Origin of the sequence: Chryseobacterium oleae (assembly GCF_900115055.1) — a bacterium.
GTDB lineage: Bacteria > Bacteroidota > Bacteroidia > Flavobacteriales > Weeksellaceae > Chryseobacterium > Chryseobacterium oleae.
This window is the reverse complement of the sequence record NZ_FOVD01000006.1, coordinates 230,686-288,356: the sequence shown is the minus strand read 5'-3', so window position 1 is coordinate 288,356 and position 57,671 is coordinate 230,686. Positions and strand designations below refer to the sequence as shown.

General features: G+C 39.0%; 45 protein-coding genes (2 of these 45 only partly in view). 32 read left to right on the top strand and 13 right to left on the bottom strand.

Translation table 11 applies throughout. The features are described 5' to 3' along the window. The 8 genes from cysK to BM143_RS18370 form a co-directional block, all read left to right on the top strand. Positions 1 to 190, top strand: partial view of a cysteine synthase A gene (gene cysK, locus BM143_RS18405; RefSeq protein ID WP_090026205.1) — the 3' end only. The gene continues 722 nt to the left of window position 1, outside the view; only the last 190 of its 912 coding nucleotides appear in the window; its start codon lies off the left edge, out of view; its stop codon occupies positions 188 to 190. Between the two features lie 24 nt (positions 191 to 214). Beyond that, positions 215 to 1,060 (top strand): uroporphyrinogen-III C-methyltransferase, encoded by an 846-nt coding sequence (cobA, locus tag BM143_RS18400; RefSeq protein WP_090026204.1) that lies wholly within the window; start codon positions 215 to 217, stop codon positions 1,058 to 1,060. Then, positions 1,050 to 2,759, top strand: a complete 1,710-nt coding sequence (locus BM143_RS18395; protein ID WP_090026202.1) for a diflavin oxidoreductase — start codon at positions 1,050 to 1,052, stop codon at positions 2,757 to 2,759. Before cobA ends, BM143_RS18395 begins: the two co-directional genes overlap by 11 nt. 18 nt (positions 2,760 to 2,777) lie before the next feature. Continuing rightward, complete coding sequence (locus tag BM143_RS18390) at positions 2,778 to 4,451, top strand: NADPH-dependent assimilatory sulfite reductase hemoprotein subunit (protein WP_090026200.1); 1,674 nt, start codon at positions 2,778 to 2,780, stop codon at positions 4,449 to 4,451. A gap of 135 nt (positions 4,452 to 4,586) precedes the next feature. Further along, complete coding sequence (locus BM143_RS18385) at positions 4,587 to 7,463, top strand: TonB-dependent receptor (protein ID WP_090026198.1); 2,877 nt, start codon at positions 4,587 to 4,589, stop codon at positions 7,461 to 7,463. 2 nt (positions 7,464 to 7,465) lie between these two features. Beyond that, positions 7,466 to 8,989: a TSUP family transporter gene (locus tag BM143_RS18380; RefSeq protein WP_228430886.1), complete on the top strand. Its 1,524-nt coding sequence runs from the start codon at positions 7,466 to 7,468 to the stop codon at positions 8,987 to 8,989. Positions 8,990 to 9,179: 190 nt separating this feature from the next. Further along, positions 9,180 to 10,028 (top strand): hydroxymethylglutaryl-CoA lyase, encoded by an 849-nt coding sequence (locus tag BM143_RS18375; protein ID WP_090026197.1) that lies wholly within the window; start codon positions 9,180 to 9,182, stop codon positions 10,026 to 10,028. A 194-nt stretch (positions 10,029 to 10,222) separates the two neighbouring features. Next, positions 10,223 to 11,059: a sulfurtransferase gene (locus tag BM143_RS18370; RefSeq protein WP_090026195.1), complete on the top strand. Its 837-nt coding sequence runs from the start codon at positions 10,223 to 10,225 to the stop codon at positions 11,057 to 11,059. Positions 11,060 to 11,435: 376 nt separating this feature from the next. Here BM143_RS18370 and BM143_RS18365 read toward each other — a convergent pair whose 3' ends face one another. From BM143_RS18365 to BM143_RS18350, 4 genes are read right to left on the bottom strand one after another with little or no spacing between them, the layout of a single operon-like run. Continuing rightward, positions 11,436 to 11,762 carry an SUF system Fe-S cluster assembly protein gene (locus BM143_RS18365; RefSeq protein ID WP_090026193.1) on the bottom strand — a complete coding sequence of 109 codons (327 nt, stop codon included), beginning with the start codon at positions 11,760 to 11,762 and terminating at the stop codon, positions 11,436 to 11,438. Positions 11,763 to 11,765: 3 nt separating this feature from the next. Further along, positions 11,766 to 12,467, bottom strand: a complete 702-nt coding sequence (locus tag BM143_RS18360) for a 3'-5' exonuclease (protein ID WP_090026191.1) — start codon at positions 12,465 to 12,467, stop codon at positions 11,766 to 11,768. Between the two features lie 15 nt (positions 12,468 to 12,482). Further along, entirely contained in the window at positions 12,483 to 12,830 is a 348-nt protein-coding gene (locus BM143_RS18355) for a tRNA-binding protein (protein WP_090026189.1), read from the bottom strand. Then, positions 12,827 to 13,336: a hypothetical protein gene (locus BM143_RS18350; protein ID WP_090026187.1), complete on the bottom strand. Its 510-nt coding sequence runs from the start codon at positions 13,334 to 13,336 to the stop codon at positions 12,827 to 12,829. Before BM143_RS18350 ends, BM143_RS18355 begins: the two co-directional genes overlap by 4 nt. 378 nt (positions 13,337 to 13,714) lie before the next feature. Here BM143_RS18350 and BM143_RS18345 point away from each other — a divergent pair, with 378 nt between their 5' ends. Genes BM143_RS18345 through BM143_RS18335 form a run of 3 tightly spaced genes read left to right on the top strand, consistent with a single transcriptional unit; the run spans position 13,715 to position 15,638 of the window. Continuing rightward, positions 13,715 to 13,894 (top strand): hypothetical protein, encoded by a 180-nt coding sequence (locus BM143_RS18345; RefSeq protein WP_139222071.1) that lies wholly within the window; start codon positions 13,715 to 13,717, stop codon positions 13,892 to 13,894. Between the two features lie 45 nt (positions 13,895 to 13,939). Then, positions 13,940 to 14,818: a hypothetical protein gene (locus BM143_RS18340; RefSeq protein ID WP_090026183.1), complete on the top strand. Its 879-nt coding sequence runs from the start codon at positions 13,940 to 13,942 to the stop codon at positions 14,816 to 14,818. Beyond that, positions 14,796 to 15,638, top strand: coding sequence for a GLPGLI family protein (locus BM143_RS18335; protein WP_090026181.1), 843 nt, complete (start codon positions 14,796 to 14,798; stop codon positions 15,636 to 15,638). The genes BM143_RS18340 and BM143_RS18335 overlap by 23 nt, the downstream gene beginning before the upstream one ends. A 194-nt stretch (positions 15,639 to 15,832) precedes the next feature. On the opposite strand, the gene BM143_RS18330 is transcribed toward BM143_RS18335, so the two are convergent. The 6 genes from BM143_RS18330 to BM143_RS18305 form a co-directional block, all read right to left on the bottom strand. Continuing rightward, positions 15,833 to 16,843 carry a trypsin-like serine peptidase gene (locus tag BM143_RS18330; protein WP_090026180.1) on the bottom strand — a complete coding sequence of 337 codons (1,011 nt, stop codon included), beginning with the start codon at positions 16,841 to 16,843 and terminating at the stop codon, positions 15,833 to 15,835. Positions 16,844 to 16,909: 66 nt separating this feature from the next. Beyond that, entirely contained in the window at positions 16,910 to 17,755 is an 846-nt protein-coding gene (locus tag BM143_RS18325; protein WP_090026178.1) for a caspase family protein, read from the bottom strand. Between the two features lie 1,751 nt (positions 17,756 to 19,506). Then, entirely contained in the window at positions 19,507 to 20,151 is a 645-nt protein-coding gene (locus BM143_RS18320) for a response regulator transcription factor (protein WP_090026176.1), read from the bottom strand. Continuing rightward, a complete protein-coding gene (locus tag BM143_RS18315) occupies positions 20,148 to 20,918 on the bottom strand; it encodes a sensor histidine kinase (protein WP_090026174.1) in 771 nt (256 codons plus the stop codon). Before BM143_RS18315 ends, BM143_RS18320 begins: the two co-directional genes overlap by 4 nt. A 14-nt stretch (positions 20,919 to 20,932) precedes the next feature. Then, positions 20,933 to 21,577 (bottom strand): hypothetical protein, encoded by a 645-nt coding sequence (locus BM143_RS18310; protein ID WP_090026172.1) that lies wholly within the window; start codon positions 21,575 to 21,577, stop codon positions 20,933 to 20,935. Between the two features lie 11 nt (positions 21,578 to 21,588). Further along, positions 21,589 to 22,152: a hypothetical protein gene (locus tag BM143_RS18305; RefSeq protein WP_090026170.1), complete on the bottom strand. Its 564-nt coding sequence runs from the start codon at positions 22,150 to 22,152 to the stop codon at positions 21,589 to 21,591. A gap of 735 nt (positions 22,153 to 22,887) precedes the next feature. Here BM143_RS18305 and BM143_RS18300 point away from each other — a divergent pair. From BM143_RS18300 to BM143_RS18285, 4 genes are all read left to right on the top strand, one after another. Beyond that, positions 22,888 to 25,842, top strand: coding sequence for a SusC/RagA family TonB-linked outer membrane protein (locus tag BM143_RS18300; protein WP_090026168.1), 2,955 nt, complete (start codon positions 22,888 to 22,890; stop codon positions 25,840 to 25,842). A gap of 5 nt (positions 25,843 to 25,847) precedes the next feature. Then, positions 25,848 to 27,308 carry a RagB/SusD family nutrient uptake outer membrane protein gene (locus BM143_RS18295; RefSeq protein WP_090026166.1) on the top strand — a complete coding sequence of 487 codons (1,461 nt, stop codon included), beginning with the start codon at positions 25,848 to 25,850 and terminating at the stop codon, positions 27,306 to 27,308. A gap of 190 nt (positions 27,309 to 27,498) precedes the next feature. Then, on the top strand, positions 27,499 to 28,077 hold the full coding sequence (locus tag BM143_RS18290) for a DJ-1/PfpI family protein (protein ID WP_090026164.1): 579 nt from the start codon (positions 27,499 to 27,501) through the stop codon (positions 28,075 to 28,077). 29 nt (positions 28,078 to 28,106) lie between these two features. Continuing rightward, positions 28,107 to 28,784: a M24 family metallopeptidase gene (locus BM143_RS18285; RefSeq protein ID WP_090026162.1), complete on the top strand. Its 678-nt coding sequence runs from the start codon at positions 28,107 to 28,109 to the stop codon at positions 28,782 to 28,784. Positions 28,785 to 28,921: 137 nt separating this feature from the next. Here BM143_RS18285 and BM143_RS18280 read toward each other — a convergent pair whose 3' ends face one another. Then, the gene (locus BM143_RS18280; protein ID WP_090026160.1) at positions 28,922 to 30,073 is read right to left on the bottom strand and encodes a serine hydrolase domain-containing protein; all 1,152 of its coding nucleotides are present in this window, start codon (positions 30,071 to 30,073) and stop codon (positions 28,922 to 28,924) included. 406 nt (positions 30,074 to 30,479) lie between these two features. Between BM143_RS18280 and BM143_RS18275 the strand changes: the two genes are divergently transcribed. The 6 genes from BM143_RS18275 (at position 30,480) to BM143_RS18250 (ending at position 40,403) form a co-directional block, all read left to right on the top strand. Beyond that, the gene (locus BM143_RS18275) at positions 30,480 to 31,928 is read left to right on the top strand and encodes a hypothetical protein (protein WP_167375315.1); all 1,449 of its coding nucleotides are present in this window, start codon (positions 30,480 to 30,482) and stop codon (positions 31,926 to 31,928) included. 430 nt (positions 31,929 to 32,358) lie between these two features. Further along, positions 32,359 to 33,477 carry a sensor histidine kinase gene (locus BM143_RS18270; protein WP_090026157.1) on the top strand — a complete coding sequence of 373 codons (1,119 nt, stop codon included), beginning with the start codon at positions 32,359 to 32,361 and terminating at the stop codon, positions 33,475 to 33,477. After that, entirely contained in the window at positions 33,474 to 34,241 is a 768-nt protein-coding gene (locus tag BM143_RS18265; RefSeq protein ID WP_090026155.1) for a LytR/AlgR family response regulator transcription factor, read from the top strand. The genes BM143_RS18270 and BM143_RS18265 overlap by 4 nt, the downstream gene beginning before the upstream one ends. 460 nt (positions 34,242 to 34,701) lie before the next feature. Further along, positions 34,702 to 35,811 carry an efflux RND transporter periplasmic adaptor subunit gene (locus BM143_RS18260; protein ID WP_090026153.1) on the top strand — a complete coding sequence of 370 codons (1,110 nt, stop codon included), beginning with the start codon at positions 34,702 to 34,704 and terminating at the stop codon, positions 35,809 to 35,811. Positions 35,812 to 35,842: 31 nt separating this feature from the next. Beyond that, on the top strand, positions 35,843 to 39,001 hold the full coding sequence (locus BM143_RS18255) for an efflux RND transporter permease subunit (protein ID WP_090026151.1): 3,159 nt from the start codon (positions 35,843 to 35,845) through the stop codon (positions 38,999 to 39,001). Further along, complete coding sequence (locus tag BM143_RS18250; protein WP_090026310.1) at positions 38,988 to 40,403, top strand: TolC family protein; 1,416 nt, start codon at positions 38,988 to 38,990, stop codon at positions 40,401 to 40,403. Before BM143_RS18255 ends, BM143_RS18250 begins: the two co-directional genes overlap by 14 nt. Positions 40,404 to 40,490: 87 nt before the next feature. Here the strand turns inward: BM143_RS18250 and BM143_RS18245 are convergent, their stop codons facing one another. Together BM143_RS18245 and BM143_RS18240 are read right to left on the bottom strand one after the other, a co-directional pair. After that, on the bottom strand, positions 40,491 to 41,126 hold the full coding sequence (locus BM143_RS18245; protein WP_090026149.1) for a DUF417 family protein: 636 nt from the start codon (positions 41,124 to 41,126) through the stop codon (positions 40,491 to 40,493). A 63-nt stretch (positions 41,127 to 41,189) separates the two neighbouring features. After that, on the bottom strand, positions 41,190 to 42,020 hold the full coding sequence (locus BM143_RS18240) for an AraC family transcriptional regulator (protein WP_090026147.1): 831 nt from the start codon (positions 42,018 to 42,020) through the stop codon (positions 41,190 to 41,192). 438 nt (positions 42,021 to 42,458) lie between these two features. Here BM143_RS18240 and BM143_RS24190 point away from each other — a divergent pair, with 438 nt between their 5' ends. The 11 genes from BM143_RS24190 to BM143_RS18180 all read left to right on the top strand — a co-directional run. Continuing rightward, complete coding sequence (locus BM143_RS24190) at positions 42,459 to 46,121, top strand: hypothetical protein (RefSeq protein ID WP_228430884.1); 3,663 nt, start codon at positions 42,459 to 42,461, stop codon at positions 46,119 to 46,121. Between the two features lie 34 nt (positions 46,122 to 46,155). Continuing rightward, the gene (locus BM143_RS18225) at positions 46,156 to 47,715 is read left to right on the top strand and encodes a hypothetical protein (RefSeq protein ID WP_090026143.1); all 1,560 of its coding nucleotides are present in this window, start codon (positions 46,156 to 46,158) and stop codon (positions 47,713 to 47,715) included. 11 nt (positions 47,716 to 47,726) lie between these two features. Then, positions 47,727 to 48,206: a hypothetical protein gene (locus BM143_RS18220; protein WP_090026141.1), complete on the top strand. Its 480-nt coding sequence runs from the start codon at positions 47,727 to 47,729 to the stop codon at positions 48,204 to 48,206. A 61-nt stretch (positions 48,207 to 48,267) separates the two neighbouring features. After that, positions 48,268 to 50,532 carry a hypothetical protein gene (locus BM143_RS18215; protein ID WP_090026140.1) on the top strand — a complete coding sequence of 755 codons (2,265 nt, stop codon included), beginning with the start codon at positions 48,268 to 48,270 and terminating at the stop codon, positions 50,530 to 50,532. Positions 50,533 to 50,542: 10 nt separating this feature from the next. Beyond that, positions 50,543 to 50,947, top strand: a complete 405-nt coding sequence (locus BM143_RS18210) for a hypothetical protein (protein WP_139222070.1) — start codon at positions 50,543 to 50,545, stop codon at positions 50,945 to 50,947. 384 nt (positions 50,948 to 51,331) lie between these two features. After that, positions 51,332 to 51,910: a DUF4840 domain-containing protein gene (locus tag BM143_RS18205; RefSeq protein ID WP_090026135.1), complete on the top strand. Its 579-nt coding sequence runs from the start codon at positions 51,332 to 51,334 to the stop codon at positions 51,908 to 51,910. 101 nt (positions 51,911 to 52,011) lie between these two features. Continuing rightward, the gene (locus BM143_RS18200) at positions 52,012 to 52,578 is read left to right on the top strand and encodes an RNA polymerase sigma factor (RefSeq protein WP_090026133.1); all 567 of its coding nucleotides are present in this window, start codon (positions 52,012 to 52,014) and stop codon (positions 52,576 to 52,578) included. Next, positions 52,571 to 53,965: a porin family protein gene (locus BM143_RS18195; protein WP_090026131.1), complete on the top strand. Its 1,395-nt coding sequence runs from the start codon at positions 52,571 to 52,573 to the stop codon at positions 53,963 to 53,965. The genes BM143_RS18200 and BM143_RS18195 overlap by 8 nt, the downstream gene beginning before the upstream one ends. Before the next feature lie 42 nt (positions 53,966 to 54,007). Next, positions 54,008 to 54,970, top strand: a complete 963-nt coding sequence (locus BM143_RS18190) for a T9SS type A sorting domain-containing protein (RefSeq protein ID WP_090026129.1) — start codon at positions 54,008 to 54,010, stop codon at positions 54,968 to 54,970. A 178-nt stretch (positions 54,971 to 55,148) separates the two neighbouring features. Beyond that, positions 55,149 to 56,684 carry a YifB family Mg chelatase-like AAA ATPase gene (locus BM143_RS18185; RefSeq protein WP_090026127.1) on the top strand — a complete coding sequence of 512 codons (1,536 nt, stop codon included), beginning with the start codon at positions 55,149 to 55,151 and terminating at the stop codon, positions 56,682 to 56,684. Between the two features lie 582 nt (positions 56,685 to 57,266). Then, positions 57,267 to 57,671: the start of a non-ribosomal peptide synthetase family protein gene (locus BM143_RS18180; RefSeq protein ID WP_090026124.1), read on the top strand. The gene runs 2,703 nt beyond the window's last position; the window shows 405 of its 3,108 coding nt (coding positions 1–405); its start codon is at positions 57,267 to 57,269; its stop codon lies beyond the right edge, outside the window.

Genomic DNA, 57,671 nt, shown 5'->3' with positions numbered 1-57,671 from the left:
CAATAAAGACGAAGCTTTTGAATTTACTAAAGAAGCTGCCAAAAGAGAAGGCCTGTTTGTAGGAATTTCTACGGGAGCCGCTTTAGCTGCGGTTGCGAAAAAACTTCCTCAGATCCCTGCAGGAGCCACTGTACTTACAGTGAATTATGACACAGGCGAAAGATACCTGTCCATAGAAGGGCTTTTCTAAATAACATCCATAAGAAGATTTAAAATGAAAAAACTGAATACAACACCAAAGGTTTACCTTGTGGGTGCAGGACCTGGCGACCCTGATCTAATCACTGTGAAGGCCGTAAAAGCCATTGCCTCAGCCGATATCATCCTGTGTGACCGTCTCGTAAGTCCTGAAATATTAGGCCGTTACGCGAATAAGAATACCGAAATCATCTATGTAGGAAAAGAATGCAGCAAAAACGCTTCTACACCTCAGACCCATATCAATACCCTGATTGTAGACTATGCTTTACAGGGGAAAACAGTAGTAAGACTCAAAGGCGGGGACATCTCCTTTTTTTCCAATGTTTTAGACGAACTGAAAGCATTGAAAGAGCATCATATAGCCTTTGAAATCGTTCCGGGAATTACAGCGGCATCCGGAGCAGCGGCTTATGCGGGGATACCTTTAACCGCCAGAGGATATGCAACATCCGTCCGTTTTCTGACCTACTATAAAAAAGAAATTCTAAGCGATGCCTATTGGAAAGAGCTCGGAACATCCGATGACACACTGGTTTTTTATATGTCTAAAGGAAATCTGAACAGCCTGGTAGAGAAATTCCTGGCCTTGGGCAAAACGGAGGATAAGAAAATAGCCATCATAGAACAGGCGACCACACCTTATCAGAAAGTTTACACCTCTTCTCTGGAAGATTTTCAGCAAAACTTTGGAAATAAAGACTTTGTATCTCCGTCATTGGTGGTGATAGGGAAGGTGGTGAATCTGCATGAAGAATTTTCGTGGCTGGAATCAACTATACAGGAAGGGATTTACTTTAAATCTGTAACGAACGGAACCTTAGTCTCCAACCATCAAAATATACTGGAATATGCTGTCTGAAACTAAATTAAAAGCCCTTAAAGAAATATCAGGAGATTTTTCAAGAGATGAAGCGGTCTGGGCCAGTGGTTTTCTCGCTGGAATTGCCGGAATATCTGCCGCCGTACAGCATCAGGTTACCTCGGACATTGATACCGATGTCGTTTCTCCGAAGAAAATTACCCTTGCGTATGGCACTGAAACCGGAAACAGTAAGAAATTGGCAGTTGAACTAGCGGGAGTGATCAAGAAAAAGGGGGTGCAGGTAAAACTGGCAGACCTTTCCCAGTACAAACCGAAAGATCTTGCCAAAGAAGATTTGTTCTTCATCATTATCAGTACTCAGGGAGAAGGTGACCCACCTGTCCTGGCGAAAAAATTTTATGACCACATTCATGAAAATGATTTGAATATCAGTCATTTGAAATTTGGTGTTCTTGCCTTGGGAGACAGTAGTTATCCTTTGTTCTGCAAAACAGGAGAAGACATCGATTCCCGTTTTGAAGTATTGGGAGCACAGCGCATTCTTCCTTTAAAAAGATGTGATATTGATTATGAACAGGAAGCTCATGTCTGGGCAGAACATATTCTGGATGTTGCCAATAAAACCAAAGAAAGCAGCCAGAAAACTGCGGTTGCTGTAAAAACATCAACCGGAAGGAAAAAATATCAGGGAAAAATTTCAACCATCATCAACCTTAATGATATAGGTTCTGACAAGGAAACCTACCATATAGAAATAGAAACTGAAGAACCTCTGATGTATAGCCCCGGTGATGCATTGGGCGTGATCGCTTTCAATTCAAAAGATGAGGTTGAAGAAATAATTAGCTTAACCGGAATTGATCCTGAAAAGCAGATTAAAACGGCAAAAATTACAGCCAGCGCAAAAGAATTGCTCTACAAACATCTTAATATCAGCTATCTGCTTAAAACAACAGTCGCTCAATATGCACAGATCACAGGGCATTCTATTCCCGAAGTGAGATTAAGTCTTCTCGATCTGCTGAGAATTTATCCTGTAAAAAATGCTGATGAACTTGAACAGTTTATTCCGGTTTTGACTGGACAGTCGCCTCGTTTGTATTCTGTTTCTTCCTCATTTGAAGCCCACGGAGACAGCGAAATTCATATTACAGTTGCTAAATCAGAGTTTTTCATCAATGAAAAAAAGCAAAACGGCTTGTGCAGCGGTTTTCTGGCAGAATTTAAAGAAGGGGAAGACATCGAATTTTATATCCAGGAAGCCAAACATTTCAGACTTCCGAAGCCGGAGAAAGATATCATTATGATTGGTCCGGGAACAGGTATTGCGCCTTTCAGATCTTTTCTCTACGAACGGGATGCTGTGGGAGCAGAAGGCAGAAACTGGCTCTTTTTCGGAGACCGGACTTTCGTTTCAGACTTCCTTTATCAGGCCGAACTTCAGGACTTTCTGAAAACAGGAGCATTGGCCCATCTTGATCTTGCCTTTTCCAGAGACACCGCCGAAAAAATATACGTTCAGCATAAACTGGAACAAAAAGCAGAGGAAGTCTATCACTGGCTGGAAGGAGGTGCTTCACTTTACGTTTGCGGCGCTAAAGAACCTATGAGTAAAGAGGTTGAGAAAACCATTCTGAACATTATTCAGGATAAGGGAAAACACAGCCCGGAACAAGCGCAGAATTATCTTGAAGAGCTGGAACTCAGCGGCAGATATGTTAAAGATGTGTATTAAATCATAAACGGATACGATATGACAGATAAGAATAACCTTTCGCCGGTAGAAAGGATAAAAACCGGCAGCAACGGGCTCAGAGGAACTTTAAAGGAAAGTCTTTTGGACGATTTTACCGGAGCCATCAGAGAAGATGACCAAACCCTCATCAAATTCCATGGAATGTACCAGCAGGATGACCGGGACAGGCGCGAAGAAAGAGTCGCTAAGAAACTGGAGTGGCTATATTCCTACATGATCAGGCTAAGACTTCCGGGAGGATTTTTAACTTCCGAACAGTGGGCGGGACTTCATGAAATTGCAGAAAACCATTCCACGGGAGTGATTAAAATTACGACGCGCCAGACCATTCAGCTACATGGGATTTTAAAATCTCATGTAAGACCTACCATCCAGAATTTCAACTTACAGCATCTGGATTCGATTGCGGCATGTGGTGATGTGAACAGAAATGTAACGTGTACTTCAAATCCTTCCGAGTCACCAATGCATCAGGTGGTCTATGAACTGGCCGGAAAAATCAGTGAAATGTGTCTTCCGAAAACAAAATCCTATTATGATCTGTGGATCGATGATGAGTTATTAATCGACAGGAAAACAGAGGAAGATCCTTTGTATCAGGACAGATACCTGCCGAGAAAACTGAAAATCGGAATTGCCATTCCTCCCAACAATGATGTGGATGTTTTTATTAATGATATTGCCCTGATTGCCATCGTTGAAGATGACAGAATTGTCGGTTACAATATCGCGGCCGGCGGCGGATTGGGTGCTACCCACGGAAATGATGCGACTTATGCACGTCTGGCTTCTCTTTTAGGTTTTGTAGATACAGAAGAAAAACTGCTGAAGGCGGTCTACGAAATTATAACAGTACAGCGTGATTTCGGAAACAGAAGCGACAGAAAATTATCCAGATTAAAATATACAATTGATAAACTGGGCATTGAAGGCTATAGAAACGAGGTCGAAAAAAGATGCGGCTTTGCCTTAGAACCAGCCCGCGAGTTTAAGTTTGAACAGAGAAAAGACCGTTACGGCTGGACCCAAAATCATGAAGGAAAATGGTTTTACACTTTATTTGTAGAGCATGGAAGGGTTTTGGATACAGAAGACTATCCTTTGAAATCAGGGCTGTTGAAAATTGCGGAGACAGGAAATGTGAATTTCCGGTTCACCTGTAATCAGAATCTGATTCTTTCTGATATTGGCGAAGAGGATAAGGCAGAAATTGAACATCTTCTGAAAGAACACGGGATTTCAGGTTATACAGAAAAAGCCAGCGCGTTGCGTAAAAACTCCGTGGCCTGTGTGGCACTGAACACCTGTTCACTGGCTTTGGCGGAAGGTCAGAGGTATTTGCCCGTTTTAGTCACGAAAATAGAGCCTATCCTTGAAAAACACGGACTTCAGGACGAAGATATCACCATCAGAATGACAGGCTGTCCAAACGGTTGCGGAAGATCACCCAATGCCGAAATAGGATTTGTAGGAACGGCTTACGGAAAATACAATCTTCACATTGGCGGCGACAGGCTTGGAATGCGTCTCAATACAAAATTTAAAGAAAACATCGGCGAAGAAGAAATCCTTCAAACTCTGGATGAACTTTTCGGAATCTACTTGAAAGGGAGACATTCGGAGGAAACCTTCGGTGACTTCTCTTACCGCTATTTACAAACAATACCATAAAAATATGATCAACCTTCTTTACCGGCAGAAAAAGGCCAGAAAACACTACCATCATCTTTTAGGGATCCGAATGTGTATGTGCTGTTCATTAATTGACGACGCATAAATCATTTTTAACCCTAAAATTTTAAACAAGTGAAATCCATATCCCACCATTATTTTAAGCAGAGAATAAGTCTGATCTTACTTCTTACCCTTTCTTTTACTGCCGTTTTACAGGCACAGCAGCTTATCGAAGTAAGCGGAATCATTAAACATACGGACACCCATAAAGGCATTGCCGGAGTAAAGATCCAGGTAGAACATACCCAGGATACGGCAGTAACCGATCAGGAAGGAAATTTTAACCTGAGAACAAGGGTGAAAATTCCTTTCAGAATCGTGGTGACCAAAGAAGGATTCGCAGCTCATACTGCCGAGATACTTTCATTGTCCAGTAAAATTGCTATCGAATTAAATCCTCAGAACACCATCATCAACGAAGTCGTTATTTCAGCTTCCCGCGTTCCGGAAAAAATTCTGAGATCACCGATCGCGATTGAAAAAATTGATATTAAAACCATCCGGGAAAGTCCTGCAGCCTCATTCTACGAAACCTTAGAGAATGTGAAGGGATTACAGCTTTTAACCTCAAGTCTTACTTTAAAAGTTCCCAATTCCAGAGGATTCAATTCTCCGAATAACTTCAGGTTCATGCAACTGGTGGATGGAGTAGATGTACAGTCTGCCACGCTTGGTGTTCCGCTGGGAAATGCCATAGGTCCCACAGAACTGGATATCCAGTCCATGGAGATCACGCCCGGAGCGGCTTCTGCCCTGTATGGAATGAATGCTGTCAACGGATTGGCGAGTCTTCAGACCAAAGATCCATTTACTTCGGAAGGCGTAAGTTTGTATTTCAGAGGCGGAGTGAATCATGTAGATAACGTGAATCACAAAACCGCTGCTCTTGGTGAAAGTGCAGTCAGAATTGCAAAAGTCATCAATAAAAACTTTGCCGTAAAGGTCAATGCTTCCTATTTCAGCGGTGTAGACTGGATCTCGGATAACCGTACAGATCAGAACCCCAATTCATTCATTACAGCAAATCCCAATTTTTCTCTCACCAATAATCCCGCAGAAGATCTCTGGAATAAATACGGTGACGAAAGAAACAACAGGACATCGGTAAAAGTGAATTACAATGGAAAACCAACCACTTTTAATGTATCAAGAACAGGGTATTACGAAAAGGATCTGATAAGTCCTGAAGTGAAGAATATAAAGTTTGATGCAGGATTATACTACCGTTTTGGAGATCAGTGGAGAACATCGTATGTCTACCGTTATGGATTGCTGGACGGCACTTTTCAGCGGGGGAACAAGATCCGTCTACAGAATGCAACGGTTCAGAACCATAAAGTAGAGCTGACAGGTAAAGAATTGACATTCAGAGCCTATGTGTCCATAGAGAATACCGGAGATTCTTATAATCTTAAGCCGCTGGCTGATAATCTGGACCTTACGAATCTTTCCAATACCAACTGGAGAAATATCTTTCAGACGACTTTGCAGGACAGGCTTAATTCAGGGATCAATCTGAATGATGCTTTTATTCTGGCGAGACAGGAAGCTGATAAAAACCGCGTAGTTCCGGGAACGGCAGCATTTGAGCAGTTAAAAAATACCATTATCGGGATTAATAACTGGGATTCAGCGAATTCCGGAATTGCAGGAGCACCAGCCACCGGAGGCGCAAAGCTTGAACAGAAATCCCGTTTTTATCAGGGCGAAATTACTTACGATTTCACCCGATTTGTAAAGATTTTCAGCCTTCTTGCGGGAGCAGATTACCGTCTTTACAGCATCACACCCGACGGAAATAACTTCGTTGATTTTAACAGACCTGTCAGCGAAAGAAATATTCCCCTGTCTGACGGAACCTTCGGGAGTAATGTTATTTATCAGAAATACGGTGCATTTGTACAGCTTACTAAGCTTTTTTTCCAGGATAAATTAAAAGTGAATCTGGCCCTTCGTGCAGATAGAAACCCGGAGTTTGAAACAAAATTAAATCCAAGGCTGAGCGTGGTTTATTCTCCGGTTAACCAGCACAATTTCAGAGCTTCTTTTCAAAATGGCTATCGTTTTCCTTCTTTATTTGAAGCATTGTCGTTCGTTAATAACGGAAATGTAAGAAGAGTAGGTGGACTTTCAAAGGCTAATGATGGACTGGGGTATCTTGAAAACTCTTATACGCTGGCTTCTATAGATCAGTTTATTTCTGCAGTGAATAAAGACGTAGACGGAGGAACAAACCAGAATCAGTCTGCATTGAAAAACAGAAATATTTTAACGGCGGCCAATCTGCCCAAATTACAGCCGGAAAAAGTGACATCTTTTGAAGTAGGCTATAAATCAGCCTTATTCAACAGCAGACTGGTCATCGACTGGGATTTTTACTACAACATCTATGAAGGTTTTCTGGGACAGGTAGAAGTGGCAGTGCCTAAAAATGAAAATATCGGAAGCGATAATGCTGTCTTAGCAATGCTGGACAGAAGCAAGCAGGACCGTTACAGGGTTTATACCAACAGTACTAGTAAGTACAAAAGTTTTGGTACTTCTTTGGGTATCCGATACAATGTTGTGAGAAATTATAATGTGAATGTAAACGTGTCTTATAACGACCTTATTTCAACCAATACTTCAGATCTTTTTATTACGGCTTTCAATACCCCTAAATGGGCGGTCAATCTAAGTGTGGGAAATAGGGAGATTATCAAAAACATCGGATTTACAGTGGCTGCAAGATGGCAGGACAGCTTCTTATGGGAAAGTCCGCTGGCGTCCGGAAATATTCCTTCCTACTATACCATTGATGCTCAGGCGACGTGGAGAATCCCTGAAATAAAGGCGAGCGTTAAAATCGGAGCGACCAATCTTCTTAATCGCCGATACTTTCAATATGCGGCAGGACCTGAAATCGGAGGGCTGTATTATGTGGCATTCACCTATGATCTAAAACTTTAAATATGATGAGTAACTCTTTATATCCCATATTCTTAAAGCTCGAAGAATTATCTCTGCTGATCATTGGCGGCGGAAATATTGCTCTGGAAAAACTGCAGTCTGTTTTGGCGAATTCTCCGGGAGCACGCATTAAGCTGGTTGCAAAAGAAATCAATGATCAGGTTAAGGATCTGAAGCAGAATTATCCTAACCTCACTCTGCATGAAAGATCGTATACAGATAATGATTTTAACAGTGCTGATATTGCTATCGTAGCCGTTAATGATATTATTCTGGCTGAGCAGATCCGTAGCAGGGCCCATCAGAATAATACCTTGGTGAATATTGCTGATAAGCCGGGCTTGTGTGACTTCTATCTGGGTTCCATCGTCAGAAAAGGAGATCTTAAAATTGCCGTTTCAACCAATGGAAAATCTCCTACTGTGGCCAAACGGTTACGGGAAATCTTAACAGAAACCATTCCTGATGAAGATATGGAGGGGCTGCTGGACAATATGCAGAACATCAGGAATCAGTTAAAAGGTGATTTTACCTACAAAGTCAAAGAACTGAACCGGCTGACCACGGATTATTTAGGTGAAAAAACCATTCAACCAGAAGAAACAAAGCTGGAGATGGAAAAACTGATCAACATCACCAAAACAGTTCAGAGAAGAGCCAATATCTATCTCGGGATTATTGGCGTTTTCGTTCTTGTTGCGGTCTTGGCTCTGATTATTTATCAGTTCAATCTGTCCGGAGATATTCAGGATTTCCTGAGTAAAGACGGACATATTTTTTACTGGATGCTGCTGGCCGGTTTCCTGGCTGAAGTTGTGGCCGGATCTATGGGAATGGGATATGGAGTCATCTGTACCACCATTCTTTTGCTTCTGAATGTTCCGCCGCCGGTGGTCAGTGCAAGTATTCATTCTGCGGAATCTTTTACATCGGCTGCCGGAAGTATCAGCCATTATAAATTGGGAAATGTCAACAAAAAGATGGTCTGGATTCTTTTTCCTGTAGCGGCTGTGGGGGCTTTTATCGGGGCATTTGCGCTGTCTCATTTCGGAGAGAAATATGCTCATATTGTAAAGCCGGTCATCGCCTGCTATACCTTGTATTTAGGAATCAATATTCTTAGAAATGCTTTTAAAGATAAAAGAACAGGAAAAAACATACGGAAAAAGAGAACCAATCTCAGAATATTGGGATTAGTAGGAGGATTTATTGATTCTTTTGCAGGCGGCGGTTGGGGACCGCTTGTTACCGGAACCTTGATCAAAGAAGGAAGAACACCGCGGTATGTAGTGGGAAGTTCGACACTGGCTAAGTTTTTACTGACCGTTGTAAGTGCTTTAACCTTTATTTTCACCATCGGAATTCATCACTGGAACATTGTGCTGGGTCTTCTGCTTGGAGGGGTTTTTACGGCTCCTTTCTCAGCGATGTTTACGTCACGACTTCCGGCTAAGAAAATGTTTGCTGTTGTAGGAGTGGTGGTGATTGTGATGAGCTTAATTACGATTGTAAAATCATTCATCTAAGTTTTTTGGGATAAGATGATAATGAATAAGCAAAGTTTTCCATGTCTTGAATAGCTTATCTGGAATTGAATATCAGTTATCGAAATTTTAAATTATATATAAAAGCTTGAAAATCAAAAATATGTTAGCTTTGTAATAGGCTAACATAAACTTGTTAACTTTTATTATATTTGAGAAAATCAAAGTACCAATGTTTCTAACAGAATGTCCGAGAGATGCAATGCAGGGTTGGGGAGAATTTATCCCCACAAACAAAAAAATAGATTACATCAACTCTTTAATGGAAGTTGGGTATGATATATTGGATTGTCTCAGCTTCGTATCTCCAAAGGCAATTCCTCAGCTTGCTGATTCTGATGAAGTTGCCGAAAATATAGATAAAACTTTATCTGATACAAAAGTTTCTGCAATCATCGGAAATTACAGAGGTGCCGAAAAAGCATTAAAACATCAGTCTGTGGATATTCTGGGGTTTCCATTTTCTATTTCAGAAACTTTTCAGCACAGAAATACGAATAAAAGCCAGGAAGAAGCTTTTAATGAGATCATTAAAATGCTTGAACTGGTTAAAGGTGAAGGAAAACAGCTGAATATTTATTTCTCCATGGCTTTCGGAAATCCGTACGGTGAAATGTGGAAATGGGAAGATGTTGATTTCTGGGCCAAAAGATTTTCAGAGATCGGAATCAAAGATGTGCTTCTGTCTGATACGACAGGGGTTGCAACTCCTGAAACCATTGCACTTTTATTCGAAAAAATACCGTCAAAATACCCTGAGATCAATTTTGGAGGGCATTTCCATAACCGTTATGAAGATTCTTACTCAAAACTAAAAGCGGCTTACGATAAAGGCTGCAGAAGATTTGACAGTGCTATCAAAGGTATCGGCGGATGTCCTATGGCCAAAGATGATCTGGTAGGAAATATGCCTACGGAACAGGTCATCAATTTTATGAGCGTAGAAAAAGCAGAACACAAACTGAATCTGCTGAATTTTGAAAGCTCTTACAATAAGGCGAAGGATATTTTTCATTTTTAAATAAAAAATAAAGCGCGCGCAGATCAGGCTGATAAAGCGGATGACATTGTTTTTAAAGCATAAAAATCTGCATAATCTGTGCAATCTGCGAGACAAAATATATCAATAGGAGCGGGTTTTAACCCGCTTTCCTGTATTAAAAATTCAATTGGCTTTAGCCAAAACTTATCATTTTAACCCCAAAATCACCAGATATGTCACCCATCATCTCATCATCCGAATTAAAAAACCTTTCAGCAGAAAACCTAATTATCCTTGATGCCAGAGTAGGAAAAGACGTCCATCAAACTTATCTTGAAAAACATATCAAAGGAGCCCGTTTTATTGATCTGGATAAAGATCTGGCCGAGATTGGTGAAGATGCTGCTTTTGGAGGAAGACACCCGCTTCCGGACATTACAAAATTTGCTGAAACACTTTCAAATCTTGGAATCTCTGAAGATGCTCATATCGTGATATATGATGATAAAAACGGAGCCAATGCAGGAGCAAGAGCCTGGTGGATGCTGAAGTCTTTTGGATTTGAAAATGTTCAGGTTCTGGATGGAGGATTCCAGGCTGCAGAGAAAGACGGAGTAGAATTTTCGTCCGGCGAAGAGTCTTTTGAAAAATCTTCTGTCATTAAAAAAGAAGGTTGGCTTCTTCCGGTTAAAGCTTTGGAAAATGTTGAAAATGAACTGTTAAGCCATTCTTCAACGGTTGTCGATGTAAGAGATGCTTACCGTTATAATGGTGAATCTGAACCGATTGATCTCGTAGCCGGACACATTCCGGGAGCCATCAATATTCCTTTTTCTGAAAACCTGGATGAGAACGGAAATTTCCTGAAACCTGAAGTTTTAAAACAAAAATATACAGAACTTTTAAAAGATAAACCTCAGCATCTTATTATCCATTGCGGGTCCGGTGTGACGGCGTGTCATACTATTTTAGCCCTGAATTATGCAGGTTTTCCTATTCCGGATCTTTATTTAGGTTCGTGGAGCGAATGGAGCAGGAGGGAAGGGAAAGAGATTGCGAGAGAGGTTTAAAGACAGGAAGATGGAAGTGGGAGGCTGGGAGTACTATTGGTCTTATTATTTCTGGAAGTTTGATCTTAAACTTATGATGATTTCTTTTTTGCTCTCGCAGATCATGTGGATTGAGCAGATTAAAGAAGTAAAAATCTACCCCATCTGATTCGTCTGCGTGAAATTTTAAAAAGCGTTATGTGTAGCCATTCCCTTCATCAGAATCAATAAAATTGCTTCCCTTTATAAAACATTACAAAAGAAAAACGTATTGATATAAAACAGAAAAACCCGGAAATTTTCCGGGTTTTGTATCGTATTTGATGTAAAAAGAAGTTTTATGTAGCAAAAGAGTGATTTTATGAGCTCCAAAAGCTTCCATCTTCCTTCCTTCATTTTAAAGCATTCCTAATTCGAATTTTGCTTCTTCGCTCATCATATCCTTGTTCCAGCTAGGTTCGAAAGTAAGCTCCAAATCTACGCTTTTCACGCCTTCCACTTCTCCTGTTTTGTCTTTTACTTCCTGTGGCAGAGATTCTGCAACCGGGCAGTTTGGGGTAGTAAGGGTCATTATAATCTTTACATCGCCCTCCTCGGAGATCTGTACATCATATATGAGGCCTAATTCGTAAATATCTACCGGAATTTCTGGGTCGTATACGGATTTTAAGACCTTGATGATTTCCTCACCAATGTCAGCAATTTGATCGTCTGTAAATTTCATTTTTTAATCTAGATTGATATTCCTTTTCAACAAATCTTCCTGACGCATCCGCCGGAAAACATTTGCCAAAGTTAAGACATCTTTTTCACAATAGTCAACAATTCGCTGCAAGTCTTTTTCTATGTAGTAGATTGATGAAACCATTGAACCGTCTATATCATCTTTAGGCGTAGGAATTCCGAAGACATGAGCCAGCAATTCCAGGGAAACAAAACTTTTATAATCCCCGAATTTCCAGAGCTCCATTGTGTCGATGTGCGGGATTTCCCAGGGCTTTTTCCCAAACATCTGAAAGGGAACCGGAGGCTGCATTCCATTGATGAGGAAACGTCTGGCAATCCATGGAAAATCAAATTCTTTTCCGTTGTGGGCACAGAGAATAATGTTGTTCAGCCTCGGACTGTTGAAGAGTTCCCCGAATTCCTGAAGCATTTTTTTCTCATCATGACCCGAAAAGCTTTTAATTTTTAACGTATCATTCTTTTCTACCATTCCGATCGTGATGCAGATAATCTTTCCGAACTCGGCCATAATTCCTGCCCGGTCATAAAATTCTGCGGCGGTCACCTCATCTTTTCTCTGAAATCTGGTTTTCTTGTCCCAAAGTTTCTGTTCGGTTTCAGGAAGTTCTTCCCACGAGCCGGATCCCGGAACGGTCTCAATATCAAGGAATAAAACTTTTTCTAATGGAATGTGCTGTATCATATGTGTTTGTGTTTGTTATCCTACCTGCATTCCGTTTTTTACTGGAAGGGATGGCGCCAAAAGAGTAACATCTTTTTTATCTTCTCCATAAACGCCCAAAACCAGACATTCACTGAAGAAATTAGCGATCTGTTTTTTGGGGAAATTCACGACGGCCATCACCTGTTTTCCTACGAGTTCTTCTTTCTGGTAAAGAGATGTGATTTGTGCCGAAGACTGTTTAATGCCAAGATCTCCAAAATCGATTTCCAACTGATAAGAGGGGTTTCTTGCTTTCTCAAAATCATTGACGGAAATTATAGTTCCGCATCTTATATCTATTTTCTCAAAGTCTGTCCAGGATATTTCTGGTTTTATAGTCATGATAATGAATTGATTAAGTGTTCTACTTCTGTTTTTCCTTCTGCATATTTTTGTTGCAGTTCTGATCCTTCGCCCATTCTTCTGTAATATTCCAGTGCTTTGTTTCCAAAGAATTTTTTGTGAAAATCCGATACTTCCGGAACCTGCGGAAAGATTTTATGGAAAAGCATTTCATAATACGCCTGAAATTCCCGCTCATTTTTATCTTCAATGACCTGTCCGGGGGCTTTTTGCCGTACATGAAGCATTTCGTGGGCCACCATATTCAGCACGAGATTCAGATCAAAGTCAAATAAATTCCTCGGGATCATTACTTTTTGTGGACCTCCCAATTCTCCTTCCGCCGTTAAAAGCATAGAAGTAGGCGAGAGTTCTTCCCTAAAACCAAAGCCTGCAAAGTTTTCATGTTCCAGTTCAAAAGAATGGATTAGAAATTTCGCGGCATCCAGAATCTGGTCGTGTTCTTTGTAAGCCTCAAGATGTAAATTGATCTGCTCGAAATTCATTCAGAATATGTTTTAAACAAATGTATTAAAATATTCATAGTTCAGCTTCGTAGGAATTAGATATTTTTAGCCTGATCTGTAGGTTTAGAATGATTGTATTTTACAAAAACAGGGATGAGAATTTATAACCCAATAAAGAATCCATTAACTGGTGATGAAATTTATTAATAATTGAAATGAGTATGCAAAAATTTATCAGATTAAAAATTTTATATTGTGAATAATTTTGCTTTTATTTCATATGTTAATGAAATATGAGGGTTTGTATTACTTTGATTTTCAATATTTTGGTTTATATTTTTATTGAAAATAAAATAATTCCATGAGTTGAAATTGGAATTAATTATTATATTTACGAAACAAAAATTAATACATAAAATGAAAAAAATAAAACAAATTTCAAAGACGCAATTAAAAAACATTTTTGGAGGAACAGGCCCTCAGGCTAACTGTCATTGTAGTCCATCAGGATCAGGATTACCAGCAATAGATATTATTGCGGATAATCCTGTTGATTGCTTTAAAAAGTGTGATGACTATAGACACCCAAACGGGTAATGACTATACAAACCTTTAAGATTTTTTAATTTGCATTACGGGAAAATGAAACAGTCATTTTTAAGTAAGAGGATAGTTTATATTCTCTTATTTTGTTATTCAGCCTTATCATCTCAAAAACTTACTATTATTAATAATAATTTGGGAAATGTTACTGTAAAAAATAGTAATACGGAAGCAATATTAAAAGATGGCAATAAAAAGGAATTTTCAGGAATAATAAAAAGAATATCAATAAAGGGGACACGAGATCTGGATAAATCATTGTTCATATATCTTGAACCGAATGAAAAATTAACTATTACTGTAGAAAAAGATAATGCCATTACTTATATGGGAGATCAGGCCGACATCCATAAATACCTCAATGAAAAATTGAACGTGGACACCTATGGAAAGATGAAGGACTATCTAAATATTAGTGAAAAGAAGGAGTTGAGTTCGTTAAAGATTAATTCTGAATTATTTCTGACGGAGGTTTTAAAGAAAGTTAATTTGCCAAATGTAATTCTTTCTCCTGAAGATAATAATTCTACAAAAAAGATAAAAAATCATATAAAGTATAACTGGCTTTATACCATCCTTTCTTCTGTAAATAACCTAAAGGATAAAAATTTCACCAGAGAAGTTATTGACTACTATTATAAAAAGTATATTCATTCAGATATTACACAATACACCTGTAATAGCGTTTTCCCATATAATGTAATGGGGATATTAATAAAAAATAAAGATATAATACCGGATAAATTTCCAATCTATCCGATCGTGGAACATACTGATTCTGATAATATTAATCAGTATTTTCCAGCAAACTGTCAAAAATTTTATTTTATTGATAAATATCGTTATCTAAATCATATTAATGACCCTCAGAAAAATTACTACGAAAAAGTCTTAAATGAAAAATTCAATGATCAATAAATATATAATACAAAAGTTTATATTTTTCTTATTTCTTTTTTTACCATCATGTACTTACTTAAGTGCTCAAAATTATCAGATTACATATGAAGTACAGTTTAAACCCGAAAAAGAGAAGGATTCATTAGTAAAAGAATATATGGCTTTAAAAATAATTAATAATCAAAGCATTTTTTATAATCTGAACAAGGAAAAAATTGATTCTTTAGTAAGTAAACTTGATTATAAGGGAGTTTCTTTGATTAAAAACTCTTTTTTAAGAATAAAAGTTTTCAAAGATTTTTCAAAAGATTACTGTACTATAGGAGGTAATTTTAACCAATTTAATTATTGGTATAAAGAAAAGAAAATTAATTTTTACAATTTAAAGAAGCATGGAAAATATAAGAATTATATGACCAGTGAAGCTTTCGCAGATTATGGAAAAAGAGAATGGCATCTTTTATATACCAATGATATTCCAATCAACGATGGGCCTTACGTTTTTTCAGGATTACCAGGTTTAGTAATTAAAGCTGAGTCTTTAGATGGTGATTATAGCATTGAATTAATTGAAATTAAAAAATTAATTGAACAGCCTGAAATGAAAGACTATAAAGAAAATATAAGAAAAGAAAAACTAATCAAGAATATTAATGATTTTATAAAAGATCCTGCTGCTCATAATATTAACTTCAAAAATGATTTAGGAGATGGTTTCAGTTATGAATTTAGCGGAACTAAAGACAAAAGCTATACTGCAACAAATGAATATTTAAAAAAAATATTTAATCAGTTTAATAACTACCCAGATAAAGATATTCCCATTATAACATTTTAAAGTAGTACTTCGAAACAGAATAGTTAAATCTGATATTTGAAAAGGTTGTAGATTAGTCCAAATGAACAACCTCAGACTGCCCATTTTTCAAAACGGGTGGTATTTGTTACTTTTATCTAAAAAATCAAAGATGATAAGTATAAAAAGAGCCTGGACTTGGGATCAGGCTCTTCAGATAAAGGAAAAAAAATTGGTTAAGGATGTTCGTTTCGGGCTTTGATCACGAGATTCACGAGATCTGAACCGCCGCTCGCAAAGTTTTCACTAGGGTTGTGGGCGCTTTGGGTAGCTACAGCGTAAGGAACACCATCCCAGTATCCCCAGAACGGGCCGCCGCTTTGTCCTGGCCAGATATCCGCTTTGTGGCTCATGCTTTCATTGTCATCGGCACTCCAGAAATCACCATCTAAAGCAATGTCTGTTTGGTAAGTAGGTCTTTGTCCCCCCGTTAAATCTCCAGGATAACCTGCATGAGTCCAATAAGGTTTCCCGTCCCATGCATCGGTATAGGATTTTGCGCCCATCCAGCCTATGTTGTCTCCAATACGTCGGTCCAGGACAATCACTACATAATCATATTGAATTTCTGTAGAATCGATGGTAGGTCCGGCTACTTTGTATTTGTAATAAGTCAATGTTCCCCACGCGCTTCCGTATGGAGCACTTCCGTTGTAATACATCGGGGTGAATTTTAACCAGCCAGTGCTGTTGTTAGCCTTCCAGTCTACGATATGGGCGCAGGTAAGGAGATGTCTCGGACCGATCATTACTCCACTTCCTGAGCCTAATGCGCTTTCTACTTTTCCTACGCATCGCCACGGGTAGGCTGTAGAATTATATACTTTTCTCTGATCGGGACCGAATATAGTTTTTACCCCCTCTGTGGTTAGGAAAGATTCTCTTTCAATGAATTTTGGTTTGCGGTCTTTTTTAGCCTCTAATTTGGGCTGATATTCAAAGTCTGAATGGGTAGGATAGAAGTGATCAGTTTCAAGGGCTTTTGCTTCTGCTGCTTTTTCATTGGCAGGCATTCCGATGGACTTCATTCCTTTTGGGTAAGACCGTCCGTCAATAGTTTCCATGGCAGGTCCCTGGTTATTTAGTTTTTCGGCATTCGCCAATTTTTCGGCAGATTTTGCTTTAACGGTTTTAAGTCTTGATACTTCTTCCGCCGTCATAGGTTTGTTCGTTTCAGTTTTAGACATGATGATTCGGTTTTTATATTTTTTTTCCTACTCTTTGGATGGCTTTTCGGATTCCGCCAGTTATTGTTATGAGAATATTTTTTGAGAAAATTCTGCGGTAATGCTTTCTGTCTGATTGATCTGAGCGGCGCCCATTGCTGCTAAGGCCATCGCAACCTGTTTGTCGAGTGTTTTTCTGACAATATTACCGTTGGTCGCACGAAGTACTTTACAGAAATGATAAGTGAAATAGCCTCTTATCTGGCCATTCATATTTCCTTCCATAGACACCTGATTGTCTTTGCAGGCAGCCCATAACGTATGATTGAGGCCGGCTACTGGAACCAGAGCTTTGGTCATGGTCGTTACTTTTTTTGAACCTTTGGAAGATTGCAATTCGCTGGCGTAAGTCATATAAAATTCATCTTCCAGCATAGGTGGAATGAAACGTGGTGTTTCATAAGAGAGTTCCAGATCCAGGCCGAGATCCATTTTTCTGGTTCCGGTTCCTGAATGGCAGCAGTCGAAAATAACTTCTAGATTCACACCTGCTTTCAGTTTACTGAGTACCGCTTTAAAATCATCATCACGGATGACTCCTGCGCTTGCATAATCGTGTGGACAAATCGCTTCATCCAGTCCGTCTATTTCCAGGTCTGCCCCGATATTGGCGACTCTGGTTCCGTGTCCGGAATAATAGAAGACCAGAGAATCTCCTTTTACGCTGCTGTTTACCAGTGTTTTAAGGTAGTTTAGTATGTTGGCTCTTTTGGCGTTCTGATTGGTGAGAATTTTAATATTGGCCGGAGCAAATCCACAGATTACCAAAGTGTTGGCCATATCTCTGGCATCATTTACACAACCGTTTAAGTCCGGTCCTCCTGATCCTATAGGTGCATAGTCATTGATTCCTACGATGAGTGCTTTTTTCATTTCGATTAGTTTTTAAAATTTTCCCTACTCTGTTTTGGCTTTTCGGGTTCGGCCTTCATGGATTAGTTTTACAGGACAAAATTCCATAATTCAACAGAGCGAAAACAGAGGGAAAGGACTGATTGTGTGGTAGGTAAAACACCCTTTCTCATGTGTTGATTTTTTTAACCACGGATTTCACGGATGTGCACAGATGATTGTGTTGATGATTCTGGTATTTGGAGGATAAAAATTCAATTTAACGCAAAGTTTGATTTAGAGAATGCATAGTTTAGAGGAGTGCAAAGAGTCCGACTTCGTCGCTGATGAAGCTTGTGGATAAAACGCCCGCTTAGTCGAATCAATGAAATTGATTCCTTCTTTGCTCAACTAATACTATACAGCATTGTAATCGAACTTTGCGTGAAAAAAAAAGAGCCACGTCTTTTTTGTAATTGAATTTTAAAATTAACCACAGATTGCACGGATTTACACAGATGATTACAGGTACTTGGTGGATAGATATGCTTCTTTTTTCACGCAAAGATTCACTTAGGAAGCGTTGAGTTTAGATGAGTGCAAAGAGTCCGACTTCGTCGTTGATGAAGCTTGTGGATAAAACGCCCGCTTAGTGGAATCAATGAAATTGATTCCTTCTTTGCTCAACTAATACTATACAGCATTGTAATCGAACTTTGCGTGAAAAAGAGAGCCACGTCTTTTTTGTAATTGAATTTTAAAATTAACCACAGATTGCACGGATTTACACAGATGATTACAGGTACTTGGTGGATAGAAATGCTTCTTTTTTCACGCAAAGATTCACTTAGGAAGCGTTGAGTTTAGAGGAGTGCAAAGAGTCCGACTTCGTCGTTGATGAAGCTTGTGGATAAAACGCCCGCTTAGTGGAATCAATGAAATTGATTCCTTCTTTGCTCAACTAATACTATACAGCATTGTAATCGAACTTTGCGTGAAAAAGAGAGCCACGTCTTTTTTGTAATTGAATTTTAAAATTAACCACAGATTGCACGGATTTACACAGATGATTACAGGTACTTGGTGGATAGAAATGCTTCTTTTTTCACGCAAAGATTCACTTAGGAAGCGTTGAGTTTAGAGGAGTGCAAAGAGTCCGACTTCGTCGTTGATGAAGCTTGTGGATAAAACGCCCGCTTAGTGGAATCAATGAAATTGATTCCTCCTTTGCTCAACTAATACTATACAGCATTATAATCGAACTTTGCGTGAGAAAAAGAGGCGTTTTTTTATAATTGAGTTTTAAAAATTAACCACAGACTGCACGGATTTACACAGATGAGTGCGGGTATTTGGAGGATAAAAACTCAATTTAACGCAAAGTTTGATTTAGAGAATGCATAGTTTAGAGTAGTGCAAAGAGTCCGACTTCGTCGTTGATGAAGCTTGTGGATAAAACGCCCGCTTAGTGGAATCAATGAAATTGATTCCTTCTTTGCTCAACTAATACTATACAGCATTATAATCGAACTTTGCGTGAGAAAAAGAGGCGTTTTTTTTATAATTGAATTTTAATAATTAACCACAGATTTCACGGATTTACACAGATGATTGCAGGTATTTGGAGGGGAAAATAGTAAGCTTTTTTCTTCAGCTTTGTAGCCAATTTCTTTTAGGAATAAGACGAATGGATGGAAAACAAAAAATCCGGCAAATTGTAAAAATCTGCCGGATGCTTGATTGAGTTATAATGGTTTTTTGGACTATACTAGTTTAAAAGGAAAAAAATAAGATCAGCACAAGTCATGTTTTAAAGCAAAAAGAACCAGGCCGACCCTGTTTTTTATTTCCAGTTTGGTGAAAACGGAATCTCTGTAGCCATCAATGGTTTTGGGGCTGAGGAACATTTTATCCGCTATTTCTTTATAGGTAAGCTCGCTGCAGGCCCATTTGATAAATTCCTTTTCGCGGTCTTTTAATTCGGATAGGAGAGAGGCTGTTTTGAAGTCTTCTGTTCTTACTTTCAATAATTTTTGGGCGATAAAATCAGTATAAAAACTTCCTTTATCATATACCGTATCTATAGCTTGGAATAAAATTGATGGCTGCATATCTTTCAACAGGTAGCCTTTTGCTCCGGCCTTCAGCATTTTGATGAGTATTTTTTCATCATCTTCCATGGTGAGGGCGATCACTTTGATATTCGGGTGATGTTCTGTTAGCCACTCTGTGGTTTCTATGCCGTTTTTGTAGGGCATATTAATGTCCATCAGCACTACAGCGGGTAATTCTGAGGCTTTTTCTATGGCGGCAATAAAATCTTCTCCGTTGGGATGATTCATGATCACACTGTACTGGGGGTTTTCCATGATCATATTTTCCAATGCCTTGGACATTAAAGTATGGTCATCTACAATCGCTATGGGAATGGTTTTCATATGATGTGTTTGTAATAGGTTATAGAGGTCTGTGTTCCTTTATCAAGCTCCGACTGTATGGAAAATTCGGCGTGAATAAGTTTCGCTCTCAGTTCCATATTTTTCAGTCCCGAACCGTCCTGTATTTTGGCGGTGTTAAATCCTTTTCCGTTATCAGAAATCTTGATTCGTAAGGAGTTATGATCATCTTCCAGTTGTATGGACACATTTTTTGCTCTGGAATGTTTTAAGATATTATTAATGCTTTCCTGAATGATCCGGAAGAGAATCAGCCCATGTTTGGGTGATATATCAATATCCTGTTTCTGTGTGATGAAATCTATTTTTAATAATCTTAATTTCTGTATTCTTTTGGCTTCTCTTTCAATGGATTCCGTCAGTCCGAAATGAATAATCTGTTCGGTAATTAGTGTTTTGGATAAATTTCTTATATCCTGGATGCATTCTCCCAACAATTCACTCAACTCGTTCAGCTCTTCTTTTTCAGCATTTTTCAGTTTGGAGATCAGTTGATTTTGCCGTAAACGAACCACAGAAAGTTTTTGCCCCACATCATCATGAAGCTCCTGTCCGATGTAGTTGAGCGTCTGCTCTTTTATTTCCACCTGCGAAGTCGCAAGTTCTTTTTCAAACCGCATGTCTTTTTCTTTCTGCTCGAGCAGGAGGGTTGTTTTCTTTTTGATAAAGACCACATAGATGAAGATCATCGTCAAGACAACGATCAGTAAAGTAATGGTAAAGGTGATCACCAAATTATTTTCTTCCATACTTCAAAAGATATTTATCCGAGTCTCTCTTGTTTATTCCAAATTAATCCCAGCACAAGTATTCCGTTACTGATCAGATTCAGCATAAATAAAATAAAGAAATAAATATGCTGGGAGACGGTGGTTCTGAAATATAAAATCGGGATACTTCCAATAAATAAAATCAGTAGAGAAACCGAAATCCAAAACGGGAGGTAATTATTAAGGTCCAGTATTTTATCTGAATTAAAGGTCTGATACAAAAATAAAATAATAGAAAACATCAGCAAAAGGATATCCGTATACAGCATATTAAATGAAAAATGATGCAAAAGATCATCCTCTATATAAAACATAACAACAACATTGACTACAAAAAGAATCAACAGGATCAACTGAATTTTTTTCAGAACCGGCCAATAGAGCAGTTGAAAATAATACAGCAGATACAGGAAAAACACGATCATTAAAAAGCCAATTACAAAAAATATTTCGGTAGACAGGTTTGTAGCTTTAAAGTAGAAGTAGCAAAAAATATCGATAAGGGAAAATAATATATATCCTATGATAAAAAATAAATTCTCTTTCCCTATTTTTCTGTATTTGAAGACCATTAAAACCATCACGAAGATGGATAGGATCATAGTGATTTGTTTCCCGATTTCTATATTCCAGTTCATGGCTTTATTTTTTATGGCATATCGGCTGTGGATACTTTAGGTGGAGGAGCAAGATTGGTCATATTCAGAACTTCCATCTCTTGTACGTTTGTATTTTCCTCTGTGGTCCTCATCGTTCTGGACATGGTTCCTGAAGTGTCTCTTTTCAGATTCTTCGCAGTAGGAACTAAAAAGATGGTTTGATAGCCGGCATATTCTGGCTTGGCCATTTTGTTTTTAGGATGATTAATAGGATATTTTCCCATATAAATTCGAATTCCAGGGTTTTTCAGGTTCTGTTTTTTGGCGGTTTCCTTTACATATTTAAGGTAGCCTTCCAGGTCTTCTACAGAAAACCAATACCAGCGGGAATCGGGATCTCCGTTTCGGTATTTGGTAAGAACGGCATTGTTGGTTACGGTATATTCATCATAAAGTATACGGCCTTCCTTGTAGCTGATCAGCTTCTTTTTATAGCTGTCACTTACAGGCTCCGTAGGCGGATTGGAGCAGCGGGTGCAGCTTAACGTGCAAAAACTTAAAATAAGAACGGCCAGAAGCGGTCTTAGATTTTTGAATAGAAAAGGAGTTTTCATTTTTTATGGTTTTTAATTTTATAAAGCAAAATTAGGGAACTGCTTAACTCTACAAAAGGGGGAAAACACTGTTTTTACGCTTAATAAATTTACAACATTTTGTTTTGACTTTCAGTAAGATAAATCATTTTGGAACAATGCTTACCCAGTGCGGTTTTCAGAAGATTAAGTCTGAAACTAATGTGAGGTCATGATGTTCATGGAATAGAAATAGAGCAAAATTTACATGAAATGATATACAATTAATTCACAAATCATTTACGTATTTTTAATAGTCTACTAATTTGGTGGACTTATATGATTTATCTCATACGTTTGCTTGATTGAGTTCGTGAATAATTAAATACTTTTGACACAGTTAAAAAAAGTTAAAATTTATTCTCATGAATAAAAATTCAGTTAATTCTTACTTATACATCAATAAAGCTGGGGTATTCACTCAGAATTGTTGTGGAAGTGTATGCCTTTCACAGCATCATTTTATCATTCACGCTATGTGCTTTGATGGTATGATGTGCGGAATGATGACTAAGGTCTAAAATTCAAAACACAGACATTGCTGTAGGAATTAAGGAGAAATAATTTCAAAATTTCTTAAGACAGGTAATCTCCTGTCGGTTTCAAACATTTTCTATCTGACAGTCTCCCTGAAAAAGGGAGAAGGGGATTCTTGTTCCCTGACCGGATGGAAAAACAGCAATGCATCCATTCAACTTTAAATCTAAAATTCATATAATGAGGAGAACACAATGTAAAATCGGTGCATTGGCCCTGATTCTGGTTGCAGAATTTGCCTTTGCACAGGAAAAAGACAGTATTTCGAAAGAACAGGCCATCAAGGAAGTGGTCGTAGTCGCATTCGGAAAGCAGAAAAAAGAGGAAATAACAGGATCGGTACAGTCACTGAAAACCAAAGATCTGGCTAATCTACAAAATGGAAATATCCTTCAGGGACTTGGGGGAAAAGTAGCCGGGGTACAGGTGATATCATCCGGTCAGCCGGGATCACAGCCTGTCATCAGAATGAGAGGAATAGGTTCCATTAATGCATCGAGTGACCCACTCATTGTTCTTGATGGAATTCCTTACAACGGAAACCTGAACAGCATTCCGGGCTCGGATATCGAGAGCATTTCTTTTCTTGAGGATGCTTCGTCTAATGCTCTGTATGGCTCCAGAGGGGCAAACGGCGTGATTATCGTGAATACGAAAAGAGGAAAATCCAAAGGCCTCCACATCGAGGCAGATGTGAAAACAGGGGTGAATTTCAAGTCGATTGAAGACTATTCGGTGTATACATCGCCACAGGATTACTATACTGCATATTATAACCGCGCAAGAGTGGGTGAAGCAGCAAGATTAACGCAGCCGGGAGCGGTTCCTTCCGGTACAAGTCCTCATGATGTAGGCCTTGCAGCTTTGAATAAATTAGGATATAATGCTTACAACGTGCCTTTTAGCCAACTGATAGGAAAAGATGGAATCTTTAATCCGGATGCCAAATTATTATATCAGGACAACTGGAAAAAGCTGATTTTTAAACAGGGATTAAGGAGAGAAGCCAGCATAGGAATTACAGCAAACAGCGATCAGGTAAAATCTTATACTTCATTAAATTACCTGGATGATAAGGGATATCTTATCGGATCAGGATTTGAAAGATTTGGGATCAGATCCAATCTGGATTATACCATTACTCCAAAATTAAAATTGACCAGCAGCCTTTCCTATACATATAGCAAACAGGATTTTGGAGAAACAGGTGGATTTTCCAATCCGTTTCAGTTTGCGAGAAATATAGCACCTTTCTATCCAGTTTTTCTAAGGGATAACAATTACAATATCCTTTATGACAACAGCGGGCAGATACTATATGATTACGGCGATGGGCAGGGACCTAACGGAGCCACAAGATCCTATGCCGTTTTTGAAAATCCTGTAGGAAATCTTCAGTATGATAAGTCACAGACAACCAACAACATAACGAATGTTAATTTAGGTCTTAACTATGAAATTATCAAAGGATTAGACTTCACTTACAATTTCGGAGGTTATCTGGAAAATACAAAAAACCTTCAGTTCGGAAACACGTTGGGAGGAACTTCTTCATCGGTAGGAGGGAATATCAATATGGGATCTGTGTTTAAATATACCTTAAACCATCAGCAATTGTTGACGTATCAGAAAAAATTTGATAAACACAGCTTCAATATCTTAGCGGGACATGAATTGAATAAAATAAAAAGTGACGGTTTTTCAGGAACCAAACAGCAGCTTTTATTACCCAATTCGCTGTCTTTTGATAATGCGGTAAGAATCACGGATTTATCAGGTAACGGCTATGAGTATGCTGTGGAAGGCTATTTTACGAGATTGCTCTATAATTATGACAGCAAATATTTCTTCAATGCCAATATCAGAAGAGACGGTTCTTCCGTGTTTTCTCCGGAGAGCAGATGGGGTAATTTTTATGGTTTGGGCGTAGCCTGGAATGTGGCTAAAGAAGATTTCCTTAAAGATAATACAGTCATCAATTCATTAAGGTTAAAAGCTTCTTACGGGCAGCAGGGAAATGATAACATCCTGCTGGACGGCTCTACAAGGGATTATTATGCCTATCAGGATATCTACGGAATCAACAATTTTGGAGATGACAAACCAGTTCTGTCCCTTAAAAAACAGGGAAATAAAGATTTGAAATGGGAAACGTCCAAAAACCTCAATGCCGGATTTGAAATCTCCCTTCTAAAAAACAGAATCAATCTGAATGCCGATTATTTTGAAAGAAAAGTCTCAGATATGATCTATGCGCTTCCTTTGCCTCCATCCAACGCAGGTTCCTTTATCAAATACGGAAACATTGGAGATATGATCAACAAAGGAGTTCAGGCCAATCTGAATCTGGAAATTCTCCGTTCAGATCAGCTCCAGTGGAATGTATACGGAAATGCGACCCATTACAAAAATAAAATCACCAAACTGCCTGCCGAACAAAGAAATACAGGTCTTGTAAGCGGTCTGTTTATTCTGTCGGAAGGAGGCGACAGATATACCTACTATCTGAAAGAATTTGCAGGTGTAAATCCTGGAAACGGGGATGCACAATGGTATAAAACAGTATTTAACCCAGCGACACAAAGAGAGGAAAGAACGATTACCAATAATTATAAAGAGGCGACAGATTATAATACGGGAAAATCAGCGATTCCTAAAGTATATGGTGGATTCGGGACAGATTTCACGTATAAAGGGATCAGTCTGGCTGTTAATTTTGCCTACCAGTTCGGAGGTTATGGATATGATGACATCTACAGATCTTTATTCCATTCAGATACTTATGCTTCCAATTATTCAACGGATCTGAGCAAAACCTGGACACCGGAAACCCCCAATGCAGAATTGCCAAGGGTAGATCTGACTGCAACCAATCAGAACGGGAATTCTACGCTGTATCTGATTAAATCGGACTACATCAGCCTTCAGGACGTTACTTTATCCTATCAGCTGCCAGAGAGTTTTGCTCAACAGGCTGGTTTATCAGGTTTGAAAATATATGTCACAGGAAACAATCTTTACTTATGGTCTAAAAGAAAAGGGTATGATCCGAGAGCGTCCTTAACCGGAGTGTCAGATGCATACCGATATTCACTGCTGTCAAGCGTTTCTTTGGGCTTTAAACTAAACTTTTAAAAAAGATGAAAACAATAAAATATTTTATAGCAGCTTTATCCATCAGCGTGATTACAAATAGCTGTGCCAATGATCTCAATACACTTCCGGAAGGAGATATTTCCGGTGAACAGTTGAGTAATGACCAGTCCAAACCCGAAAAAATACTGGGCGGAATCTATCTGGATCTCCGCAGTAACGGGGCCGGAGGTTCTACAGCCCATTCTGATTTCGGAATTATGGCCATCAAAGGAGGATCAGATCTGATGTCGAATGATGTGATACAAGCCACGAATCAGCATCTGGGAATGTTTTACAACTATGAAGCGACCAATGCAAGTAATTCTGCATCAGAATTTGTGTGGACCACTTTTTATGCAAGGATATTTGTGATCAATAAACTCCTTGATGATTTAAAAAGCGACACCAAAAATAACAATGCAGCCATCAAAGGACAGTTGCTTGCCCTGAGAGCGTACTCCTATTTTTATCTGGTTCGTTTCTATGCTAAAAGCTACAAAGACAATCAGTCAGCTCCGGGGCTTCCGTTGGTACTGACGAGTAGTAACCAAAGTTTGGGCCTTGCAAGATCTTCGGTTTCAGATGTTTATCTTCAGATTAAAAGAGATATTGAAGAATCTATCGTTCTTTTGGATACGTATGCACGTCCGTCCAGAGCTCAGATTGATCAGAGAACAGCGAAAGCCATTGCCTCTGAAATATACCTGGAAACGGGAGATTATACCAAAGCCGGAAAATATGCTAATGAAAGCAAGCAGGGAATCGCACTGATGACGGAAAATGATTATACCACAACCGGATTCTCAAATATCAATAATCCTGAGGTTTTATGGGGTTTTCATAACACGGTATCTACGATGAGTATCGGAAATTATTATGCTTCTTTCTTCTCTATGTTTGATAATACCAACGAAGGCTATGCAGGTGCTGCAAAAATTTACAAGCTGATTGACAAACGTCTTTATGATGCGATACCCAACACCGATTACCGTAAAAAGGTATTCAATGGAAGCCAGAGCGCTGCATATACGTTCAACGCGAAGACGAAAAACTATCCAGCTTACGTGAACTGGAAATTTAAAGATCCCACGCTTTTTGAGGGAGACTATATCTACATCAGAGCGTCCTCACTTTATTATACAGAAGCAGAAGCATGGGCGAGACAGGGGAAAGAAGCCGAAGCCAGACAGGTTTTATATGAAATCACTTCGAAAAGAAACAGTGCTTACACCTTATCTGTCAAAACAGGAAACGACCTGATCAATGAAATTATTCTCCAAAAAAGAATTGAGCTTTGGGGCGAAGGCTACGCCTGGTTTGATATGAAAAGACTGGGAACTCCTTTGGAAAGAATATATCCGGGAACCAATCATACGTTCGGAAGACTGAATCTTTCACCGGATAAATTCATATTCCAGATTCCGAACAAAGAGATCAATAACAATCCGCAGATTATACAGAATTGATAAAACAGATCATAGGTTTGTTTTAGAATGGATGGTGACTAAAAAAAGAAAAACCGGAGCTTTTAGGGCTCCGGTTTTTTGGGTTGCCGTCGTAAGCTATATTTGAATGTTTTAGAATAATCTGGACTAGATATTTTTCTCTAATCTGGACCATTTTTATCTGAGGTTTACCATTTATTTTAGCCTAAAAATGAAAAAAATACTATTACTTCTGGCGGAAGGTTTCGAGTTTTTTGAAGCAAGTGTGTATATCGATGTTTTTGGATGGAATCTCATAGATGGAGATGGAAATACCCAACTCTATACATGCGCGCTCAAACGGGAAGTGAACAGTACATTTAATCAAAAGGTAATTGTAGACTTTTTAGTGGATGAAATAAAAATTGAGGAATATGCGGCCATAGCCATTCCGGGAGGGTTTGAAGAATACGGCTTTTATTCCGATGCATTTGATCCCCGGTTTGTAGCGGTAATTAAAAAGTTCTATGAAGAGAAAAAAATAATATCTTCAATTTGTACCGGAGCCTTTCCTATTGCTAAAAGCGGAATTCTTAACGGTAAAAATGGAACAACTTACAATCTTAATCCGGTGAGACAGCAAATGCTTAAGGATTTAGGGGTCAATGTGATTAACCAGCCTATTGTGGAGTCTGATCAGATTACCACCTCATGGAACCCATCTACAGCCCTGGATGTTGCATTTAAACTGCTTAGAGATTTGACAGGAGAAGAAAACACAGTTTCAGTAAAAACCAAAATGGGATTTTAGTTTCATGATTAACGATAATATAGATTTGAATGAATAGCAAGGTGCAAAACCTGATTGAAGCTCAGGAGAAAGCTGAACATTTGTTTAGAGAAATAGAAAACAGGAAACTGATTTGTGCAGGAATTTCCGAACGTGATTTAAACAGAAATATATATGAACTTGCCCGGGAGCTCTTTGGAATAAGAAAATACTGGCATAAAAGGATTGTAAGAGCAGGCAGCAATACTCTGTTTCCTTATGATGAAAATCCACCCGATCTGATTTTGCAGCCCGATGATATATTGTTTTTAGATTTCGGACCTGTTTTTGAGGATTGGGAAGCAGATATCGGCAAAACCTATGTATTGGGAGATGATGCCTATAAAATAAAACTTAAAGAAGATGTCATAGCAGCGTGGGAAGAAGGACGGGATTTCTATGTCCGGAATCAGCATGATCTTACAGGGGCGGATTTTTATTATTTTACAGCAGATTTGGCGAAAAAATATGGATGGGAATATGGGAATGAGCATTGTGGACATTTAATAGGAAATTTTCCTCATGAAAGAATCCAGGGAGACGAAATACAAAACTATCTTCACCCTCATAACACAGAAAAGATGAATGCTTCAGATATTCATGGCGAAGAAAGATTCTGGATTTATGAATTGCATTTTGTAGATAAAGATTTAAAGATCGGCAGTTTTTTTGAAAAATTACTGATATGAAGCTGCTTGAATCGAAGAGGTCAGTTATAAATAAAACGGGTGCTTTTCTGTACTGTAAATAGAATGAAAATTAATAATATAAACCGGAGTCATGATAGGCTCCGGTTTTTTTAATATCTTATTCTAAACCTTATCTTTTAATTCTTAAAAAACAAATTCAAAGTAGCCTTTGCATTAAGTAGCGCCACCACCTTTGGAGACCAGGTGTTTAGCAAAATACAAACCGTAGTTTTTTGTTTAGGGAAGTAATAGGCCCTGCCACCAAATCCAAATACATGGCCATCATGTCCCAAGGCGACTCCCTGATCAGTTTCCAGCTTCATCAGGCCAAGGCCATACTGTTTATTATATTTCAGATCAGGTTCAAGGCGAGTGGGGTCATTATCAACAAAAGTTTCCAGCTGTTGCATGGAGGCAGGAGAAAGGAGTTTACCAGTAATCAAAGCCTCCACAAATCTTGTGATATCCGATGCTGTAGAGATCATTCCGCCATCTAAAGCATCCTGGCCTCCAATTCCGTTATTGTCTATTTGAGTGGCATCGTTCAGGCTATTTCCTGCCGGATCTTCTGTATAGTAAGAGCGGGTGAGTTTTTCAGGAAGTACAGTACTGGCAGAGGTTTCAAGCAAACTAAGTGGATTAATAATTTTCTGATTCACGACCTCGTAAGAAGATTTTCCCGTAACCTTCGTGATAATTAAAGAGAGCAGAAGATAATTGGAGTTGCTGTAATATCCGCTTCCAACAAGGTCATCCGAGGGTTTATCGTAAATAAGACTAAGCGTTTGTGCTGCCGAATAATTCGCGATACTGCCATCAAAAACACCGGCTGAAATATCCTGCAGATAATTTCGGATACCTGATCTGTGATTGAGGCATTGCTCGATGGTCACTTCATTAGCATTGGCAATATGGTCTGTGATACTTTTTGGAAGGTATTTATTGATTTTATCCTTGATATTCAGCAGACCTTCCTCCTGTAATTTCAGAATAGTGGTTGCTGCAAACATCTTGGTCATACTCCCGATTCGTAGTTTCCTGTCGGGGCTCATGGCGATATTTTTCTCCCGGTCAGCCTTTCCTCCGGTCCCGGCCCAGGTTCCTTCAGGTGAAATGACAGCGATGCTTACCCCTACAGCTCCTGCAGCCATAAACTGATCTACAATCTTCTGGTACTGATCAGAATTCGAGGGAGTTGTAACAGATGAGACGGATGTATTTTCGTCTTCACAGGAATTGGTTAGAATAAAAACGGCTATTGCCGCGGCGATAAACCTTAGTTTTTTCATAAGAAATTTTAATATTTTTTAAATGGGTGTTTAAATTTAAAGTCAAAATATTAATGATTAAAATGAGGATATGAACATGGTCGCTCAGTTTTTTTCTCGTTTTAAAGCTTTCTTATATAGGTTTATTTTAGGCTAATGTATTAAGAAAAATTGAACGCTGATCCTTTGCTGCTTTAATAAATTTTTAATTCTATCAGGAGAGACCTGATGGTTTATATGGTATAGCTTTCTCAAAAGAATTTCTCCAGGTGTAATGATTCCGTCCACTCAAAACAGCTAGCCACATTTCTTCTACACTTAATTAAAATCATGACACACTTAATAAGTCCTGATTGCGGGATTTTACAGCAAGAAGTAATTTCAGACAAAGAATTTGTATATGAAACCAATTTTCAAAAATCAGTATATGATCATACTGTGTTCGCTGTTTTTTCTCTGGAGTTGTGAAGATGAGCTTCCGCAAAATAAGAAAACAGACAATGAGTTATTGTTAAAAAACACCTCATCAAAGGTGACATTACCCTGTTCCACCCCGTCCATCTACAGCGGGATGCTGGAATTTACCGATGAAAAACAGTTCTATTGTTATTATGACTATCTGACTGAAGTCGCTTCTACACCCAATGATGACATGAGTGAAAATGATTTTTTACTGGAAGTAGAACAGGTTATGGGGCTGAATTCCCTGAGAGCAGATGCGTTTGCAAAATTTGAGCAGAAAAATGCCATCGGCTGGGCTTCTTATCAGGAAATTCCTGAAGAACACTGGATCACTTCCAATATCCTTCGTTCTATTTTAAATGTAAACAGAGAAGTAAAAGTGGGGAATTATGTATTGAAGTATATCAATCCTGAATTTATCGTTTCCGTAAAGGCAGACCATTCTGAAGTAATGAAAAAGGTAGATGCGCTTGGAGATCATCCCACACTGGAGCAGATATTAGAGCTCGATCCGTTGAGAGAAATTATATCCGTGTCTTCTCCCAAAATATTAAAAAGAGAGTTCGGAACCGTTGATTTTGCAGATGCCAAAGGAATCAGAGGGACGCCTATTCCTCTGCAGATTTTCAGATTAAGCGGTACCGTCTATGAAAACTTTATCTGCGGAAATCCCGGGAAAGTAAAATTTGAAGGATTTACCTTAAGCCGTCTGTCCGTTCCCCAACAAGCCCGATACAGAATTGAATTTAATGACGGAACCAATGCTGCAGCTGAATTTATGCTCCTTCCCAATCAGTACATTTTGCCGGCTATTGAGCATGTCTATCCGGCTACAAATACGACTTACCATCCTACGATTAAAGTAAAATCAATCAGTCCATACAGTAATGCAAGCGCATGGAATGTGGTTCAGACCTATAACGTCTATGTAAGATCGATGGATCAGTCCTGCTCTTCAGATGCAAGAGGAGCATTAAAAGACCTGGTAATTAACTCTTCCAATGTATTGCGGGGTAAAGTAGACTATTATAATTGGAGTGCTTTTCCTTTTATTAACCCAAGATCTTCGCTGGCAGGATGGACAGAGCTGCATCATATTGATAGTAACGGAAACTGGAACAGAAGAAAAGATAAGAAAACAACACTTTGTGTAAAATTCTTAGAAGGGAAACTGTATCAGGCCAATTTCTCAACTCCAATAAATTCCAGTTTTTGTACTGATCCCATTTATCTGCCTGTTGAATATGAATGCAGATCAAATACCAACCAGAAAAGAATGGAAAAGCACATGGGAATGTACAATACCAATACCTATGCAAAAGCAATGCTGTCTTTCCTCACGGTACAGCATGAAGTAGGAACATCAGATGGAGTAAACGGAAGTTTCAAGCAAACGATATATGGTTGCCCGTAATTTGACTTATTTTAATGTTTAATAGATAAAGGCCCGGCAATTGCCGGGCCTTACTAACAAGATTAAGTGTAAAATTTAGCCCGTTAAGGCAAAAGGATAATTCAAATATTTTCAGATTTCTATTGAACTTAATCTATGTTTGGGGATTGATCGTATGAGGCATTTATTATTTGATATTTTTTGATGGTGAATTTGTTAATCCCTTCAAATTCAATACAGCAAAATTAGGATGACAATGTATTCTTCCTTATAAAAAAGAGGGTGATGTGACTGAATAAGGTGATGAAATGTATTTTTTTGATGATGAAACGTTGAGGTACATTCTAAACGGCTTATTATACGTTTCATCTGCTGTTTTCGCGGGCTCGTTCAAAATAGAAAGATTTCCTATCAAATCAATTTTTATATTTACACTTACAAAGTCCCGAATATGAACAGGATTGGCAAGATCAGAAAAAAAATAACCCGAAACAGGAAAATTATTTCCACCGCAAAAAGAAGGCTGGTGATCTGGCTGGTGGCCATCATTACCTTCTATATTTTTTCCTACCTGATTGACCCGTTTGATCCTGCGTGGATGGATTATCTCAATGGGCCGTGGCAACTGATGGTGGAAGACCTCTTGTGGGTATTTCTTTTCTCCGTCCTTCTGTCTGAGGTGAGTATATTCATCGACAGGACCCTTAATAAACTTCTTCCCTGGAGCAACAGAACGGTGAAAAGACTTCTGATCCAATGCGTTATCCAGATTGTAGGAAGTGTATTGATCATCATTATCGTCAACTTTATCATAGAAAGTACGACAGAAAACCTGACCAAACTTGATTACCGTAAGGAGTTCACGCTTTTAGGGCAATGGGTCGCGACGAATATCATGATATCATTGATTATCAGTGCTTTTAATACCGTTGATTATTTGCTCGAAAACTGGAAAAAAACCGCAGAAGAAGCTGCCCAGCATAAACTCAGAGCTTCAAAACATAAGCAGGCCGCAATGGCTGCAGAACTTCAGGCCCTTAAACTACAGATAGATCCTCATTTTATTTTCAATAATCTCAGTGTGCTTTCTGAGCTTATTCTGGAAGATCAGCAGCTGGGCTATGAATATTCCGAGAAATTTGCCAGAGTCTACCGCTATCTTCTCGTCAATTCCGGGAAAGATGTCATTGCTGTAGAAGAAGAATTGAAGTTTCTGGAATCCTATATTTTTCTGATTGAAAAAAGAATCGGAGACGGTGTTATATTTAAGATTGATGTCCGCGAAGAACACCGGAAAATGCACACCGTTCCGCTGTCTCTTCAGCTGTTGGTTGAAAATGCCATTAAACATAATCAAACCTCAAAAACAAATCCGCTGGAAATAGAAGTCTATACGCTTCCAACCGGAGAACTGGTCGTTGCCAATACATTTCTTCCTCTGATCAATAAACCGGATTCTTCGGGGGTCGGGCTCAGAAATATCAAAGCCAGGTATGAGATTTTAGGTTATGGAAAGCCGGAAATAGAAAAGACAGAAAACAAATTCATTGTAAAACTTCCCCTGATATGAAGATTAATAAGATTTTAATCATCGAAGATGAAAAATTGAATGCAGACCGATTAAAAAGGCTTCTTTTAAAACTCAGGCCTCACGTGGAAATCATGTCGGTAGAAGAATCCATTACCTCAGCAGTGGAATGGTTGAATCATCATCCTGCTCCCGATATGATCATGATGGATGTGCGTTTGGCGGACGGTCTTAGCTTTGAGATCTTTAATAAATTTGACATTCGCAGCCCGGTGATTTTTACAACAGCCTATGACGAATATGCCGTACAGGCCTTTAAATACAACAGCATCGATTATCTTCTTAAACCCATAGACGAAGATGAGCTGGAAACCGCATTGAGACGCTACGAAACCTTTATAGAAACCGTACCGTTCGTAGGAACAGCGATTGAAGGGTTATTGAATTATATCCAGCCCAAAGACTACAGAAAACGCTTCCTTCTTGCCCACCGGGATGGATACAAAACCGTTTTGGCTGAAGATATCCTCTATTTTTACACAGAACTCGGAATCAGCAAAGCAGTATTGAATACCGGGACCATCGAAAACGTTCCCCAAACTCTCGAAGAACTCGAAAGACAGCTGGATCCGAAATTCTTTTTCCGGGCAAACCGGCAGTTCATTATTCACATAGACTCTGTAAAGCAGGTCTTGAATCACTTCAACGGAAAATTAAAACTGGAACTCCGAAAACAACAGCCCGACATGGAAATCATCGTCAGCAGAGAAAAAGCCTCTGTCTTCAAATCCTGGATGGATTATTAAAACCAGGTGCGGGTTTGAGAGTCGGAGCGTTTTAGGGTTTGAGAGTTTCGGGAAGTGATGAGGTATAAATAATGAGTTATGAATCATGTAACGTGGGTTTTGGATTTGTCTGAAATCTTACATCTGGTATCTGCTCAGAAATTCACCATTCACTTGCGAAGCAAAATTGACCATTGACGGTCATCAATTTCAGCCTTAACTTAAATGTCTGAAATCTGATGTCTCGTGTCTGATATCTCCTCCAAAATTGATCATTCACTTTCCTCAATCTCTGCCTCAGCCTAAAAATCTCATATCTGACGTCTGATATCTGACATCTGCAATCTTCTCGTAAGAGATTTTTTCATTTTCCTCAGCCTACGTTTCATCTGCGATTAATTACGTTTCACCGGATTTCTTCATCCGTATCCTTATTCTGTGCGCTTATTTTGCAAGTGTAAAATTTAAAAAACAGATCATTATGAATTATAAAAAGGGATATTGGGTGCTGTCGTTAGCCGCTGTTGTGGGGCTCAGCTCCTGTGGTTCAGGAAACGGTCAGGAAACAGCTCAGCAGATGACGGCGGTACCTACAGATTTTATTCAGTTGAAATCCGGTGATGCAGATGTTTCCGCGGGATATCCGGGAAGTATTGAAGGACAGGACAATGTAGATATTAAAGCTCAGGTCACGGGATATCTGGAAGCCGTTTATGTAAAAGAAGGTCAGTATGTGAATAAAGGTCAGACCCTGTTCAGAATCAACCCTTCTGTTTATAACGAACAGGTAAATAGTAATGAAGCTGCAGTAAAAGCCGCTATAGCCGCTCAGGAAACGGCAAGGCTGGAAGTGGAAAAGCTAAAGCCTTTGGTAGAAGGAAAAGTAGTTTCCGATATGCAGCTTAAAACCGCTCAGGCCAATTATAATGCAGCAGCGGCACAGGCAGCACAGGCAAGATCTTCATTAGGTTCATCACGAATCAATGCCAATTTCACTTACATCAAAGCACCGGTAAGCGGTTATATCGGAAGAATCCCGAACAGGGTAGGAAACCTCATCAGTCCTTCAGACGCTGCACCATTGACATCCCTTTCGAATATCAACACGGTGAATGTCTACTTCTCAATGAATGAAGCAGATTTTATAACCTACAGCCGAAAAGCAGCATCAGGAGAACAGACAGAAAATGTAGAACTGATCCTTGCTGATGGCTCAAAATATTCCTACAAAGGAAAAGTAGAAAATGCCAGCGGGAATTTTGATAAAAATACAGGAAGCATCCAGATGAAAGCCGTTTTCCAGAATCCGGATAAATTATTGAGAGCAGGAGGAACTGCAAGAGTTTTATTGCATCAGTCTCTGGACGGAATTGTAAAACTTCCCAAAACGGCAGTCAAAGACATTCAGGATAAATTCTTCGTATACAAACTGGAGGGGAAGGATAAAGTGAAAATGTCCCCGATTGAAATTTCAGGAAGCACATCTCAGGATTATTTTGTGAAAAACGGAGTCAAAGCCGGAGATAAGATCGCCGTGAACAGGATTGACGTGCTTACAGACGGAGCGCTGGTGTCAGCGGATGTGAAATAATAGATAATCATTCATTCTTAGAAAATTTAACATGTTAAAAAAGATAATAGACCGTCCGGTACTGGCAACGGTAATATCTCTGATCATTGTCATATTGGGGATTATAGGACTGAACCAGCTGGCGGTGACCAGATTCCCAGACATTTCACCACCCACCATTACTGTTATGGGGTCTTATCCGGGTGGAAACAGTGAAACCGTAATACGTTCTGTGGTAACGCCTCTAGAAGAGCAGATCAATGGAGTGGAAGACATGGAATATATGAAATCTACTGCCAGTAATGACGGAAGCTTCTCCATTTCTATCATATTTAAACAGGGCGTTAATGCTGATCAGGCCGCTGTTAACGTACAAAACAGAGTTCAGCAGGCCACTCCGATACTTCCTCAGGAAGTGGTAAGAATGGGACTGACGACTTCCAAACAGCAGAACAGCATGGTGATGCTTTTCAATATTTATACCGATGATAACAGCAAATATGACGAAACATTTCTGCAGAATTATGCTAATATCAACCTGATTCCGCAGGTCAAAAGAGTAAAAGGAGTAGGACAGGCACAGGTATTCGGAATTAAAGATTACTCCATGAGAATCTGGCTGAATCCTCAAAAAATGGCCTCGTACGGCCTTGAACCGGCTGATGTTTCCAATGCCATTGCAGATCACAGTTTAGAATCTGCCCCGGGAAAACTGGGTGAGGAATCTGATGCAGCACTGGAATACGTGATCCGCTATAAAGGAAAAAAGAACAAACCGGAACAGTATGAAAATATTATCGTTAAAAACGACGGAACCAAGTTGATACGCCTGAAAGATGTCGCCCGTGTAGAATTCGGGTCGCTTTCTTACAGTGGAGACAACCTTTCCAATGGGAAAAATGCGGTAACGGTGGCGATTATGCAGACGACAGGCTCTAATGCCAATGCCATTGAAGTAGGGATCGACAAATCCATAGAACAGCTGTCAAAGTCATTTCCTCCAGGGATAAAATATTCCAAGGTGATGAGCACAAAAGAAAGACTGGATGAAGCCACCGGACAGGTGAAATCTACTTTGATCGAAGCATTTATTCTCGTGTTTATTGTGGTATTTCTCTTTCTGCAGGACTTCAGATCTACCATCATTCCGGCAATAGCAGTTCCCGTTGCCATTATAGGAACCTTTTTTTTCCTTCTGGTATTGGGATTTACGATCAATGTACTGACGCTTTTCGCTTTGGTACTGGCTATCGGTATCGTGGTGGATGATGCCATTGTTGTCGTAGAAGCCGTTCACTCCAATATGGAAGGGACCGATCTTTCAGGAAAAGAAGCGACTCACAAAGCCATGAGTGAAATTACAGGAGCAGTTATCTCCATTACACTGGTGATGTCTGCTGTGTTTATTCCGATTGGGTTTATGTCCGGATCAGCGGGAATGTTTTATAAGCAGTTTGCCTATACATTAGCCATTGCCATTATTATTTCGGCAGTGAATGCCCTGACCTTAACGCCTGCTTTATGTGCTGTATTCCTTAAAAACAATCATTCAGAAGGCGGAGAACATCCGAAAGGATTTGGGAAAAGATTTGCAGTAGCGTTCAATGCAGGTTTCAACAATATGACCAACCGTTATGTGAACGGCGTAAGATTCCTGATCGGACGAAAATGGATAGCAGGAGGTTTGGTAGTGGGCGTAATCGGTGTGGCAGCATGGCTGATGACCAGTACTCCAAAAAGTTTCGTTCCGATGGAAGATGACGGCCTTTTTATGTACACGTTAAGCATGCCTCCGGGAACAGGGTTGACTAAAACGACTGAAACAGCAGCCAAGATCAATGCTATCCTGAAAAATGTAGAGGGAATTCATGAAAATACATCCATCACAGGATACAATTTATTAAGTAACAGTGCCGGTCCGGCCTATGCGATGGGATTTGTGAAACTTAAACCTAAAAAAGAAAGAGGAAAAGTTCAGGATATCGATGAAATCTTAAACGGAGTGAATGAAAAGCTGGCTTCCATTAAAGAAGGAAGCGTAATGACCTTCAGAATGCCGCCCGTAGAAGGATACGGGATGACCAATGATGCAGAGATTGTCCTTCAGGACCGAATGGGAAGAGATCCTCAGGCACTGAAAGCAAAAGCGGATGAGGTCATCGGACAGCTGATGAAAGTGCCGGAAGTGGGGTTTGCGTATACTATGTTCAGAGCAGATTATCCGCAGATGGAACTTGAAGTGGATGAAGATAAGGCCAAACAGTTGGGAGTAAGCATTTCTAATCTTTTGGGAACCGTTCAGACGTACTTTTCAGGAGACCAGTCTCAGAATTTTTCAAGATTCGGGAAGTTTTACAGAGTCAATATCAAGGCAGATGGAATGTTCAGAATGGATGAGCAGGCTTTCAACGATATTTTCGTGAAAAATAATCAGGGGCAAATGGTTCCGGCCAATACCATGATCACCTTACATAAAGTCTACGGACCGGAATCCACTCAGCGATATAATCTTTATAATTCACTGAACATCAATGTCTCCCCAAAACCAGGTGTAAGTAACGGAGAATTGATGGAGAAACTTGAAAAAACACTGGATAAACTCCCATCCGATTACAGCTACGAGTGGACCGGATTAAGTCTGGAAGAAAAATCAGCCGGAAATCAAACCATTGCCATATTTGGACTGTGTCTGCTGTTTGTGTATCTGCTTCTTGCGGCACAGTATGAGAGTTACATCCTTCCTCTGGCGGTAATGCTTTCCATACCCACAGGAGTGGTAGGAGCGTTTCTGGGAATAAAAGCGATCGGGCTGGACAATAACATCTATGTTCAGGTAGGATTGATCATGCTGATCGGACTTCTGGCTAAAAATGCCATTCTTATCGTGGAATTTGCGGTGCAGAGAAGAAAATCCGGGCTGTCTATTCTGGAATCTGCATTAGACGGAGCAAAAGCAAGACTTCGGCCGATCATCATGACTTCCCTGGCATTTATTGTAGGAATGATCCCACTGATGATTTCTTCAGGAGGAATGGCTTCAGGAAACAGATCCATCAGTACAAGTGCAGCGATGGGAATGCTGAGCGGTGTAGTATTGGGCGTTTTTGTCATTCCAGTATTGTATATGTTTTTTCAATATCTGGACGAGAAGTTTTCATCAAAGAAATATAATGAGAAACCGGAAAATCAACCATCAAATGAAACTATTTAACATCAATAAAATATTTTTTTACTGCGTAATGGTCTCTGTATTGGCATCCTGCGCTGTAAGAAAGCCATATGCCGGAACGGATGTCAATATCCCGGCAGCATACAGAGATCCGGTAAAAGTAACCGGAGATACCATCGTACTTCCCTGGAAAATATTTTTCAAAGATCAGAAACTTCAGGGATTAATAGAAAAAGCACTGGCTAAAAATAATGAAGTTTCCATAGCGCTTAAGAATATGGAACAGCTGGATCTGGCCTATAAACAGGCAAAAAATGCATTGCTGCCAACACTTGATTTCAGTGCTGGAGCCAACAGAAGCTGGGCCTCGAAAAATAGTCTTAACGGATCACTTAACGAGCAGTTTACCGGAAATAAATACATTGATGATTTCAGTGCTTCTCTGAGACTTTCCTGGGAAGTGGATATCTGGGGTAAATCAAAAATGCAGAAAGAATCAGCTGCTGCCGGATACTTTGCTCAGAAAGAAAACCTGAATGCCTTAAAAAGCAGAATCATTGTTCAGGTGGCACAGGCTTACTATAATTTAATAAGCCTGGATGAACAGCTGAAAATAGCTGAGAGAAATATTGATTTAAGCAATAACACGCTTCAGATGATGAATCTCCAGTTTAAGGCCGGACAGATCAATTCACTGGCGGTACAGCAGTCGGAAGCGCAGAAGAAAACGGCTGAGCTGTTGATTCCATTGGCCAAACAGAATATTTCCGTTCAGGAAAATGCATTGAGCATTCTTTGCGGAGAATATCCCGGAAGTATTGAAAGAGAAGGTCATCTCGCTGAAATGATTCCTCAAAATAACCTGTCAGAAGGTATTCCTGCCCAGTTATTGAGCCGTCGTCCGGATCTGAAAGCTGCAGAATTCAATGTAGTCAGCCTGAATTCAAAAACAGGTCTGGCAAAAGTAGCGATGTACCCAAGCATCAGTCTTTCGCCGCAAATTGGAGTGAATTCGAACAAATTTAATACCTGGTTTGATCTTCCAGGTTCGATTACCAAAACGCTGGCGGCCAACCTCGCAGCTCCTATTTTTCAAAAGAAAGAGCTGAAAACGGCTTACGAAACAGCAGTGATAGAACAGGAAAAAGCGGTGATCAATTTTAAGCAATCAGTAATGACTGCTGTGGGAGAAGTTTCTGATGCAATGGCTAAATCCAAAGGTTCTTCCGAAAGGCTGGAATTGTTGGAGCAGAGAACGGCTATTTTAGATAAAGGAATCAACGATGCGCTGAAGCTGTATAAAAGCGGAATGGCAACCTATCTGGAAGTCATCACAGCACAGAATAACAAACTGCAGAATGATCTGGAAGCCGTGAATGTAACTCTGGAAAAACTCAATGCCGAAGTTGATTTGTACAGAGCATTAGGAGGAGGAACTCATTAATTTTATCTTTAAATAAATACAAAAAGAAGCTGCAAAATGGAGCTTCTTTTTGTTGTTTTGTACTTTAAATCTTTAAAAACTAAGTGTTTAGTCTTGAGTGGTTGCTGTCATGTCTGAACTTCTGAGAACTTTCTTTAAACTGTCTGAAAACAGCACCAGCCCCGAAGACATCATGATAATATCTTTTAAAACCAATCTTCCGGCTCCCGACAGATAAGGAAACCCGAATTGTGGAGTAGGAAGGTCTCCACCAAGATTAGGAACATACACTTCAGGAGTTGTTACAAGAAATGATAGTGTCACAAAAGACATGATGAAAGTTAAAGCGGCACCCAAAGCTCCAATTTTGGGATACCATATGCCGAGTAGGACGAGAATAGCAATAATGATGATTATCGTCCCAAATCCATAAGAAAATGTATAAGTTCCGTTTTCTGTATGCCAGTCGATATTTTTCTTGACGGTTTTCCCTTCCGGATTTTTGTACAGTGTATATTCTGAGACCCGTTTTTGTTCTTCGTTAATTACTTTCTGTCCGGCATTTTTATAAAAGAAGCTCATAAAAGGACTGTTGGCTACGAAAGGAACAATTCCGTCAGCTTCATACTGAAAAGCTTTAAGTCCTCCGATCCAGGCCATAACGATGAATATGGAGATTCTTAAAAAATTAAGAAAATAAGAATCCAATCTAAGAAGGCGGGTGTACAGTGTATTTGTTTGCATCTGATTTACTTTTTCACAAAGGTATATCGCTGCAGGATGCATAAAAATAGAGATATCAGGACATTACATGGACATTTTAGCCACAATGGAAATGCCTACTTTTTCCCGGTACTTTTTGGGTGAGCAACCCACCGATTTTTTAAAATAGCGGCTGAAATAAAATTCATCACTAAATCCTAAGTCTGAAGCGATCTCTTTCACAGAGCGGTACGTCAAATGAAGAAGTCTTTTGGCTTCCAGTGTAATTCTTTCGTTGATGAGCTGGCTGGGGCTTTTATCAAATTCTTTCTTAACGGCTTTACTAAGGGTATTGTTGGTGATATTGAGTTTTGTGCTGTAGAATGAAAGCTCTTTTTCATCTTTAAAGTGAAGTTCCAGCAGTTTTTGAAATTCGGCTGCGTTTTTATTGGGAAGCCGTCCTGTGGATATTTGTTCCTCCAGACTACCGCTTTTCTGTTTGCTGCAGATCGCCAGGATCAGCTGTATGTATGTTTTAATGATAGATTCTGAGAAAAGATGTTTTTCAGAAAGCTCATGTTGAATATAATCAAAAATCCCTAGAATATATTCGTAGTTCTCTGACGCCAGCTTAATACTTGGATTAAGATAAATATTGTTAAACAGAAGTCCGTTGCAGGCTACTTCCTCTTTATGATACTCTATGCAGTAATAATCGCCGTGAAAAAGCAGAATAAAAATTGGCTCATCCGCTTCTGAAATCAGTTTTAATTTTTGATAAGGGGTCAGGAAAAGAACAGTACTGCCTTCATAAGAATAATTAATCTGATCAACCGAAAATACACCCGAACCCTTCAGTAAAACCACACAGTAATTCTCAGTATTAAAATCTGAAGGAAAACCTGATGCGGAATAGGATTGTATTTGCACTGACATGGAATAAATATAGGAAATATTTGGGAAGTTTTGAGTTATAAATTATGAGTTATGAATTATGTTATGAGGGTCTTGGCGTTGTAACATACGGGTTTTTGGGTTTTGTGAGATCTGATGTCTTGCGTCTGAGATCCGACATCTACCCAATATATTCACCATTCACTTGTGAAGCAAAATTGACCATTGACGTTTCTCAATCTCAGCCTAATATCTTAAATCTGACTCTTAATTTGTATTTTTTTTTCAATACGTCAAGTTCTGTCGCTTCCGGCTCTGATATTTGCTTCAGAAAAACACACAAATGAAAACGGACTTCAAAACAAGAGGTGGACATCTCCTGCCGGATACCACTTAAAAAAATAAGGCTCTTTTCAGAAGTCATTATTACAAAATGACATTTCATCTTATCAGTATTATAACCAAAAAAAATCACAAAAAATGAACAACATTGAAAACAATGCTGCTGAATTACCGGCAGAAAACACGCCGTCCCAGACGCTATTCAGATTTGTAAGCTTAAGAAGCCCGCAGCTGTCTGATGAAAATGAACAGAATAAAAGATTTATCCTTTTTCCTGAGGAATTAAAAGATGATGAAACTTTTTACAAGCCGGTGGTGAATAGCGCCCCAGGATCAAAACACAAAAAGCTGCTGGAATGCGCAGCGAACTTTGCGAACAACCCAAAATGTATTTCTTCGGCCCCTGGTAGCACCTATAATCTTGAAAGCTTTAAGAGTGCTTATGCAGGTGACCATAAATTAGGAATGTGGCTGGCGAGAAATAAAGACACCTGTACCTATGAAAAGTTTGCAGCTAAAAAAGAGGAGATCTATGGAGGAGGGTTTTCTTTTACTCCCGATCCTGATGTCCTTTGGAACAATCTGATCTATCAGGTCATTGCTCAAAAGGATTTTTATGTCAAAGAGATGGTGATGCAGATGCTATTGAGAAACCATGTTTTTGGTGCTACCAATGAAGAAGAATTACAAGTTTTACTAAATGCAAAAGTTGTACTTCCTAAAGAATTGATGCTGGATGAAAATAAAACTTCAGGATCTCAAATGCTTTCAAAAATGGCAGCTAATGAGTTTAAGGAAACTTCTCCTACCGAGGAAATGAAGAAACAGCAACTGATCTCCGAAGGAAAGATAAAGCTTGGCAGATATGAAAAACTGACAAAGAATTTCTCTCTTCTGGAAAAACAGTACAGAGATGAATATCAGAGAGAATATGAAACTCAGTATGAACAACATCTCGCAGAAATAGCACAGATTATTAATGACTACAATAAGGAAGTAGCAACCGTCAGAGAAAAATATTGTCCGACAAGAACTCCGGGTGTACCCTATGATCCGAAAGATCCGTGTCAACAAATTCCGAGGGTTCCCGATCCCGTATTACCTAAATTTAATTTTCAATTCCGTTCAGAAATTGAAGCAGAATACCTTACCCGTGCGTTGAAACCTGAAAATCTGGATACTTTACTGGATATTTTGGGCTACGATTTTCAACCGGTATCTACAGATAAGGAACGTGCAGCAGAAAGTGGTGCACCTGACCTCAATCAATTACTGGAAGGTAGAAGTACGTTTTCAGAAATCAACGCTCTGATTACAGAGTCCGGAGAAAACAACAACAAAATAATTGCCGAAAATACAGAAGCGAATACAGAAGTCTATACGAGTATCGGAGGTGTTATTGTTCCCATGGCAAAAGCTGCCGCTGTACCTTTTACTTTCCAGCTGTGTCCAAAAGGAATCTATAAATTGTTCGGACTTACCATGGCATTAAATGTTCCTGATGCTTCCTGGGATGTTTCAGACGTATATTATGAATTAGTTAGCGGTAGCCTGCCTACTCAAACAGCATCTAATTTTGTAAAATCCAGAAACGGGAATACGATTTTCTTGAATGATCTTTTGGGGCAGGGAGTAGAATTCGCCATGTTTGAGGGCGCTTCTTTTGATCTTAGAATATCTTTTACCAATGGCCGTGTTGCTCACTTTAAAACACCGGGAATTACAATAAGAGGCTGTATTTCTTCTCAATTTGAACTTATTGCTGAAGACACGGGAAATCCGGTTGTACCAATTGAAGAGGAACAGAATTTTATTCCTTCAGGGTTTGGCTTCAAACAGATCGGAATTGCGGATTATCTGAAAGTTGAGCAGAGTACTCATGCTTATATAGAGGGAGAAGTAGCTCACATTGAGAATATCATGGCGAGGGAATATCGTGAGAAATCTACCCGTAAATTAAGAAGAAGCGAAAATACCACAACTTCATCTTCAGATACGGAAAGGGAGCAGCTTTCAGATACTACGACAGCCAACCGCTTTGAAATGCAGTCGGAAGTTTCCAAAATTCTGCAAGAATCGAATGATCTTGCTGGATTTGTCAATGCAAATTATAAAGGACCAGGTGGATTATTTTCAATGAACGTAGGGGCAAACTATGCCAACCACCGTTCTAAAGACGAAAGTACGAGACAGGCTGTCACACAGGCTCAGGATATTACGGCAAGAGCAATGGACAGAATTGTAACAAAAGTTCATGAAGAGAGAATCGAAAAGATCATCGATGAATTCGAGGAAAACAATTCCCACGGATTTGATAACCGTAAAGGCGATAAAAATGTAGTTGGCGTGTACCGATGGGTAGATAAACTGCTGAAAAACCAAATCTACAACTATGGAAAACGAATGATGTTTGAATTCATGGTTCCGGAACCTGCAAAATTACATCTATTGGGGATGACTTCTCAGAAAACCCCTAATCAGATCGATCTGATTAAGCCTGAAGATCCAAGAACATCAACTGCGATGCCTATGGTCAATTATAATGCTCTTACAACAGATGCGGTCTTAAAATACTGGGTGTCGAAATATAATGTGGAAGTGCCAGAAAAACCAGTGGAAGCCTATAGCATTGGAAAATCTTTAGGAGGTCAGTTTACCGGTGAAAACAGTGCCATTCAGCACGGTGCTTTTAAAGATGAAATTCAGGTTCCGGACGGGTATGTAGCCGTAAGCTGTTTGGCTGGGTACAGTGCTGCCGGAGACAGCAGCCAGTCTGCGATGTGTATTATGGTAGGAGATCAGGATTTCTTTCATCATGGTTTTTGGTCACAGTTAAAATTTTATCCAAGAAAATCTTTTGCTAAGCCTTATTCTAAAGCAGTTCCTATTTCAGCTACTTTTTATGAGATTTTCTCAGGAACAGCAAATTGTGTAGTTGATCTTCAACTGACACAGGAAGCTAAAGACGCATGGTATCAAAAAGTATTCAAAGCCATTATGGATGCCTATGAAGATGCATTGGTAGAATACAATAATAAACTGACTGAAGAAAAAAATAAAGCAGTAGAGATCAAAGGAGCAAATCCTGCATTTTACCGTCAGATTGAAAATACCATTTTACGTAAAAACTGTATTTCTTATATGGCAGACAGAACTTCAGGATCTACTCATGGATATGGTCTGGAAGGATTGACCAGCGGATCTGCTTTCAGTAACTATGAAACGGTTTTAAACAGCAATCTGGATAAATACACCGCTTTTGTGAAATTCATGGAGCAGGCTTTTGAGTGGGAAAACCTTTCATACAACCTTTATCCATACTACTGGGGCAATAAGCAAAACTGGCTGAACCTTTATCAATCTGAGGATACGGATCCTTTATTCAGAGCCTTCATGCAAAGTGGAATGGCAAGAGTAGTAGCGACGGTACGTCCGGGATTTGAAGAAGCAGTACAGTTCTATCTGGCAACAGGAAAAATCTGGAATGGTGGTGAAGTTCCTGTTATTGGAGACGAGCTTTATCTGTCAATTGCTGATGAAATGAAAGAACCAAAAGGTCTGAAACAAGGAAAAGCATGGATCACAAGACTTCCTACTGCTCTGAATATTCTTCAGGCGGAAAGCATCGGACTGAAAGTAAGACATGCGTTGCCATTCAGTACAGAGAATCCGGAAGAGTTTGAAGTGCCTTCAGAAGTGATTACCGAGGCGAAATTCAATTTTGAACACAATACCAATCTTCTGGGTGTTCAGGAACCTGCAACGACTTCTGCGAAAGTGATTTCGGGAGACTGGAAATAAAACAATCAATCACATTAATTAAAACAACACAAATATGTCTACGATAGGAAAAATTATTAGGGTAAATGCATTGCCTCCGCAGGGAGAAAGAGAAACCAATGTCATTTACCAGGTAGCTGCACCCGGTGCAGCTACTTACACAGACTATGCTATTGATGAAAATGGCGATATGAAAACACCTGCTACAGATTCTTCCGCTCAGGATCTTAAAGACAGCCTCGTTAAAATTTCTGATCCTGATCTGGTGTCAGAAGGATTTTCGAACCAGGCTCAGTTCAATAAAAATATGAATGAGAATCTGGATCAGAAACTCAATACTCCATTAATTGACGGAAGCACGCAGAACGTTACAACTGTTGTAGGACTGAATGCTACTGGTAATACGGTAAAACTGCCTGCCGGGGATTTGGGAAAAAACGTTGCAAACTCCTCTCTGACTACCGTGTCCGGCGCAGGATTGACATTAGGAGCCAACTGGACGCTTAATACTTCTGGACTTTATTATTCCATTACCGGTTTAGCTGATGTATCAAGTGATGCAACTTTTAATATGTTACTGTCTCAGAATGCATCTGGCAGAATGGGAAAATCAAACGGAAAAGGAGCATTTATGAGTCTTCCGAACCAGTTGACTGAAACCGAGAAAACATCATGGAGGACCCTTATGAATGGCGGCTGGACTACCGCAACAATGAGCGTAGCAATTATTAACCCGGTTATCATTAAAAAGAAAAATAATATTAGCTACATTTCATTGAAAGGAGCTAATCTCAATCTCAATCCCACCAATTTTCAGGTTGACATTGTAGATCTTAACGGGAATGTTGTTTTAAATATTCCTTCCTCACAGGTGCAGCTCTATACCTCGGGACTGGATTTGGTATTTTGGGCTAATTTATTCTCACTGTCGCTTGGAACGTATAAAGTAAGACTAAGAAACGGAGTGGCAGAATATACAACGCCTGTAAACTTTCAGTTGGTTGATACTGTAACCACAATAGATCCTTCAACTTTAACTTGGAATACAAAGGTCTATAATGATGTAGTAACTTCAAAAATGTATGCCACCGGAAATACAGTGTATTACGGATTAGATGCAAACGTTAAACCAAATGCGGACGAATCTTCCTATTTGTTTAAAGCGAAAACACAAACTCCGATATTTCCTGCAAATTCTGATTTTTATTTTGAATTCGAGATTCCGATGTATTGGGTAAACGGTAATATCAATACCAATACTTTCGGGCTGTCGGCGGTACCTAATCATAATGATTTAAACAATGATTGTGTTGGTGGAGCAGATATTGGAATCAGGCTGGACTATATGAGATGGACGAATTATAATGGACCAGCATTAACACCTCTTGATTATAATCAAACGGCTGTGATGACCTTTATAAAGAGAGGAAATGTGCTCACACGTGTATTCCAGACGCGACACGCGGGAGGAACGGCTCCTGGAACTTATATAGATAATGTCACAATACCTAATGGAACAGCATTCTATATCGCTGCAATTTTTCAGAATTCAGCATATGCTTCCGCTGTTCCAAAGTATATCAGCATGAGAATTAAAGAGATATACACTTTTTAAAATTTAAAATTATGAACGAACATTTAATAATACCGGAAAACATTCAGGAAATACTTAATAACATAGCAAACATATCATTACATCTTGCAGAACTGCCGCTGGAGGCTCATCCAAAGCTTCCGCAATTCGAAAGAAGTATCCGTGTACTGGATATAGATGCCAAATCTAAACAGCAGTTTATCTGCTTCAGCTATGAACAAGTGTTAAAAGACCGTGAAACAGGAGAAGAGATCAACATTTCCCTTCCCGCCCCAGAGTGGGTAATTTATAAGGAAACATGGAGCTTTCTCCGTGATAATCAAAATAAACCGTTAGAACTGTCTCTGGTTGAACCTACAAATGACATGACCACGGATACGGTAAAAGTCCCAAGTTATCAGTATATGCTTTGGCTGCTGAAGAATAGTAAAGTAGGCTTTACGGAGCTTCTGGCTTCTTACCTGAATGAATTTGTGAAAACCCACAAAGTACAGCTGGATAAGCTTTCCTGAGAAATATGAATTGATGGCAGGGCGTAATGCTCTGCCTTTTTAAACACTTAAAAATCACAAAATGAGTTTAGAAATATTAAACAATCCTTTATCTGGAAGTTCTTTGAATTCCATTTTAAAGGATGACTCTGCGAGATTTCCCGGCTCTTCTTTTCCCGTTTTGGCCTCTCCTCCTGAATTAAAACAGCTCACGGCAAAACAGATTGCCAATACCTATTATAGTGGCAAACCTGTAATGGAGGGCAATGGCTTTCAGATTTATTCAGATGAACCGGTGTTCGGAGGAAATATCGAGGAAGTAGTTGTGTATAAAAGCAGGTTTAGTCAAATGATCGAAGGAATTGAGGTTGTTCTTTTTGCAAGTAAAAACGGAGCATTCCTTCTTCAGCGCTATATGGAAGCTTTGCCAAGCAGTAAACAGCTGATCCTTTTTCTGGAAATCAATGACAGGTATAATTACAATACAGTAATGCGCGTTGTGGCCGGAGCAGATCTTACAAAAAATAAAGACTTACCCTTCAATGATCTACTTACTTTTACAAGGAAGCATGAAGTTTCCGTTTCTCCAAAAGCACTTGAAGACCTGATTAAAAACGGCATATATAGAAATAAAGTGGGTTTTGTCAGCTGGCTTTTGGGTTTAAAAGATGCCAGTGTAGAGCAGATCTTCAGTTTTTTTAAACAGGAAATCCTGGAGGGAGCTGCCCATTTTTTTATTGAGGGTATCGCAGATAACATCGCTAAGTTAAGAATTTCAGAAAACGGCTGGAATCCGGATGCTAAAGAAGGGGAATACAATCATGCATTGATCCCTGATGTACTTTATGAAGAGCTTAAAAAATTCTATGAACATACAGCTCCCGGCAATCCATATGAAAATCTGGAAGGGCAGAAGAAAATAAATTCCCGGATCATTAAATCCTTATTTGAAAGGATCAACGGAGTTAAAGCAGATTTTAACAATCTCTTGAGCAATGGGGAAAACTTCTTTCCTGCTTTTATCTTTAAGAAAATAAAACAGTCTTTGGATTTATTTTTCAAGCAGATCGATAAGATAGAAGAGTTTCTTATTGATCCGCTTACGGGAATGCAACATATCATTTACAGAAGTCACCAGATAACGAATGCTTTCCTTTGTGGAATTTATAACAGTCTCATTGATATTATTGCCGGAATTTTTTCAATTATAGGTTTTATCTTCAAAGCTGTGGCTGCCATGGATAAAGTGAATGATCGCAAAGTTGAATATGGTGAAATGTTTCTTGAACTGATGGAAGATTTCACGGAAGGAATCATGAAATTTGATTATGTAGACTTTTTTAAGCAGTGCATTACATTTCAGATAAGAACTATTATCCGCCTTGTAATGTGGGTTGATGAAAAAGTACCTCAGTTTACTTTGGAGAAAGCGGCTTATTATTACGGCTATATCATTGGGATCATTATAGACATTATCGTAGAAACACTTCTTACCGGTGGAGCAGCAGCTGTGGCGAAGTTGGCTAAAACAGTGGAAAGCTTTATCTTAAACCCATTGGAAAAGATTTCCAAAGCGATTACACAGGCTGGAAATTTTCTGACAAGGATGATGGAATTTATCAGCATGCTCCTTCGCGAATTTAAAAAAGGAACAAAAGAAATTTTCTCTAAATTAGGGAAAGTTTTAGATGAAATTTTTGGTTTTGGAGATGAAGTGGCTGATCATGCTTTGACGCCTTCGGAGAGAAGGGTAAAGGAGAAGCAGAAGAAAATACAAAAGAAGATTGAACAAAGAAAAACGCTTTATAAAAAAGTTGATAAAAAATATAAAGAATTTATTGATAAATGGGAAAATGTATCCTTAATAAAACTTTCTAAACTTGAAATTATTGATGGCTTAAAAGGATTTACTAAGCATGGAGATGAAGTGGCAGAACTTATAAAAAATAATAAAATGCAGTATGAATTTTTGGATGATGTTGATTTTGAAGATTTATTGAGAGACTATGATTATACAGGTGAACTAACTGATGAAATTATTATGTCAACAAGAGCTGCGACCCTAGATAATAAAACTTTTTATAGAGCTTCTACTTCTATTGAAGAGTTTTTAACTGAAGTGATACATGAAGGATCTCATGTTGTTGATAACTTACTTAAAGAACAACTTCTATCAGAGGGTAAAACTTTAAAAGAAATTGAAAAGATAATTGGAAATAATTGGGATCAGGAAATTAGAGCTTATTCGCACGAACAAGCTTGGCATACAAAAGTAGGCAGAGACCCTGAATATAAATCCTTAAATGATATAAAGAAACATGTTAAAACAGTATATACTAAATACTAAAATGATTATTATGAATAACTTTGATATAATAAATGAACTTATTAGCTATCACGTTAAAAAAGTTCCAGGTAATTTTTTAGCCATTTCATTTGATATTCTTGGAAAAGACAAACTCACAACTCTTATAAAAAACTTATTGCTCTGGCAAAAAATGGTTTATACTTCCCCAACAATGGCCAATAAAAGTAGGACGACTAATAAAGATTTTTATTTAGTAGAAGATGATATAATTATTGGTGAATATAAATTACTTTTTGAAGCTTGCTCCGAACTAAATAACTTTTTCATCATAAAAATAGATAGAATTGTATTAAATCCTGAACTATCTAAAAAAGAGATTGAAAAGTTAAGAATGATAATAGATGAAGGATATCAATTGTCAATTAAGGTAAATGTAGGTAAGTTGAAATTATAGGAAAAAAAACCAAATTGTCTGTAAGTTAAATTTAGACCGCTTCTTACGAGGCGGTTTTCTTTTTTAAATTAAATTAGGAAAAGTTTTAGATGAGGTTTTTGGTTTTGGAGATGAAGTGGCGGATTATGCTTTTAATCCGAAGAGTAAAGATTGCTTTTTAATAAGAAATCATAAACCCTAGTCTTAAATACCCCAAAACCAGCGTGCAACCCACGCTGGTTTTTTATTTTAAAAAATAAATCATGAAATTTTATTCACAGTAAACCAATGTGTTACGATAATGATTCATTCTTTTTTCAAAACCTCATGCAAGATTTTCCCAAAAAGGGATTTTATAGATGAGTACTCAATACAATTAATGTTTAATGTTAAAAAAATAATGAAATGAAGAATTTAATAGTACTTAAGGTGATTACCGCCGTTTTGATCATATCCATCATCTTCTCCCTGTTCTCATGCATGAATGAGGACAGGATAGAAGTGCCACCTGTAAAGCTGGAACATGTCAACGGAGATTATAAAGGAAGACTGATTACCGTGCAGGGAGAGATCAGAGGAGAAAAAGTCGTGGATTTTAAAATAAAGAAAGATACCCTTACATTTCCGGAATTTCCAATTAAAGAAATAGTGAAAGCGGTCGTTAAAGACCCGATAAAAACAGAAGCGGCTATAACTGCCATGGGGAAAGTAAAGTACAAGTTGAATTATACTTCTGTAGTAAATGCTGAGAAAAATTGGGTAGAACTCACTTTTGTTCCAAAGGAGCTTGAACTTCAGATACCGGTAGACGGTGTCAGTAAAAAGACAATCGTTACGCTTGTCACGAAGCAGAAGGGATATTTTGCAGGATTAGACCATACCCTGAGATTTGTTTTGGCAGCGGAAAAGATTACCGTAAACGGAACAGTACTAAGTCCTTTCGATGCGATTTATTACAATTTTCCTTACTGTATAAAGATTTAATTAATAGACAGATCATATGAAAAATAGATTGTGTTTTGCCGGATGCAGTCTATTTTTGCTTAAAATTTTTAACCGGCCGCTAAACCGGACCTCACCCATACATGGAAGAAAACAAAGAGCAGATTTTGATAAGACGCCTTCTCACGAAGGAAGAAGCTGCCTGGAAAGAACTTTTCGGAACCTATTCCGGAAACCTTGCCGGGGTCTGCGCTCGTTATGTTCCGGGGAAAGATGATGTTCATGACGTTCTTCAGAATAGTTTTATCAAAATGTTCCGGTCTATTGAAACATTCGAATACAGAGGCAGCGGTTCCCTGAAAGCATGGATGATGCGGATCACGGTCAATGAAGCTTTAAAACATATAAAGCAACATTCCGGTATGACAACAGAGACGGATCTGGCTGAATTTCCGGATATCCCCAATGAGGAAGAACCTGATCTGGAGGAAATTCCTCAGGCTGTCATTATGAAAATGATACGGTCGCTCCCGGATGGCTATAGAACGGTTTTCAACCTGTTTGTATTTGAGAAGAAAAGCCACAAGGAGATTGCAGGGCTTTTAGGAATAGCAGAAAACTCCTCCGCCTCCCAGTTTCACCGGGCGAAAGGACTGCTTGTCCAGAAAATTAAAGAATATAAAATGTCAAAAAAAGCACAATATGAATAATCAGTGGCTAAATGACCTTCACAGGAAAATGGAAGACCACGAAGAGGATATTCCGGATGGGCTGTGGGAAGATATAAAAGATGAGCTTTTTTCTGAAGAGGAAGAAAACGGAATAGCCGGAGCCATGATGCTTGGAGCTGATGATGAAAAAGAAAATATAAATCCCTTTGTTAAAAGCAGAAAAACCCTGTGGTACCGTGTCGGAGGAATTGCTGCTGCTATTGCCATGTTGTTCTTTACCGGGAAATTATTGTTGGATATGAATTCGGAGAAGCCAGGTCCTAAGATCACAAAAAAAGCTGAAAATGTTGATGAAAGTCCTCAAATAGAAAAAAGAATCACGAATCCTGTACTGGCAAATACAGATGATAAGACAAAAACCGATGATGTTGAAAAATACAGCAATGCAGAAAATATATTGACCGGTAAAAGAAGCACTGAACAAATCTTTAAGAATATATTCGGACAGAGAATTGGTAACGATAAAGTGATATCAGGATCCCATGAAAAGGAAAAAGGAGCTGAACTTTTAACGAAAGAAATCCAACCCACGAATATTTCTCCTTTAGCCAATGAGAATCCGGTAGAAAAAGATAAAAAAGAAGTTGAGGAAATTTTTAATACTCCTGAAAATGAACTTCGTGAAAAGATAGCTGCCACAGATAAATCTAAAGCCCGTGGCCGCCAATCTAAAAAGTGGATGCTGAGCATGCTTACCGGAAATGTTTCTTCCAACTCTTCCGATCAGAAGTTTCCGGGGTACGCTTCCATCAGCGGAAGCCCCATGACTTTTAGCGATATATTTATGTCAGGTACAGAAGCAGATCCGCTTACAGAAGTTCTGCTCGCCAACCAGAGTAAAGAAGTGGAAGCGAGAATCAGGCATAAAATTCCGGTGACATTTGGCTTGTCCATGTATTATAATATCGGAAAAAGATGGGGAATAGGAACCGGAGTCAATTATACGAAACTTACCTCAGAACTGCATTCCGGAAGCAACTCCAATTATATAAAAGGTGAACAGAGTATTCATTATATCGGTATTCCTGTTCAGGTTAATTATAATGTGATTCAGAAAGGACGTTTTACGGGATATGTAACCGGCGGGGTACTTGCTGAAAAAGCAGTGGCAGGAAAACTTAGGACGAAATATATAGTCGATGATGAGGTAACGGATACTCAGGACGAGCGTCTGGATGTGAAGCCTTTACAGTTTTCAGTGAATTCTGCGGTAGGTCTTCAGGTGAAAATTATAGATAAAATCGGGATCTATGCTGAGCCGGGAATAGGATACCATTTTAAAAACGACAGCCAGCTTAATACCATTTACAAAGAAAAACCTTTAAACTTTAATATGAAGTTCGGAATCAGGCTGTTACTGGACTGATTTCGCTAAAAAAGCTAAACCAAACCATTAAAATATTTAAATATGAAAACCAAACTGATTTTTTTGGCTGTACTATTCATGACCCTAATGAATATGAAAGCACAGTGTAATCCTACCATTACAAGCCCAAGACTGGGCGTGAAATTTCCGGATAAGATCGTCTTCTGCAATACCGAAACAGAGACACTTTCTACCCAGACATTCGGAAGTTATCAATGGTACAAACAGCAGTGGACATGGCAGACGCCCAACAACAACCCATGGACGGCAATTCCGGGAGCCACTTCACAAACATTGACCATCAATGGAAACGATGACCAACTGTATTATTTTAAAGTAGTGGTTACGGAAGGCGACTGTTCCGCAGAAAGTCCGGCGGTGATGGCAGATGGATTTGCTTATGCCCTTCCTGCGATGCTCAGCACCTTTACACCCGGAACTTATCAGGATTTAGGAGATGGAGAATATAATATTTGTGCCGGAGCATCAGTAAGATTTGATGATGTATTTCCTGATCTTTACGGAAACCATGTGTGGTACAGATGTATTCCGAGCAGCCCGCCGCCTTCACCGGGAGATCCTTGTGTGATAAATGGGGTAACCGGAGATTCATACACAGCAACAGATTCCGGAGTATTCGGATTCTATGCGTGTACAGAATATTGCCCGGATCAGTGTGAATTTTTAGGCACAGGAAATTTTATAAAACTAAATTTCGGAAACTTTGAGCAGTGCACCCTGGCAACAGACGAAGCAAAACGTAAAGAAAATACCCTTAAAATCTACCCGAATCCTACCGCGCAGTTCCTGTACATCGGGAAAGATTCCGATAAGAAATATAAAGAGGTCACCATCATGGATATGTCCGGAAAAGTAGCATTGCAGAAAAACAGTCATCACTATAGCGAACCGATAGATGTAAGCCGTCTGGTTCCCGGAAATTATATCATTCTTTCTAAAGATACGGAAGGAAATACCTATAAGAATAAATTCATAAAAAAGTAATAGAACACATCCTGAGTTAGTTTTTTTTAATCGCTGATGAGCCGGTACAGAGACAGTCTGTACCGGTTTGTCTTTTTATTGAAATTTTTTATAAAATGGGTGTAGAAACTTAAATCTGTTAATTTTAAAGGCCAAATTTTTAAAAATTATATTCTCTAATTTTACCAAAAACACAATCATGCTGGTAAAAATTTATGGAAGTGCCATCCATGGAGTTGCGGCCCAAACCATTACTATTGAGGTGAATGTAGACACCGGAGGAGTAGGTTATCATCTGGTCGGACTCCCCGATAACGCCATTAAAGAAAGCAGCTACAGAATCTCTGCTGCATTAAGAAATGTCGGGCACAAAATCCCAGGAAAGAAGATTACGATCAATATGGCTCCTGCAGATCTCAGGAAAGAAGGCTCTGCCTATGACCTCAGCATCGCTATTGGAATATTGGCCGCTTCAGATCAGATTCTTGCCGAAAATATTCAGGATTATATCATCATGGGCGAGCTGTCATTAGACGGAAGCCTGCAGCCGATCAAAGGAGTGCTTCCTATCGCCATACAGGCCAGAGAAGAGGGTTTCAAAGGGATTATCCTTCCCATGCAGAATACCCGGGAAGCTGCTATTGTAGACAGTCTTGAAGTGTATGGCGCTGAAAATATCAAAGAAGTAATCGATTTTTTTAATGAAGGGAAACCAATTAAAAGAATCATATTAGACACCCGAAAAGAATTTCAGGAAAAAATCAACGATTTCCCCTTCGATTTTTCTGAAGTTAAAGGACAGGAAACCGCAAAAAGAGCCATGGAAGTAGCAGCAGAAGGAGGGCACAACATTATATTGATTGGGCCTCCGGGCAGTGGGAAAACGATGCTGGCCAAAAGAGTTCCGGGAATTTTGCCTCCTCTCACCCTGAAAGAAGCCTTAGAAACCACTAAAATACATTCTGTCGCAGGAAAAATAGGAGCAGAAACGTCTCTCATGACTGTTCGTCCTTTCCGTTCACCGCATCACACGATTTCGGATGTGGCGCTGGTAGGAGGCGGAAGTTATCCTCAACCGGGAGAAATTTCTCTGGCGCACAACGGAGTTTTATTTCTGGATGAAATGCCGGAATTTAAAAGAACGGTTTTGGAAGTCATGAGACAGCCGCTTGAAGACCGTGAAGTCACCATTTCAAGAGCCAGATTTACCGTCAACTATCCTGCGAGTTTTATGCTCATCGCATCCATGAATCCCAGTCCCAGTGGCTTTTTTCCTGATGATCCGGGGAATACTTCGTCCGTTTACGAAATGCAGCGGTACATGAATAAACTGTCGGGACCTTTATTAGACAGGATCGACATCCATATTGAAGTACAGAAAGTTGAATTTGAACAGCTTGCCGAAAAAAGAAAAGGGGAGAAGAGTTCAGATATCCGGAATCGGGTGCTGAAAGCGCGCAGTATTCAGAATGAGCGGTATAAAGATCTTAATATCAGCTATAATGCTCAGATAGGCCCAAAGGAAATTGAGGCCTTCTGCAGTCTGGACGAAACATCACTGAACCTCATCAAGATGGCAATGGAGAAACTAAACCTTTCCGCCAGAGCTTACGACCGGATCCTGAAAGTCGCCAGAACGGCCGCCGATCTGGAAGGATCTGAACCTATACTTTCCCATCACATTTCAGAAGCTATCCAATACAGAAGTCTGGACCGCGAGTTTTGGAATGTGTAATTCTGAATTTTGCAATAAATACTTGATTTGAATGATTAGATTTTTATATAATTTTTTCTGGTTTCTAAAGATTTAATACTGATCGGTCTGAGCGTGGAAGAGGAAATTGAGTTTATAAGAATAAAAAAATGTGCGTATACTACTGGTTTTAAACCCTGTCAAGGTTTAAAACCTTGACAGGGTTAAGAATGCTCAGTTTTAAGCCGTCTAAGGTCATTAAATCAATATTTTATTATTGTGATTTAGTTTATTAATGTTTAATATTCTTATGTACAGTATTTTAATGAGACAAATTTTAATATTTTAAATTAATTCTCTTATTTGGGAAAATTTATTCTTGTTTAGATCACAATGCAAAATATTATGTTAAATTTGATTACCAAATTTTTAAAAATATTGCATTATGAAAGAAAAATCAATTAATGAAACGTAGGAAGGTATAAGTTAAATAACATTCCTGAAGAATTAACCACATTCTTTATCGGTTGAATTGTAATAGACTGTTTTTGAACACGTTTAAGGTTCTGCTATGCATGCAGATCATTCCGATTTTTATCATTAACCAAAAACGAAAAAACTAATATGCCCAATACCTTATCAACCCCATCGGGGCAGCCCGCCGGTGTGCCGGTTCTTTTATCTTCAGAAGACCGTGAAAAACTTCTTAATGATTTCAATACCACAAACTGGGATTACCCCAAAGAAGAAACGCTGGTTTCCCTTTTCAAAAAGCAGGTAGCTCTTCATCCTGAAAATACTGCTGCTGTTTATCAGGGTAAACAGATTTCGTATCGGGAACTTGATCTGAAAAGTAATCAATTGGCCAATGCTCTCTTAGAAAAAGGAATAAAAGAGGGAATGTATGTTCCGGTATGGCTGGACCGGTCATTAGAATGGCTTGTTGCTATTTTGGGAGTTCTGAAAACCGGTGCCGCTTATGTACCAATAGATCCTGCTTATCCAGTTAAGCGTGTAGAATATATTCTT

What these genes read in the sequence shown, in the direction of transcription:
- BM143_RS18270 (WP_090026157.1), top strand. Translation starts at nt 32,359, where the DNA reads ATGAACAGGATTGGCAAGATCAGAAAAAAAATAACCCGAAACAGGAAA.
- BM143_RS18360 (WP_090026191.1), bottom strand. Translation starts at nt 12,467, where the DNA reads ATGATACAGCACATTCCATTAGAAAAAGTTTTATTCCTTGATATTGAG.
- cobA (WP_090026204.1), top strand. Translation starts at nt 215, where the DNA reads ATGAAAAAACTGAATACAACACCAAAGGTTTACCTTGTGGGTGCAGGA.
- BM143_RS18285 (WP_090026162.1), top strand. Translation starts at nt 28,107, where the DNA reads ATGAATAGCAAGGTGCAAAACCTGATTGAAGCTCAGGAGAAAGCTGAA.
- BM143_RS18265 (WP_090026155.1), top strand. Translation starts at nt 33,474, where the DNA reads ATGAAGATTAATAAGATTTTAATCATCGAAGATGAAAAATTGAATGCA.
- BM143_RS18220 (WP_090026141.1), top strand. Translation starts at nt 47,727, where the DNA reads ATGAACGAACATTTAATAATACCGGAAAACATTCAGGAAATACTTAAT.
- BM143_RS18325 (WP_090026178.1), bottom strand. Translation starts at nt 17,755, where the DNA reads ATGAAAAAAGCACTCATCGTAGGAATCAATGACTATGCACCTATAGGA.
- BM143_RS18195 (WP_090026131.1), top strand. Translation starts at nt 52,571, where the DNA reads ATGAATAATCAGTGGCTAAATGACCTTCACAGGAAAATGGAAGACCAC.
- BM143_RS18250 (WP_090026310.1), top strand. Translation starts at nt 38,988, where the DNA reads ATGAAACTATTTAACATCAATAAAATATTTTTTTACTGCGTAATGGTC.
- BM143_RS18240 (WP_090026147.1), bottom strand. Translation starts at nt 42,020, where the DNA reads ATGTCAGTGCAAATACAATCCTATTCCGCATCAGGTTTTCCTTCAGAT.
- BM143_RS18190 (WP_090026129.1), top strand. Translation starts at nt 54,008, where the DNA reads ATGAAAACCAAACTGATTTTTTTGGCTGTACTATTCATGACCCTAATG.
- BM143_RS18215 (WP_090026140.1), top strand. Translation starts at nt 48,268, where the DNA reads ATGAGTTTAGAAATATTAAACAATCCTTTATCTGGAAGTTCTTTGAAT.
- BM143_RS18365 (WP_090026193.1), bottom strand. Translation starts at nt 11,762, where the DNA reads ATGAAATTTACAGACGATCAAATTGCTGACATTGGTGAGGAAATCATC.
- BM143_RS18370 (WP_090026195.1), top strand. Translation starts at nt 10,223, where the DNA reads ATGTCACCCATCATCTCATCATCCGAATTAAAAAACCTTTCAGCAGAA.
- BM143_RS24190 (WP_228430884.1), top strand. Translation starts at nt 42,459, where the DNA reads ATGAACAACATTGAAAACAATGCTGCTGAATTACCGGCAGAAAACACG.
- BM143_RS18310 (WP_090026172.1), bottom strand. Translation starts at nt 21,577, where the DNA reads ATGAACTGGAATATAGAAATCGGGAAACAAATCACTATGATCCTATCC.
- BM143_RS18320 (WP_090026176.1), bottom strand. Translation starts at nt 20,151, where the DNA reads ATGAAAACCATTCCCATAGCGATTGTAGATGACCATACTTTAATGTCC.
- BM143_RS18340 (WP_090026183.1), top strand. Translation starts at nt 13,940, where the DNA reads ATGAAACAGTCATTTTTAAGTAAGAGGATAGTTTATATTCTCTTATTT.
- BM143_RS18330 (WP_090026180.1), bottom strand. Translation starts at nt 16,843, where the DNA reads ATGTCTAAAACTGAAACGAACAAACCTATGACGGCGGAAGAAGTATCA.
- BM143_RS18390 (WP_090026200.1), top strand. Translation starts at nt 2,778, where the DNA reads ATGACAGATAAGAATAACCTTTCGCCGGTAGAAAGGATAAAAACCGGC.
- BM143_RS18355 (WP_090026189.1), bottom strand. Translation starts at nt 12,830, where the DNA reads ATGACTATAAAACCAGAAATATCCTGGACAGACTTTGAGAAAATAGAT.
- BM143_RS18210 (WP_139222070.1), top strand. Translation starts at nt 50,543, where the DNA reads ATGAATAACTTTGATATAATAAATGAACTTATTAGCTATCACGTTAAA.
- BM143_RS18305 (WP_090026170.1), bottom strand. Translation starts at nt 22,152, where the DNA reads ATGAAAACTCCTTTTCTATTCAAAAATCTAAGACCGCTTCTGGCCGTT.
- BM143_RS18375 (WP_090026197.1), top strand. Translation starts at nt 9,180, where the DNA reads ATGTTTCTAACAGAATGTCCGAGAGATGCAATGCAGGGTTGGGGAGAA.
- BM143_RS18300 (WP_090026168.1), top strand. Translation starts at nt 22,888, where the DNA reads ATGAGGAGAACACAATGTAAAATCGGTGCATTGGCCCTGATTCTGGTT.
- BM143_RS18350 (WP_090026187.1), bottom strand. Translation starts at nt 13,336, where the DNA reads ATGAATTTCGAGCAGATCAATTTACATCTTGAGGCTTACAAAGAACAC.
- BM143_RS18205 (WP_090026135.1), top strand. Translation starts at nt 51,332, where the DNA reads ATGAAGAATTTAATAGTACTTAAGGTGATTACCGCCGTTTTGATCATA.
- BM143_RS18200 (WP_090026133.1), top strand. Translation starts at nt 52,012, where the DNA reads ATGGAAGAAAACAAAGAGCAGATTTTGATAAGACGCCTTCTCACGAAG.
- BM143_RS18295 (WP_090026166.1), top strand. Translation starts at nt 25,848, where the DNA reads ATGAAAACAATAAAATATTTTATAGCAGCTTTATCCATCAGCGTGATT.
- BM143_RS18395 (WP_090026202.1), top strand. Translation starts at nt 1,050, where the DNA reads ATGCTGTCTGAAACTAAATTAAAAGCCCTTAAAGAAATATCAGGAGAT.
- BM143_RS18345 (WP_139222071.1), top strand. Translation starts at nt 13,715, where the DNA reads ATGAAAAAAATAAAACAAATTTCAAAGACGCAATTAAAAAACATTTTT.
- BM143_RS18380 (WP_228430886.1), top strand. Translation starts at nt 7,466, where the DNA reads ATGATGAGTAACTCTTTATATCCCATATTCTTAAAGCTCGAAGAATTA.
- BM143_RS18225 (WP_090026143.1), top strand. Translation starts at nt 46,156, where the DNA reads ATGTCTACGATAGGAAAAATTATTAGGGTAAATGCATTGCCTCCGCAG.
- BM143_RS18245 (WP_090026149.1), bottom strand. Translation starts at nt 41,126, where the DNA reads ATGCAAACAAATACACTGTACACCCGCCTTCTTAGATTGGATTCTTAT.
- BM143_RS18335 (WP_090026181.1), top strand. Translation starts at nt 14,796, where the DNA reads ATGAAAAATTCAATGATCAATAAATATATAATACAAAAGTTTATATTT.
- BM143_RS18275 (WP_167375315.1), top strand. Translation starts at nt 30,480, where the DNA reads ATGATCATACTGTGTTCGCTGTTTTTTCTCTGGAGTTGTGAAGATGAG.
- BM143_RS18185 (WP_090026127.1), top strand. Translation starts at nt 55,149, where the DNA reads ATGCTGGTAAAAATTTATGGAAGTGCCATCCATGGAGTTGCGGCCCAA.
- BM143_RS18255 (WP_090026151.1), top strand. Translation starts at nt 35,843, where the DNA reads ATGTTAAAAAAGATAATAGACCGTCCGGTACTGGCAACGGTAATATCT.
- BM143_RS18315 (WP_090026174.1), bottom strand. Translation starts at nt 20,918, where the DNA reads ATGGAAGAAAATAATTTGGTGATCACCTTTACCATTACTTTACTGATC.
- BM143_RS18280 (WP_090026160.1), bottom strand. Translation starts at nt 30,073, where the DNA reads ATGAAAAAACTAAGGTTTATCGCCGCGGCAATAGCCGTTTTTATTCTA.
- BM143_RS18260 (WP_090026153.1), top strand. Translation starts at nt 34,702, where the DNA reads ATGAATTATAAAAAGGGATATTGGGTGCTGTCGTTAGCCGCTGTTGTG.
- BM143_RS18290 (WP_090026164.1), top strand. Translation starts at nt 27,499, where the DNA reads ATGAAAAAAATACTATTACTTCTGGCGGAAGGTTTCGAGTTTTTTGAA.